At 45.5% G+C, this 57,119-nt stretch carries 58 protein-coding genes, 6 tRNA genes, 4 rRNA genes and 1 pseudogene (1 of these 69 cut by a window edge); 59 read left to right on the top strand and 10 right to left on the bottom strand.

What is annotated here, in order from left to right; all coding sequences use genetic code 11:
• Positions 1–43: 43 nt before the first annotated feature.
• Positions 44–1,147, bottom strand: coding sequence for a tRNA (uridine(54)-C5)-methyltransferase TrmA (gene trmA, locus FM037_RS26985; RefSeq protein ID WP_144048527.1), 1,104 nt, complete (start codon positions 1,145–1,147; stop codon positions 44–46).
• A gap of 191 nt (positions 1,148–1,338) precedes the next feature.
• On the opposite strand from trmA, the gene murI reads away from it, so the two are divergent.
• On the top strand, positions 1,339–2,199 hold the full coding sequence (murI, locus tag FM037_RS26980; RefSeq protein WP_144048526.1) for a glutamate racemase: 861 nt from the start codon (positions 1,339–1,341) through the stop codon (positions 2,197–2,199).
• Positions 2,200–2,240: 41 nt separating this feature from the next.
• Here murI and FM037_RS26975 read toward each other — a convergent pair whose 3' ends face one another.
• Positions 2,241–2,711: an RNA recognition motif domain-containing protein gene (locus FM037_RS26975; RefSeq protein ID WP_144048525.1), complete on the bottom strand. Its 471-nt coding sequence runs from the start codon at positions 2,709–2,711 to the stop codon at positions 2,241–2,243.
• A gap of 735 nt (positions 2,712–3,446) precedes the next feature.
• On the opposite strand from FM037_RS26975, the gene FM037_RS26970 reads away from it, so the two are divergent.
• The 8 genes and pseudogenes from FM037_RS26970 to birA all read left to right on the top strand — a co-directional run bounded on the left by FM037_RS26970 (position 3,447) and on the right by birA (position 11,581).
• Positions 3,447–4,991 (top strand): 16S ribosomal RNA (locus FM037_RS26970).
• Positions 4,992–5,196: 205 nt separating this feature from the next.
• Positions 5,197–5,273 (top strand) — tRNA-Ile (locus FM037_RS26965).
• A 135-nt stretch (positions 5,274–5,408) separates the two neighbouring features.
• A tRNA-Ala gene (locus FM037_RS26960) sits at positions 5,409–5,484 on the top strand.
• 322 nt (positions 5,485–5,806) lie between these two features.
• A 23S ribosomal RNA gene (locus FM037_RS26955) occupies positions 5,807–8,711 on the top strand.
• A 165-nt stretch (positions 8,712–8,876) separates the two neighbouring features.
• Positions 8,877–8,992, top strand: a 5S ribosomal RNA gene (rrf, locus tag FM037_RS26950).
• The 16S, 23S and 5S rRNA genes sit together here with 3 tRNA genes alongside, the layout of an rRNA operon.
• A 95-nt stretch (positions 8,993–9,087) precedes the next feature.
• Positions 9,088–9,164: transfer RNA gene (locus FM037_RS26945), tRNA-Asp, on the top strand.
• Positions 9,165–9,595: 431 nt separating this feature from the next.
• Positions 9,596–10,626: pseudogene (gene murB, locus FM037_RS26940) on the top strand (UDP-N-acetylmuramate dehydrogenase).
• Positions 10,619–11,581 (top strand): bifunctional biotin--[acetyl-CoA-carboxylase] ligase/biotin operon repressor BirA, encoded by a 963-nt coding sequence (gene birA, locus FM037_RS26935; RefSeq protein ID WP_144048524.1) that lies wholly within the window; start codon positions 10,619–10,621, stop codon positions 11,579–11,581. The pseudogene murB and the gene birA overlap by 8 nt, the downstream one beginning before the upstream one ends.
• 14 nt (positions 11,582–11,595) lie before the next feature.
• On the opposite strand, the gene coaA is transcribed toward birA, so the two are convergent.
• Positions 11,596–12,546: a type I pantothenate kinase gene (gene coaA, locus FM037_RS26930; protein WP_144048523.1), complete on the bottom strand. Its 951-nt coding sequence runs from the start codon at positions 12,544–12,546 to the stop codon at positions 11,596–11,598.
• A 232-nt stretch (positions 12,547–12,778) separates the two neighbouring features.
• Here coaA and FM037_RS26925 point away from each other — a divergent pair.
• From FM037_RS26925 to rplQ, 44 genes are all read left to right on the top strand, one after another.
• Positions 12,779–12,854 (top strand) — tRNA-Thr (locus tag FM037_RS26925).
• A gap of 7 nt (positions 12,855–12,861) precedes the next feature.
• A tRNA-Tyr gene (locus tag FM037_RS26920) sits at positions 12,862–12,946 on the top strand.
• 35 nt (positions 12,947–12,981) lie between these two features.
• Positions 12,982–13,055 (top strand) — tRNA-Gly (locus FM037_RS26915).
• 186 nt (positions 13,056–13,241) lie between these two features.
• Positions 13,242–14,426, top strand: a complete 1,185-nt coding sequence (tuf, locus tag FM037_RS26910) for an elongation factor Tu (RefSeq protein ID WP_144048512.1) — start codon at positions 13,242–13,244, stop codon at positions 14,424–14,426.
• Between the two features lie 263 nt (positions 14,427–14,689).
• Entirely contained in the window at positions 14,690–15,061 is a 372-nt protein-coding gene (gene secE, locus FM037_RS26905) for a preprotein translocase subunit SecE (RefSeq protein ID WP_144048522.1), read from the top strand.
• Positions 15,062–15,070: 9 nt separating this feature from the next.
• Positions 15,071–15,622 carry a transcription termination/antitermination protein NusG gene (gene nusG, locus FM037_RS26900; protein WP_144048521.1) on the top strand — a complete coding sequence of 184 codons (552 nt, stop codon included), beginning with the start codon at positions 15,071–15,073 and terminating at the stop codon, positions 15,620–15,622.
• 125 nt (positions 15,623–15,747) lie between these two features.
• On the top strand, positions 15,748–16,176 hold the full coding sequence (rplK, locus tag FM037_RS26895; RefSeq protein ID WP_144048520.1) for a 50S ribosomal protein L11: 429 nt from the start codon (positions 15,748–15,750) through the stop codon (positions 16,174–16,176).
• A gap of 4 nt (positions 16,177–16,180) precedes the next feature.
• Positions 16,181–16,882: a 50S ribosomal protein L1 gene (gene rplA, locus FM037_RS26890; RefSeq protein WP_144048519.1), complete on the top strand. Its 702-nt coding sequence runs from the start codon at positions 16,181–16,183 to the stop codon at positions 16,880–16,882.
• Positions 16,883–17,147: 265 nt separating this feature from the next.
• A complete protein-coding gene (gene rplJ / locus FM037_RS26885) occupies positions 17,148–17,648 on the top strand; it encodes a 50S ribosomal protein L10 (protein WP_144049154.1) in 501 nt (166 codons plus the stop codon).
• A 46-nt stretch (positions 17,649–17,694) separates the two neighbouring features.
• Entirely contained in the window at positions 17,695–18,063 is a 369-nt protein-coding gene (gene rplL, locus FM037_RS26880) for a 50S ribosomal protein L7/L12 (protein ID WP_144048518.1), read from the top strand.
• A gap of 234 nt (positions 18,064–18,297) precedes the next feature.
• Positions 18,298–22,329 (top strand): DNA-directed RNA polymerase subunit beta, encoded by a 4,032-nt coding sequence (gene rpoB / locus FM037_RS26875; RefSeq protein ID WP_144048517.1) that lies wholly within the window; start codon positions 18,298–18,300, stop codon positions 22,327–22,329.
• 80 nt (positions 22,330–22,409) lie between these two features.
• Positions 22,410–26,636, top strand: coding sequence for a DNA-directed RNA polymerase subunit beta' (gene rpoC, locus FM037_RS26870; RefSeq protein WP_144048516.1), 4,227 nt, complete (start codon positions 22,410–22,412; stop codon positions 26,634–26,636).
• 189 nt (positions 26,637–26,825) lie between these two features.
• Entirely contained in the window at positions 26,826–27,200 is a 375-nt protein-coding gene (gene rpsL / locus FM037_RS26865; RefSeq protein WP_144048515.1) for a 30S ribosomal protein S12, read from the top strand.
• A 77-nt stretch (positions 27,201–27,277) separates the two neighbouring features.
• On the top strand, positions 27,278–27,748 hold the full coding sequence (gene rpsG / locus FM037_RS26860; RefSeq protein ID WP_144048514.1) for a 30S ribosomal protein S7: 471 nt from the start codon (positions 27,278–27,280) through the stop codon (positions 27,746–27,748).
• A gap of 75 nt (positions 27,749–27,823) precedes the next feature.
• On the top strand, positions 27,824–29,920 hold the full coding sequence (fusA, locus tag FM037_RS26855; RefSeq protein WP_144048513.1) for an elongation factor G: 2,097 nt from the start codon (positions 27,824–27,826) through the stop codon (positions 29,918–29,920).
• An 81-nt stretch (positions 29,921–30,001) separates the two neighbouring features.
• Positions 30,002–31,186: an elongation factor Tu gene (tuf, locus tag FM037_RS26850; RefSeq protein ID WP_144048512.1), complete on the top strand. Its 1,185-nt coding sequence runs from the start codon at positions 30,002–30,004 to the stop codon at positions 31,184–31,186.
• A 402-nt stretch (positions 31,187–31,588) separates the two neighbouring features.
• Entirely contained in the window at positions 31,589–31,900 is a 312-nt protein-coding gene (gene rpsJ, locus FM037_RS26845; protein ID WP_005503530.1) for a 30S ribosomal protein S10, read from the top strand.
• Positions 31,901–31,915: 15 nt separating this feature from the next.
• On the top strand, positions 31,916–32,554 hold the full coding sequence (rplC, locus tag FM037_RS26840) for a 50S ribosomal protein L3 (RefSeq protein ID WP_144048511.1): 639 nt from the start codon (positions 31,916–31,918) through the stop codon (positions 32,552–32,554).
• Between the two features lie 16 nt (positions 32,555–32,570).
• Positions 32,571–33,176 carry a 50S ribosomal protein L4 gene (rplD, locus tag FM037_RS26835; protein WP_144048510.1) on the top strand — a complete coding sequence of 202 codons (606 nt, stop codon included), beginning with the start codon at positions 32,571–32,573 and terminating at the stop codon, positions 33,174–33,176.
• Entirely contained in the window at positions 33,173–33,472 is a 300-nt protein-coding gene (rplW, locus tag FM037_RS26830; RefSeq protein WP_076416786.1) for a 50S ribosomal protein L23, read from the top strand. Before rplD ends, rplW begins: the two co-directional genes overlap by 4 nt.
• A 16-nt stretch (positions 33,473–33,488) precedes the next feature.
• Positions 33,489–34,316: a 50S ribosomal protein L2 gene (gene rplB / locus FM037_RS26825; RefSeq protein WP_144048509.1), complete on the top strand. Its 828-nt coding sequence runs from the start codon at positions 33,489–33,491 to the stop codon at positions 34,314–34,316.
• A gap of 11 nt (positions 34,317–34,327) precedes the next feature.
• Positions 34,328–34,606, top strand: a complete 279-nt coding sequence (gene rpsS, locus FM037_RS26820; protein WP_006083596.1) for a 30S ribosomal protein S19 — start codon at positions 34,328–34,330, stop codon at positions 34,604–34,606.
• Between the two features lie 15 nt (positions 34,607–34,621).
• A complete protein-coding gene (gene rplV / locus FM037_RS26815; RefSeq protein ID WP_012144645.1) occupies positions 34,622–34,954 on the top strand; it encodes a 50S ribosomal protein L22 in 333 nt (110 codons plus the stop codon).
• A 9-nt stretch (positions 34,955–34,963) separates the two neighbouring features.
• A complete protein-coding gene (rpsC, locus tag FM037_RS26810) occupies positions 34,964–35,653 on the top strand; it encodes a 30S ribosomal protein S3 (protein WP_144048508.1) in 690 nt (229 codons plus the stop codon).
• Between the two features lie 11 nt (positions 35,654–35,664).
• A complete protein-coding gene (rplP, locus tag FM037_RS26805) occupies positions 35,665–36,075 on the top strand; it encodes a 50S ribosomal protein L16 (protein WP_076416790.1) in 411 nt (136 codons plus the stop codon).
• Complete coding sequence (gene rpmC, locus FM037_RS26800) at positions 36,075–36,266, top strand: 50S ribosomal protein L29 (RefSeq protein ID WP_005503550.1); 192 nt, start codon at positions 36,075–36,077, stop codon at positions 36,264–36,266. Before rplP ends, rpmC begins: the two co-directional genes overlap by 1 nt.
• Positions 36,266–36,514 carry a 30S ribosomal protein S17 gene (rpsQ, locus tag FM037_RS26795; protein ID WP_144048507.1) on the top strand — a complete coding sequence of 83 codons (249 nt, stop codon included), beginning with the start codon at positions 36,266–36,268 and terminating at the stop codon, positions 36,512–36,514. Before rpmC ends, rpsQ begins: the two co-directional genes overlap by 1 nt.
• A gap of 178 nt (positions 36,515–36,692) precedes the next feature.
• Positions 36,693–37,061 carry a 50S ribosomal protein L14 gene (gene rplN / locus FM037_RS26790; RefSeq protein ID WP_013053412.1) on the top strand — a complete coding sequence of 123 codons (369 nt, stop codon included), beginning with the start codon at positions 36,693–36,695 and terminating at the stop codon, positions 37,059–37,061.
• Between the two features lie 11 nt (positions 37,062–37,072).
• Positions 37,073–37,387, top strand: coding sequence for a 50S ribosomal protein L24 (rplX, locus tag FM037_RS26785; RefSeq protein WP_005503646.1), 315 nt, complete (start codon positions 37,073–37,075; stop codon positions 37,385–37,387).
• A 12-nt stretch (positions 37,388–37,399) separates the two neighbouring features.
• On the top strand, positions 37,400–37,939 hold the full coding sequence (gene rplE, locus FM037_RS26780) for a 50S ribosomal protein L5 (protein ID WP_144048506.1): 540 nt from the start codon (positions 37,400–37,402) through the stop codon (positions 37,937–37,939).
• A 10-nt stretch (positions 37,940–37,949) separates the two neighbouring features.
• A complete protein-coding gene (rpsN, locus tag FM037_RS26775) occupies positions 37,950–38,255 on the top strand; it encodes a 30S ribosomal protein S14 (protein WP_144048505.1) in 306 nt (101 codons plus the stop codon).
• A gap of 24 nt (positions 38,256–38,279) precedes the next feature.
• A complete protein-coding gene (rpsH, locus tag FM037_RS26770) occupies positions 38,280–38,672 on the top strand; it encodes a 30S ribosomal protein S8 (RefSeq protein ID WP_144048504.1) in 393 nt (130 codons plus the stop codon).
• Positions 38,673–38,683: 11 nt separating this feature from the next.
• Entirely contained in the window at positions 38,684–39,214 is a 531-nt protein-coding gene (gene rplF / locus FM037_RS26765; RefSeq protein ID WP_144048503.1) for a 50S ribosomal protein L6, read from the top strand.
• 10 nt (positions 39,215–39,224) lie between these two features.
• Entirely contained in the window at positions 39,225–39,575 is a 351-nt protein-coding gene (gene rplR, locus FM037_RS26760; RefSeq protein WP_144048502.1) for a 50S ribosomal protein L18, read from the top strand.
• A 13-nt stretch (positions 39,576–39,588) separates the two neighbouring features.
• On the top strand, positions 39,589–40,092 hold the full coding sequence (gene rpsE / locus FM037_RS26755) for a 30S ribosomal protein S5 (protein ID WP_144048501.1): 504 nt from the start codon (positions 39,589–39,591) through the stop codon (positions 40,090–40,092).
• 6 nt (positions 40,093–40,098) lie between these two features.
• Positions 40,099–40,284 carry a 50S ribosomal protein L30 gene (gene rpmD / locus FM037_RS26750; protein ID WP_005503660.1) on the top strand — a complete coding sequence of 62 codons (186 nt, stop codon included), beginning with the start codon at positions 40,099–40,101 and terminating at the stop codon, positions 40,282–40,284.
• A 1-nt stretch (position 40,285) separates the two neighbouring features.
• A complete protein-coding gene (gene rplO / locus FM037_RS26745; protein WP_005503661.1) occupies positions 40,286–40,720 on the top strand; it encodes a 50S ribosomal protein L15 in 435 nt (144 codons plus the stop codon).
• Between the two features lie 7 nt (positions 40,721–40,727).
• Positions 40,728–42,068 carry a preprotein translocase subunit SecY gene (gene secY, locus FM037_RS26740; protein WP_144048500.1) on the top strand — a complete coding sequence of 447 codons (1,341 nt, stop codon included), beginning with the start codon at positions 40,728–40,730 and terminating at the stop codon, positions 42,066–42,068.
• Between the two features lie 23 nt (positions 42,069–42,091).
• Positions 42,092–42,205: a 50S ribosomal protein L36 gene (gene rpmJ / locus FM037_RS26735; protein ID WP_013053401.1), complete on the top strand. Its 114-nt coding sequence runs from the start codon at positions 42,092–42,094 to the stop codon at positions 42,203–42,205.
• Positions 42,206–42,318: 113 nt separating this feature from the next.
• Positions 42,319–42,675 carry a 30S ribosomal protein S13 gene (gene rpsM, locus FM037_RS26730; protein ID WP_144048499.1) on the top strand — a complete coding sequence of 119 codons (357 nt, stop codon included), beginning with the start codon at positions 42,319–42,321 and terminating at the stop codon, positions 42,673–42,675.
• Positions 42,676–42,689: 14 nt separating this feature from the next.
• Positions 42,690–43,082 (top strand): 30S ribosomal protein S11, encoded by a 393-nt coding sequence (rpsK, locus tag FM037_RS26725; protein WP_012327241.1) that lies wholly within the window; start codon positions 42,690–42,692, stop codon positions 43,080–43,082.
• A 36-nt stretch (positions 43,083–43,118) separates the two neighbouring features.
• Complete coding sequence (gene rpsD, locus FM037_RS26720; RefSeq protein WP_144048498.1) at positions 43,119–43,739, top strand: 30S ribosomal protein S4; 621 nt, start codon at positions 43,119–43,121, stop codon at positions 43,737–43,739.
• Positions 43,740–43,763: 24 nt separating this feature from the next.
• The gene (locus FM037_RS26715) at positions 43,764–44,753 is read left to right on the top strand and encodes a DNA-directed RNA polymerase subunit alpha (RefSeq protein WP_013053398.1); all 990 of its coding nucleotides are present in this window, start codon (positions 43,764–43,766) and stop codon (positions 44,751–44,753) included.
• A 39-nt stretch (positions 44,754–44,792) separates the two neighbouring features.
• Positions 44,793–45,188 carry a 50S ribosomal protein L17 gene (gene rplQ, locus FM037_RS26710; protein ID WP_005502465.1) on the top strand — a complete coding sequence of 132 codons (396 nt, stop codon included), beginning with the start codon at positions 44,793–44,795 and terminating at the stop codon, positions 45,186–45,188.
• A 51-nt stretch (positions 45,189–45,239) separates the two neighbouring features.
• Here the strand turns inward: rplQ and FM037_RS26705 are convergent, their stop codons facing one another.
• The 6 genes from FM037_RS26705 to ccmA form a co-directional block, all read right to left on the bottom strand.
• Positions 45,240–46,226: an ABC transporter substrate-binding protein gene (locus FM037_RS26705; protein ID WP_144048497.1), complete on the bottom strand. Its 987-nt coding sequence runs from the start codon at positions 46,224–46,226 to the stop codon at positions 45,240–45,242.
• A gap of 106 nt (positions 46,227–46,332) precedes the next feature.
• Positions 46,333–46,818: a cytochrome c maturation protein CcmE gene (gene ccmE, locus FM037_RS26700; RefSeq protein ID WP_144048496.1), complete on the bottom strand. Its 486-nt coding sequence runs from the start codon at positions 46,816–46,818 to the stop codon at positions 46,333–46,335.
• Positions 46,818–47,015 carry a heme exporter protein CcmD gene (gene ccmD / locus FM037_RS26695; protein WP_112351047.1) on the bottom strand — a complete coding sequence of 66 codons (198 nt, stop codon included), beginning with the start codon at positions 47,013–47,015 and terminating at the stop codon, positions 46,818–46,820. Before ccmD ends, ccmE begins: the two co-directional genes overlap by 1 nt.
• Positions 47,015–47,761, bottom strand: a complete 747-nt coding sequence (locus FM037_RS26690) for a heme ABC transporter permease (protein WP_144048495.1) — start codon at positions 47,759–47,761, stop codon at positions 47,015–47,017. The genes ccmD and FM037_RS26690 overlap by 1 nt, the downstream gene beginning before the upstream one ends.
• A gap of 1 nt (position 47,762) precedes the next feature.
• Positions 47,763–48,449: a heme exporter protein CcmB gene (ccmB, locus tag FM037_RS26685; protein ID WP_144048494.1), complete on the bottom strand. Its 687-nt coding sequence runs from the start codon at positions 48,447–48,449 to the stop codon at positions 47,763–47,765.
• Positions 48,450–48,459: 10 nt separating this feature from the next.
• Positions 48,460–49,095, bottom strand: coding sequence for a cytochrome c biogenesis heme-transporting ATPase CcmA (gene ccmA / locus FM037_RS26680; RefSeq protein WP_144048493.1), 636 nt, complete (start codon positions 49,093–49,095; stop codon positions 48,460–48,462).
• A gap of 381 nt (positions 49,096–49,476) precedes the next feature.
• Here ccmA and FM037_RS26675 point away from each other — a divergent pair, with 381 nt between their 5' ends.
• On the top strand, positions 49,477–49,770 hold the full coding sequence (locus FM037_RS26675; RefSeq protein WP_144048492.1) for a c-type cytochrome: 294 nt from the start codon (positions 49,477–49,479) through the stop codon (positions 49,768–49,770).
• A gap of 142 nt (positions 49,771–49,912) precedes the next feature.
• Here the strand turns inward: FM037_RS26675 and ccmI are convergent, their stop codons facing one another.
• The gene (gene ccmI / locus FM037_RS26670; RefSeq protein WP_144048491.1) at positions 49,913–51,160 is read right to left on the bottom strand and encodes a c-type cytochrome biogenesis protein CcmI; all 1,248 of its coding nucleotides are present in this window, start codon (positions 51,158–51,160) and stop codon (positions 49,913–49,915) included.
• A gap of 417 nt (positions 51,161–51,577) precedes the next feature.
• Here ccmI and FM037_RS26665 point away from each other — a divergent pair, with 417 nt between their 5' ends.
• The 5 genes from FM037_RS26665 to FM037_RS26645 form a co-directional block, all read left to right on the top strand.
• Positions 51,578–53,557: a heme lyase CcmF/NrfE family subunit gene (locus FM037_RS26665; protein ID WP_144048490.1), complete on the top strand. Its 1,980-nt coding sequence runs from the start codon at positions 51,578–51,580 to the stop codon at positions 53,555–53,557.
• A 17-nt stretch (positions 53,558–53,574) separates the two neighbouring features.
• Positions 53,575–54,129, top strand: coding sequence for a DsbE family thiol:disulfide interchange protein (locus FM037_RS26660; RefSeq protein WP_144048489.1), 555 nt, complete (start codon positions 53,575–53,577; stop codon positions 54,127–54,129).
• Positions 54,126–54,605: a heme lyase NrfEFG subunit NrfF gene (gene nrfF, locus FM037_RS26655; protein WP_144048488.1), complete on the top strand. Its 480-nt coding sequence runs from the start codon at positions 54,126–54,128 to the stop codon at positions 54,603–54,605. Before FM037_RS26660 ends, nrfF begins: the two co-directional genes overlap by 4 nt.
• The gene (locus FM037_RS26650) at positions 54,602–55,183 is read left to right on the top strand and encodes a TlpA disulfide reductase family protein (protein ID WP_144048487.1); all 582 of its coding nucleotides are present in this window, start codon (positions 54,602–54,604) and stop codon (positions 55,181–55,183) included. Before nrfF ends, FM037_RS26650 begins: the two co-directional genes overlap by 4 nt.
• Before the next feature lie 720 nt (positions 55,184–55,903).
• Positions 55,904–57,119: ribosomal RNA gene (locus FM037_RS26645) — 16S ribosomal RNA — on the top strand; it runs 329 nt beyond the window's last position.

The raw sequence follows: 57,119 nt of genomic DNA, 5'->3' as shown, positions 1-57,119 counted from the left end.
TGTTTAGGCCCTTTATCATTTATGAAGTTAACTGTGATTTTTCTTAGTTTACTTTCTTTTCTAAGAAGACACCTGATTCCATATGATCTGTATATGGGAACTGATCGAACAGAGCGAAGCGAGTGATATTGTGTGTCTTAGTCAGCTCGGCTAAGTTTTCAGTCAAGGTGTTAGGGTTGCAAGATATGTATACGATGCGCTCATAACCTTGAACTAGCTTGACAGTATTTGAATCTAAGCCGGCTCGTGGTGGATCGACAAAGATGGTATTACAATTATAGCTGTCTAGATCTATCCCTTCCAAGCGTCTAAAGCTTCTCTTTTTTGCCATAGCATCGGTGAAGTCTTCTGCAGACATACGTATGATCTGTAAGTTATCGATATTGTTGATGTCGATATTGTATTGGGCAGATTGAACCGAAGGTTTCGCCAGTTCAGTAGCGAGAACCCGATCGAAGTTTTGTGCTAAAGCGATAGAAAAATTGCCATTACCACAATATAACTCTAACAGATCACCCGTGCTGTTTTTAGTGACATCTATCGCCCATTCGAGCATTTTTACCGAGACCTTGCCATTGGGCTGAGTGAAGCTATTTTCAATTTGATGATAGTGAAGCTGTTCACCGTTCACGTTTAGGCTTTCAACAACGAAATCTTTATCGAAAATGAGTTTCTGTTTACGGGCTCTACCGATCAAGTTAACCTTGAATTTAGATGCTAGTTTCTCTTTAAGGGCCTTAGTCTCTGCTTCCCACTGCTGATCCAGTTGCTTATGGTAAAGTAAGGAAACTAAGATCTCACCACTAAGGGTAGAGAGAAAATCGATTTGAAATAATCTATGTCTTAGTATGGTGTTAGGCTTTAACTCTTCGATTAAGGCGGGCATCATCTGGTTAATTAAGCTGCTTGCTGGAAGAAATTGGTCACAACGAACCTTACTGTCCAGGGCCTTATCGAACATGTAGTAATACATGTCATCACCGTCATGCCAGATACGGAATTCACAGCGCATACGATAATGAGCTGTTTCTGAGCCGAAGATTTCTAACCTTGGTGTATCAAAGTCAGTGAATATTTGTTCCAGCTTGATGCGTTTTTTTTCGAGTTGTGCATCATAGGTCTTAGGATCCATTGCTGCTAAATTCATTTATTGATCACCTTGGTTCAATTTGGGGCGGAATTATTATACTAGAAGAGTGATATGTCCAGTTTCTGGCTTTCGATTTATAGAATCTTGTGTGAAAATTGTATTTTACCCCTCTAAAAGTATCTTGTAGTAGCAATATAGTAGGTAAGGGGGATTGCCTGTAAGGTCACGTAAGTTAATGGAGAAGTGTCTTGTCTAAACCTATACTCGTTTTCGATTCAGGAATTGGTGGTTTAACTATTCTTGATGAAATTAGACAAGCACTGCCTAATGAGAGTTATATATACTTGTTCGACAACGCTCGCTTACCATACGGTGAGTTAGGTGAACAGGAATTGATTTCGGGCTGCGTCGCGCTCATTACAAGTTTCGTGAAAAAAGAGTCAGTCTCCATGGTGGTCATAGCCTGCAATACAGCCAGCACGCTTATATTACCCTCACTCAGGGCTGTATTAGACATTCCCGTTGTTGGCGTGGTTCCGGCAATCAAGCCTGCAGCTCTGGTATCTCAAAAGAAACATTTAGGCCTGCTTGCTACACCCGGCACGATAAAGCGTGCATATACTCATGAATTAATCGATCAATTTGCTGGTGAATGTACTGTCGAACTGTATGCCTCATCGGAACTGGTATTGTTAGCGGAACAGAAAGCCGCTGGTAATCCGGTAACTCATCATCAGCTAGCACAAATTCTAAGTCCGATTCAACAAAGTGAGCTCGATACATTAGTACTGGGCTGTACCCACTTCCCCATACTGAAACAGGAGATGCAAGAATACCTTGGGGATAAGGTAATACTGTTAGATTCAGGAAAGGCAGTTGCGGCACGAGTATTGGCATTGAAATTTAAGGTTCAGCAGAAACAGGGTCGTGGTGAGCAAGATAATGAGTATAAAGATGTGTTCAGGGAAGGGCAGCAACAAGGATGTGAAAATACTTTTTCTAGAATTGCGCTAGCTTACTATACTTCTGAAGGAATTGAGCAAGGTCTGAAAAAGACATTAGCCAAGTTTGGTTTTTTTAAAACATCTAGATTGAATCACTCATATTAGAATCTAGTATACAAACTGGCTAATATCATGCCGCCTAATATTTAAGCGTTTTCTTTGCGTTCGCTTTTCTCTGAATCTTGAGACTTGGCTTCTCTGACCTTTAAGGTACGCTCCTGGAAGTCAAACTCATTTAACTTCGACATGGCTTTTTGTGCACCAGCTTCCGACATCTCGATGAAACCGAAACCTTTACGACGTCCAGTCTTGCGATCACGTACTAATCTGACTGAGTTTACGGGGCCGTACTTACCAAATAACTCTTTTACTTCGCCTTCATGTACACGGTAAGGGAGATTACCTACATAAAGAGTCATTGTTGGACCTGTGTATTGTTCAACACTTACGGCATTGTCGCCGGATTCTGTTGATTGGCCTTTTAAGGAAAAGATAACGCTAGCAATAATGGCACCAGTAAAGAAAGCGACTGCAGCGTTTAGCTCGGGAGCGACAAAATGAATCGCTACTGCGCCAAGGATGGCGATAATCAAAACAATAAGAAATGGCTTTTGCATAAATATAATCTCTGAAGAATTGATAAAAAACTGTTAATAGCAGTTATATGGTAATGAATTATTTAGCATTACACTAGTCCGTTGCCGAAAAAATGAACTTAAAAGTAAAGTAATTTTAATATAAGGTTAATAACTCGACGTAGGCAGTAGGAAAAACAGGCTTAAACTGGCTTAGTGTTTAAAACTTCGGCGGATGATTCAATAACGAATAAAAAGGGCTTGCGCGCTTGTAGAATCTCCCTATAATGCGCATCCACTGACACGGCAAACCAGTCTTCTTAATGAAAGCTGAAACCAGTCAGGGCAACGAGTGAGCTAAGGGTTTAATCATTTTTAATGATTGAAATTCTTTTTGAAAAAAGCCCTTGACGCCAACAACGGGGAGTGTAGAATACGCCTCCTCAAGCCAGCGACCTAGCGTCTAACGGCTGCATATGAAAGATGATGCAACGCTCTTTAACAATTTATCAAGTAATCTGTGTGGGCACTCACAGGTGTTGAGTTATTCGAAGCCATCTTACTTTGTAAGTGGCAACAAATTTTCTCAATGAACTACTGAGTGACCATAGCAACTTTGGTTTCTACTTTCTTACTCTCACGAGTAAGAAAAGTAAATTCAAAGAAGCAAAATATGTAAGCTTCATTGACATTCTCTTTATAGAGGATGGTTAATGAAAAACAGTATAATTCGTTGAGCCGATGTCATTGCCGAAAGGTAATGCATCAAAAAAACTTTAATTGAAGAGTTTGATCATGGCTCAGATTGAACGCTGGCGGCAGGCCTAACACATGCAAGTCGAGCGGAAACAGAAAGGTGCTTGCACTTTTGCTGTCGAGCGGCGGACGGGTGAGTAATGCCTAGGGAACTGCCCAGTCGAGGGGGATAACAGTTGGAAACGACTGCTAATACCGCATACGCCCTACGGGGGAAAGGAGGGGACCTTCGGGCCTTTCGCGATTGGATGTACCTAGGTGGGATTAGCTAGTTGGTAAGGTAATGGCTTACCAAGGCGACGATCCCTAGCTGGTCTGAGAGGATGATCAGCCACACTGGAACTGAGACACGGTCCAGACTCCTACGGGAGGCAGCAGTGGGGAATATTGCACAATGGGCGAAAGCCTGATGCAGCCATGCCGCGTGTGTGAAGAAGGCCTTCGGGTTGTAAAGCACTTTCAGCGAGGAGGAAAGGTTGTAGTTTAATAAACTATAGCTGTGACGTTACTCGCAGAAGAAGCACCGGCTAACTTCGTGCCAGCAGCCGCGGTAATACGAGGGGTGCAAGCGTTAATCGGAATTACTGGGCGTAAAGCGTACGCAGGCGGTTTGTTAAGCAAGATGTGAAAGCCCCGGGCTCAACCTGGGAATTGCATTTTGAACTGGCAAACTAGAGTCTTGTAGAGGGGGGTAGAATTTCAGGTGTAGCGGTGAAATGCGTAGAGATCTGAAGGAATACCGGTGGCGAAGGCGGCCCCCTGGACAAAGACTGACGCTCAGGTACGAAAGCGTGGGGAGCAAACAGGATTAGATACCCTGGTAGTCCACGCCGTAAACGATGTCTACTCGGAATTTGGTGTCTTGAACACTGGGTTCCCAAGCTAACGCATTAAGTAGACCGCCTGGGGAGTACGGCCGCAAGGTTAAAACTCAAATGAATTGACGGGGGCCCGCACAAGCGGTGGAGCATGTGGTTTAATTCGATGCAACGCGAAGAACCTTACCTACTCTTGACATCCACGGAATTTTTCAGAGATGAATTAGTGCCTTCGGGAACCGTGAGACAGGTGCTGCATGGCTGTCGTCAGCTCGTGTTGTGAAATGTTGGGTTAAGTCCCGCAACGAGCGCAACCCTTATCCTTATTTGCCAGCACGTAATGGTGGGAACTTTAGGGAGACTGCCGGTGATAAACCGGAGGAAGGTGGGGACGACGTCAAGTCATCATGGCCCTTACGAGTAGGGCTACACACGTGCTACAATGGTCGGTACAGAGGGTCGCAAAGCCGCGAGGTCAAGCTAATCCCACAAAGCCGGTCGTAGTCCGGATCGGAGTCTGCAACTCGACTCCGTGAAGTCGGAATCGCTAGTAATCGTGAATCAGAATGTCACGGTGAATACGTTCCCGGGCCTTGTACACACCGCCCGTCACACCATGGGAGTGGGCTGCACCAGAAGTAGATAGCTTAACCTTTCGGGGAGGGCGTTTACCACGGTGTGGTTCATGACTGGGGTGAAGTCGTAACAAGGTAGCCCTAGGGGAACCTGGGGCTGGATCACCTCCTTACCTATACGACTAACTCAATATTTGCTGAGTGTTCACACAGATTACTTGATAGAAAGAAAGAGCAAAAATATACGTGTCTGTTTAGACGACGTTAATTTGCTTCAAGACAAGGTGCTTGAGGAATGAAAGAGGGAGTGTAGTTCACTACATGACTGATTGAATGACGAAAGGTACGCAGTATTGAAGTAAAGAAGCAAGTATAAATGGGTCTGTAGCTCAGCTGGTTAGAGCGCACCCCTGATAAGGGTGAGGTCGGTGGTTCAAGTCCACTCTGACCCACCAAAATCTTTGTGTTACTGCGTTATGTAGTTCGTCGTTTAGCAGGCTAAACGTCCTCTCTACATACCTTGTTACACTCGATTTGGTAATGACTTAGTAATAAGTAAACGTATATATTTTGTTTGACTGCATGTAAATGGGGCTATAGCTCAGCTGGGAGAGCGCCTGCCTTGCACGCAGGAGGTCTGCGGTTCGATCCCGCATAGCTCCACCATTTACTTACTTTTCTAGCTGAATAAGTAGGTCATGCATATGGATAGAGATGCCAAAGATAAATGCAAAATTTATCTTTGGCTTTTTTAAGCCCGTTCTTTAAAAATTTGGAAAGCTGATAGTGTTAATGTGAAAGGGACTATTGTGAAAACTGCTTCGTAAGAGGTAAGGATTGCAGTGGTTAATAGCATTAGCGCGAAAAATAAATAATTGAGTTCTCAAACACTTAAATCAAGTGCCGAATTGCAGCGATGCAATTCAAGAGTATTCTTTTGGCGAAAGTAAACACCATTAGTTGCGATACAGTCCCATGTGGGTTGTATGGTTAAGTGACTAAGCGTATACGGTGGATGCCTTGGCAGTCAGAGGCGATGAAGGACGTAGTAACTTGCGAAAAGCGTTGGCGAGCTAGTAACAAGCATTTGAGCTAACGATGTCCGAATGGGGAAACCCACTCACATAAGTGAGTATCACTACATGAATACATAGTGTAGTGAGGCAAACCCGGGGAACTGAAACATCTAAGTACCCGGAGGAACAGAAATCAACCGAGATTCCCCTAGTAGCGGCGAGCGAACGGGGATTAGCCCTTAAGTCTATAGGGTGTTAGTGGAATGAGTTGGAAAGCTCAGCGGCACAGGGTGATAGCCCCGTACATGAAAACTAACTATAGATGAAAACGAGTAGGACGGGACACGTGACATCTTGTCTGAACATGGGGGGACCATCCTCCAAGGCTAAATACTCCTGACTGACCGATAGTGAACCAGTACCGTGAGGGAAAGGCGAAAAGAACCCCTGTGAGGGGAGTGAAATAGAACCTGAAACCGTATACGTACAAGCAGTGGGAGCGGTTCTTGAGACCGTGACTGCGTACCTTTTGTATAATGGGTCAGCGACTTACATTTTGTAGCGAGGTTAAGCGAATAGCGGAGCCGTAGGGAAACCGAGTGTTAACTGCGCGTTTAGTTGCAAGGTGTAGACCCGAAACCCGGTGATCTATCCATGGGCAGGTTGAAGGTTGAGTAACATCAACTGGAGGACCGAACCGACTTATGTTGAAAAATGAGCGGATGACTTGTGGATGGGGGTGAAAGGCCAATCAAACCGGGAGATATCTGGTTCTCCTCGAAAGCTATTTAGGTAGCGCCTCGAGCGAATACCATTGGGGGTAGAGCACTGTTAAGGCTAGGGGGTCATCCCGACTTACCAACCCTTTGCAAACTCCGAATACCAATGAGTACTACTCGGGAGACACACGGCGGGTGCTAACGTCCGTCGTGGAAAGGGAAACAACCCAGACCATCAGCTAAGGTCCCAAAGTTATTGCTAAGTGGGAAACGATGTGGGAAGGCTTAGACAGCTAGGAAGTTGGCTTAGAAGCAGCCATCTTTTAAAGAAAGCGTAATAGCTCACTAGTCGAGTCGGCCTGCGCGGAAGATTTAACGGGGCTAAGCAATACACCGAAGCTATGGGTTTGCTAGTTTACTAGCAAGCGGTAGAGGAGCGTTCTGTAAGCCGTTGAAGGGAAAGGGGTAACCCATCCTGGAGGTATCAGAAGTGCGAATGCTGACATGAGTAACGATAAAGGGAGTGAAAAACTCCCTCGCCGAAAGACCAAGGTTTCCTGTCCAATGTTAATCAGGGCAGGGTAAGTCGACCCCTAAGGTGAGGCCGAAAGGCGTAATCGATGGGAAACAGGTTAATATTCCTGTACTTCTGCTAACTGCGATGGAGAGACGGAGAAGGCTAGACTAGCGCGGCGTTGGTTGTCCGCGTTTAAGGTTGTAGGTTGTATTCTTAGGCAAATCCGGGAATACGCATTAAATTGCAAGACTGAGGACTGATGACGAGACCCTAAGGGGTTGAAGTAGTTGATGCCATGCTTCCAGGAAAATCTTCTAAGCTTCAGGTTAGTAGGAATCGTACCCCAAACCGACACAGGTGGTTGGGTAGAGAATACCAAGGCGCTTGAGAGAACTCGGCTGAAGGAACTAGGCAAAATGGTACCGTAACTTCGGGAGAAGGTACGCTGCCGGCGGTGATAGGACTTGCTCCTTAAGCTGCTGGCAGTCGCAGATACCAGGTGGCTGCAACTGTTTATCAAAAACACAGTACTGTGCAAACTCGCAAGAGGAAGTATACGGTATGACGCCTGCCCGGTGCCGGAAGGTTAATTGATTGGGTTATCTTCGGAGAAGCTCATGATCGAAGCCCCGGTAAACGGCGGCCGTAACTATAACGGTCCTAAGGTAGCGAAATTCCTTGTCGGGTAAGTTCCGACCTGCACGAATGGCGTAATGATGGCCACGCTGTCTCCAGCCGAGACTCAGTGAAGTTGAAATTGCGGTGAAGATGCCGTATACCCGCGGCTAGACGGAAAGACCCCGTGCACCTTTACTATAGCTTGGCACTGAACATTGAACCTACATGTGTAGGATAGGTGGGAGACTTTGAAGTTGGGACGCTAGTTCTGATGGAGTCAACCTTGAAATACCACCCTTGTAGTTTTGATGTTCTAACTCAGGCCCCTGAATCGGGGTTGAGGACAGTGCCTGGTGGGTAGTTTGACTGGGGCGGTCTCCTCCCAAAGAGTAACGGAGGAGCACGAAGGTTGGCTAAGTACGGTCGGACATCGTACGGTTAGTGCAATGGCATAAGCCAGCTTAACTGCGAGACATACACGTCGAGCAGGTACGAAAGTAGGTCATAGTGATCCGGTGGTTCTGTATGGAAGGGCCATCGCTCAACGGATAAAAGGTACGCCGGGGATAACAGGCTGATACCGCCCAAGAGTTCATATCGACGGCGGTGTTTGGCACCTCGATGTCGGCTCATCACATCCTGGGGCTGAAGTCGGTCCCAAGGGTATGGCTGTTCGCCATTTAAAGTGGTACGCGAGCTGGGTTCAGAACGTCGTGAGACAGTTCGGTCCCTATCTGCCGTGGGCGTTGGATGATTGAAGGAAGCTGCTCCTAGTACGAGAGGACCGGAGTGGACGAACCGCTGGTGTTCGGGTTGTTATGCCAATAGCATTGCCCGGTAGCTACGTTCGGAATCGATAACCGCTGAAAGCATCTAAGCGGGAAGCGAGTCCTAAGATGAGTCATCCCTAGGAATTTAATTCCTCTAAAGAGCCGTTCGAGACTAGGACGTTGATAGGCAGGGTGTGTAAGCGTTGTGAGGCGTTGAGCTAACCTGTACTAATGACTCGTGAGGCTTAACCATACAACCCAGATGGGTTTGTGTAGTTAGTGTGTGTATTACTTCATAAGCACAAAAGAATACGAACTTGATTTAAGTTGGTCATAAAATGCTCCTGCATTTATGACATACAGTACATCCGTGTACTAAACCCAATTATTTATAAGCTTTCTAAATTTACCAAATTAGTCTGGAAACCATAGCATTGTGGCCCCACCTGAATCCATCTCGAACTCAGAAGTGAAACGCAATCGCGCCGATGGTAGTGTGGGGTCTCCCCATGTGAGAGTAGGTCATTTCCAGGCGCCTATTTAGCTTTATTGATTAAAGCGAGTCTCCTAGCCCTGACAAGCTAGCGACGATAAAAGAATTTAGCAGAATGCTTCGGCAATTTGCTAAAGGAGCGGTAGTTCAGTTGGTTAGAATACCGGCCTGTCACGCCGGGGGTCGCGGGTTCGAGTCCCGTCCGCTCCGCCAACATTACGATAAGCCCTAACAGCAATGTTAGGGCTTTTTCGTGTTTAATTTTTGAATGAAAGTGACGAAAAAGTATTCAGCATTATGCGTAAGCACTTTGCTAAAGGAGCGGTCACTCTCGACCATCCATGGTCTACGTGACATTTGTGCATCCATGCACTTCGTAGTTCAGTTGTACCATTCTTGATTTAACAGAAGTGTTCCAGACATTGATTTGGCATACACTCCTTGAAAACATGGATGTTTGAATGCCGTAGTAATAGGATATTAAGGAGCGGTCACTCCCGACCATCCATTCCTATTGTTCGCAAGCTGATGGTATTATTTGAGTGAATTTATGTTCATAAATCGCGCTGTAATGTCGAGCCAATTCTTTCTGCTAGCTAAATACGCTACAATGCCGCTTTAATGCTCTCTAGAAGTTTCTATCTATGCCTGCAGTACCTTATTCATTAAAATCCTACAATACCTTTCAGATTGACCATAGCTGCGCAGAGTTGATCCATGCGAAATCTAAAGCTGAACTGATTTCTACTTGCCTGGAACTCTATCGAAGTGAGCAAGATTTTTTGATTCTTGGTGGGGGAGTAATGTTGTACTGACTGATGACTACCTAGGTACTGTTGTTCGTGTGGAGACTAAGGGCATAGAGTTTTCCGAGGATGATGAATATCATTACCTCAGCGTGGCAGCTGGCGAAAACTGGCACGAGTTAGTCGAGACCACTCTTTCAATGTCTATATCAGGTCTTGAAAATTTAGCCTTGATACCCGGTACCGTTGGCGCGGCGCCAATTCAGAATATTGGTGCTTATGGTGTCGAGTTGATGCAGGTATGTGATTGGGTTGAGTATCTTGATCTCAGAACAGGTGAATTGAAACGCTTAGCAACCGATGAGTGTCATTTTAGATATAGAGATTCAATTTTTAAGGGGGAGCTTCTCACCTGTGCTGTGATTACAGCGGTCGGACTCAAGCTGCGTAAGGATTGGGAGCCGGTGATATCTTACGGGCCACTGAGGACGTTTGAGAAAGGACGTGTGACGGCTAAACAGATATTCGATTGTATCTGTAATATGAGAAATACTAAGCTTCCTAACCCCAGTGTACTGGGTAATGCTGGGAGTTTCTTTAAGAACCCATTAGTTTCACGTGTTGTATTCGATTCCTTAGTTGAAAACCATCCGGGTATAGTGGGTTTCGCTGTAGATGAAAATTCAGTTAAATTGGCAGCTGGATGGTTAATCGACAGGGCAGGGTTAAAGGGTCTTAAGGTCGGTGATGCGGCAGTGCATGAGCAGCAGGCTCTGGTTTTGGTTAATATGGGCCATGCAACAGGTACAGATGTCACTCGGTTGGCTATGAAAGTCATTAGCGCGATAGTAGAGCGATATGGTATTAAATTAGCAGCAGAGCCTAGAATTATTGGTGCGAACGGTGAAAAGGAATTAGCAGATGATTGAACAGTGGGGACGTAAGAGAGAGATATTAACGGCATTAGCAGGTGAGCAGTTTGTTTCAGGTGAGCAGCTAGCTAAACAAGCTGGTATATCGAGAACTGCGATTAGTAAGCATATAGACTCGCTTGAAGACTATGGTGTCGAGATATTCAGTGTTAAGGGCAAGGGTTATAAGTTAGCTAATCCAGTTTCTTTGATCGATGAAGATCAATTGACCCGCTCACTTAATCACAGGTGCTTCTATTTTGATGAACTAGCGAGCACGAATGCCTTTCTGTTGAAACATGTTCACGAATTAACATCGGGTGATATCTGCATCGCAGAATATCAGTCGGCAGGCCGAGGGCGTCGTGGCCGTAGTTGGGTTTCACCCTATGGATGTCATCTGTATTACTCCATGTATTGGAAGTTGGAACAGGGAATGTCTCAGGCCTCGGGGCTCAGCCTGGTCGTTGCTTGCTCATTGGTTAAGGTACTGCAAAGTTTTGGTATCGAAGATTTAGGGGTTAAATGGCCAAACGACATCTATTTGAATAACAAGAAGTTAGCTGGCGTCTTGATTGAGATGAGCGGACAGGCCGACAGCGAATGTCATCTGGTTGTGGGGATAGGAATCAATATTTCCATGTCTCAGTCTCAGGGAGATAAAATCGATCAAGCCTGGAGTGACCTTTCTGCCAATCCTTCTTGTCCGAGTAAAACTGAATTGGCAATAGCGCTACAAAAACAGTTACACCAAGACTTTTCTACTTTTGAACAGCTAGGGTTAACAGCCTTCTTAGCGCGCTGGCAGGAGGTCGATGTGTTCTTCGGTAAGCAAGTAAGACTCTTGATGGGTGATAACCAGATACTGGGTATCTGTAAAGGAGTAGATGAATCCGGTGCCATTCTACTTGAAACCGATGAAGGCATTAAAGCGTTTGTGGGTGGCGAAATTAGCCTTCGAAGCGCGACCTAGTGTTGCTAAATCGGCTATTTTCGTAGTAAGACCTGACTCATCAGGTGATCATTGCCTTTCTGCAAAATAAGGTGGGCACGATCTCTGGTGGGTTCAATATTCAATTTTAGATTTGGACCGTTGATGCTATCCCAGATGTTGGAGGCTATGCTAGTCGCTTCATCGTCGTCCAGTTTTGAATAGTGGTGGAAGTAAGATTTTTCATCGCTAAAGGCGCCTCCTCTAAATTGGAGAAACCTATCTACATACCACTTCTTCAGTAATGCTTCCTCAGCATCGACATAAATTGAGAAATCGACAAAGTCGGAAACGAAGGGTTGTTGTATGCCAACTGCGGCATCTTGACCCGTTTGTAGTACATTTAGCCCTTCGATAATCAGTATGTCTGGTTGTTCTATTATTTGCTGCTTGTCTATGATGCGATCATAGCTGAGGTGAGAATAGATTGGTGCCCGGACGTAGGGCTCTCCGGCTTTGATTTGAGAAATAAACTTCACCAGCATCTTCATATCATAGCTTTCTGGAAAGCCTTTGCGCTGAAGAAGGCCTCGACGTTTTAGCTCCGCCAGTGGATAAAGAAAACCATCGGTAGTGACGAGGTCGACTCTGGGGTGTTCAGGCCATTGGCTCAATAGCGCCTGGAGAATTCGAGCCGTAGTGCTCTTTCCTACGGCGACGCTACCGGCAATACTGATGATATAGGGGCGCTTAGGAGGTATCCTGCCTAAGAACTTGTTGAGAACCAGGCCACGTTTTTGCTTGGCGCCGACAATCAGGTTAAGTAGCCGACTCAAAGGAAGATAGATATCGGTGACTTCGGTCAGAGAGAGCCTCTCGTTTATGCCGCGTAGCTTCTTGAGTTCAGATTCGATTAGGGTCAAGGGGACCGATTCACGTAATTCGGCCCACTGAGATCTTTGGAATGCAAGATACAGTGCATTATGAATTGGATTTTCTGTTGGCATTGCTTATCTCCCTTTGAGGGAGGAACAGTACACTAACAGTTTAAGATGAACAATATGAAAGCCAGCTAAGATGCTCGCTGTTTGACCATTGACTAAAAGGATGTCCAAAAAAACATCTAAAGGCTGTTTTTATGGACGAAAAAACAACATTCGGCATTTTTTTTAGGTTTTTTTACAAATAGCTATTGCACTTGTGCTCACATTTCCATAATATCCGCTACCGAAATGACACGCCGGCATAGCTCAGTTGGTAGAGCAACTGACTTGTAATCAGTAGGTCCCGAGTTCGACTCTTGGTGCCGGCACCATTTCTCTGGAGGGGTTCCCGAGTGGCCAAAGGGATCAGACTGTAAATCTGACGGCTCAGCCTTCGAAGGTTCGAATCCTTCTCCCTCCACCATTTTCTAGGTAGTTAGGTAACCTGAAGTAGGTTGCGCGGATGTCGTATAATGGTATTACTCCAGCCTTCCAAGCTGATAACGCGGGTTCGATTCCCGCCATCCGCTCCAATTTTCGCTGATGTGCTCACCCTTAAGAGCACGCCCTGATAAAGGGTGAGGTTTTAAGTCACTGCCATCAGCGCCAGCCTTCTTCAAATATCCTATTCTAAATCTAATTGATTCGATGACATTTATGCATCGGATTTTTTGTTGTATGTCGGTTTCATCACCAAGATATCTGATTGGGGCAATACCATGGCTAAAGAAAAATTTGAACGCGTTAAACCCCACGTAAACGTGGGCACCATCGGTCACGTTGACCATGGTAAGACTACTCTAACTGCTGCTATCTCTGCTGTTTTGGCAAAGACTTACGGTGGTGATGTTAAAGATTTCTCACAGATCGATAACGCTCCTGAAGAGCGTGAGCGCGGTATTACAATTAATACCTCTCACATCGAATATGACACTCCAGCACGTCACTACGCACACGTAGATTGTCCTGGTCACGCCGATTATGTTAAAAACATGATCACTGGTGCTGCTCAAATGGACGGCGCGATTCTAGTAGTTGCTTCTACAGATGGCCCAATGCCACAGACTCGTGAGCACATCCTGCTTTCTCGTCAGGTTGGCGTCCCTTTCATCATCGTATTCATGAACAAATGTGACATGGTTGATGACGAAGAGCTACTTGAGCTAGTAGAAATGGAAGTTCGTGAACTTCTTTCTGAATATGACTTCCCAGGTGATGACCTTCCAGTTATCCAAGGTTCAGCACTTAAAGCCCTTGAAGGCGAAGCTGAATGGGAAGCTAAGATCCTTGAGCTTGCAGAAGCTTTGGATACTTATATCCCAGAGCCAGAGCGTGCTATCGATGGTGCATTCATTCTTCCAATCGAAGATGTATTCTCAATCTCAGGCCGTGGTACAGTTGTAACTGGTCGTGTAGAGCGCGGTATCATCAAGGTTGGTGAAGAAGTTGAAATCGTTGGTATCAAAGATACTACTCGTTCAACTTGTACTGGTGTTGAAATGTTCCGTAAGCTGCTTGACGAAGGTCGTGCAGGCGAGAACTGTGGTGTTCTTCTACGTGGTATTAAGCGTGAAGACGTTGAACGTGGTCAGGTTCTTGCTGCTCCTGGTTCAATCACTCCACACACAACTTTTGAATCAGAAATCTATGTTCTGTCAAAAGAAGAAGGCGGACGTCACACTCCATTCTTCAAAGGCTATCGTCCACAGTTCTACTTTCGTACAACAGACGTAACCGGTACTATCGAGCTTCCAGAAGGCGTAGAGATGGTAATGCCTGGTGATAACGTTCAGATGGTAGTAACACTAATCTGCCCAATCGCGATGGATGAAGGTTTACGCTTCGCTATCCGTGAAGGTGGCCGTACTGTTGGTGCTGGTGTTGTAGCTAAGATCCTTGCTTAATCGCATAGACTCTTAACTGAACATCAAAAAAAGGAAGCTTCGGCTTCCTTTTTTGTTATTTTTAATTTTACTCGGTTCAAGCTTGCTTGTATTCTTGATTACTCGTCAGAATAAGAATACAATCTATGGCCGATTTTTGACCCTTTGGGCTTACCATTAAGCACATCGAGAGTAAGCTCGGAATTAAGTGGTTAGATAGTATTTTATTAAAATGCGATCAACCTGATACCACCTTAGGTCGTAGTGAGTAACGGAATTAATCGATGACAACAAATACAGAAAGCCAGGGTAATTCTCTGGATATCGTAAAGTGGGCTCTAGTCGCTATTTTGTTGGCAACAGCTATTATCGGCAATCAGCTGTATAGTGAAGCCAGTGTATTAGTACGTGCAATTAGTGTTGTTGCAGCTTTTGCTGTAGCGGGATTTATTGCATTGCAAACAGAGAAAGGCAAGCAAGCGCTAGTCTTTGCTCGTGAAGCACAAATTGAAGTACGTAAGGTAGTTTGGCCTACGCGTCAAGAAGCGCTAAATACAACATTTATTGTATTAGCCGCGACCGGTGTTCTTGCGTTGATCCTTTGGGGTATGGACGCAGTATTGCTGAGAATTGTCAATTTTATTACAGGCGTATAGGCACTTCGAATGACTGAAGCAACTGAAGCTAAAAAAAGATGGTATGTGGTCCAGGCCTTTTCTGGTTATGAAGGGCGTGTACTTAAGACTCTGAATGAATATATTCAGATGCACAAGATGGAACACTACTTTGGTGAGATTCTCGTCCCAACTGAAGAAGTTGTCGAGATGAGAGCCGGTCAGCGTCGTAAGAGCGAGCGCAAGTTCTTCCCTGGATATGTACTAGTCCAGATGGAAATGAACGATGAGAGCTGGCACTTGGTGAAGAGCATCCCTCGTGTGATGGGTTTCATCGGCGGCACTTCGGATCGTCCTGCTCCTATTTCTGATGTTGAAGCTGATAGAATTCTACAGCGTCTACAGGAAACTACCGAGTCTCCAACACATCGCGTGATGTTTGAACCTGGTGAAGTGGTTCGCGTTACCGATGGTCCGTTTGCTGACTTTAACGGTACTGTTGAAGAAGTCGATTATGAGAAGAACCGCGTCAAGGTTTCTGTGATGATCTTCGGCCGTTCAACACCAGTCGAGCTAGACTTTAGTCAGATCGAAAAGAGCTGATTAAATTAAACACAAATTTTATTTGGAATGGGTGCGGATTTGTTATAAAATCCGCACCCATTGTTTTTCGGGGAGCTTGCTGACATCTTGTCAGTGGCGTTTGAACCCAAACTGAGGAAATACTCATGGCTAAGAAAGTTGATGGTTACATCAAACTACAAGTCGCAGCTGGTGCTGCAAATCCGTCGCCACCAGTCGGGCCTGCTCTAGGTCAGAAAGGTGTTAACATCATGGAATTCTGTAAAGCATTCAATGCTCGTACTGAAAAGTTCGAGAAAGGCATGCCAATTCCTGTTGTTATCACGGTTTATACTGACCGTTCGTTCACTTTTGAAACTAAGACACCACCTGCATCTTTCCTACTGCTTAAGGCAGCAGGTTTGAAGTCTGGTTCTGGTCGTCCTAACACTGAAAAAGTGGGAACTATCAAGCGTAGCGCTGTCCAGGAAATTGCTGAGACAAAAGCTGCTGACATGACTGGATCTGATATTGATGCGATGACTCGCACAATTGAAGGTACTGCTCGTTCAATGGGTTTGGTAGTAGAGGATTAAGAAAATGGCAAAACTAACTAAGCGCGCTCGTATCATTCGCGAGAAAGTAGAAGTAACTAAAAACTACGACATCAATGAGGCTGTTGAGCTTCTTAAAGAACTAGCGACTGCTAAGTTCGTTGAGAGTGTTGATGTTGCTGTAAACCTTGGTGTAGACCCACGTAAATCTGACCAAAACGTTCGTGGAGCAACTGTGTTGCCACACGGTACTGGTCGTGACGTTCGTGTTGCCGTGTTCACACAAGGTGCTAATGCAGAAGCTGCGCTAGCTGCTGGTGCTGAGCTAGTCGGTATGGACGAGCTTGCTGCACAAGTTAAAGCTGGTGAAATGAACTTCGACGTTGTTATTGCTTCTCCAGATGCAATGCGTGTTGTTGGTCAACTAGGTCAGATCTTAGGCCCACGTGGTCTAATGCCTAACCCTAAGACTGGCACAGTAACACCAAATGTTGCTGAAGCAGTTAAGAACGCAAAAGCTGGTCAGGTTCGTTACCGTACAGATAAGAACGGTATCATCCACACTACTATCGGTAAAGTGGACTTCGAAACTGCTAAGCTAAAGGAAAACTTGGAAGCACTTGTTGCGGCATTAGTGAAAGCTAAGCCTGCAGCTGCTAAAGGTATTTTCCTTAAGAAAATCAGCATCTCGACCACTATGGGCGCAGGTGTTGCAGTTGACCAGAGTACTCTGGAAGACGCTAAGTAATTTTACAAGGTTAGCGTATTAGTCTATAATGCGCGCACCTTGTGGGTTGAGGTCTATAATTTAGCCATTTAGATGGTCAAATCTTAGACTTCCGTCCAAGACCGTAGGTGTCGGCTTAATGGCTGACTTAATTTCCTACGTAGACGGTGTCGAACCCCAGAAAGATTTTGTTCTGCTGGATAAGCACCGTAAATCACTAGTCATATTTATGATTAGTATGGTAATTGCTAGGGAATTCCCTAGATTTAATCCAGGAGTAAAGCCAATGGCATTAGGACTCGAAGACAAAAAAGCGATTGTTGCTGAAGTCAACGAAGCTGCCAAAGGTGCTTTATCTGCAGTTGTAGCCGATTCACGCGGTGTAACTGTAGGTGATATGACCGGTCTGCGTAGAGCAGCTCGCGAAGCTGGTGTATTCGTTAAAGTTGTACGTAATACATTAGCTAAACGCGCAGTTGTAGGTACTGATTTTGAGTGCCTTAGCGATACGTTTACCGGTCCTACTTTGATTGCCTTCTCTAACGAGCACCCAGGTGCAGCCGCGCGTCTTCTTAAAGACTTCGCTGGTGAGCAAGAGATGTTTGAAATCAAAGCAGCAGCCTTTGAAGGGGAGTTAATCCCTGCAGCCGATATAGATCGCTTAGCGAAACTGCCAACATTCGACGAAGCAATTGCTCAGTTGATGATGACAATGAAAGAAGCATCTGCTGGCAAGCTAGTTCGTACACTGGCCGCCCTTCGCGATCAAAAAGAAGAAGCAGCTTAAGTTTATACTTAGCCGCTTAAATTCAGAACAATAGGAATTTTTTGTTATGTCTATCACTAAAGACGATATCTTAAACGCTGTTGCAGAAATGTCTGTAATGGAAGTTGTTGAACTAATCGAGTCAATGGAAGAGAAGTTCGGCGTATCTGCAGCTGCTGCAGTTGTTGCTGGCGGAGCTGCTGAAGGCGGCGCTGCTGCTGAGCAGACTGAATTTGACGTTATGATGACTTCGTTCGGTGAGAACAAGGTTAAAGTAATTAAAGCTCTTCGTAGCGCTACAGGTCTTGGCCTGAAAGAAGCTAAAGCTATGGCTGAAGCATCTCCAGTAGCTGTTAAAGAAGCTATTTCTAAAGAAGAAGCTGAAGCACTTAAGACTCTTCTTGAAGAAGCTGGTGCTTCTGTAGAGATCAAGTAAGTTATAATTTAACTTACTCCGCCCGAGTCATCGGGTGAAGGCTGGCGGTTTTTTAACCGTCGGCCTTTTTTGCGCTGTAAGCGTAGGCGATTTTTTTTTCACCGTTTGTCGCCAGATCATGCAGTTCCTAACAGAGATTACTGGTTAGGTTCTTGCCATCAACGGTGATGGGCAAACGCGCTGTTTCAATTTTTTGAATCAGTCTTGGTCACATCTCGAAATCAGAGGAAACCCATGGTTTACTCCTATTCTGAAAAGAAGCGTATTCGTAAAGATTTTGGTAAACGTCCAAAAGTTTTGGATATCCCTTACCTACTCTCAATACAGTTGGACTCATTTAAGAAGTTCACTGATCAAGATCCTACTGGTGAACGTGGCTTTGAAGCCGCTTTCCGTAGCGTTTTTCCCATCAAGAGCTTTTCTGGTAACTCAGAGCTGCAGTATGTCAGCTATAAGTTAGGTGAGCCTGTTTTTGATGTGAAAGAGTGTCAGATCCGCGGTATTACATACGCAGCACCACTGCGCGTTAAATTGCGTATGGTCTTGTATGATCGTGAAGCTGCCCCCGGCACAGTCAAAGACATTAAAGAACAAGAAGTCTACATGGGGGATATCCCTCTAATGACTGACAACGGTACCTTCGTTATCAATGGTACTGAGCGTGTTATCGTATCTCAGTTACACCGTTCACCCGGTGTGTTCTTCGATCATGACCGTGGCAAGACCCACTCTTCAGGTAAAGTGTTATATAACGCACGTATCATTCCTTACCGTGGTTCTTGGTTAGATTTTGAATTCGATCCAAAAGATGCACTCTTCGTACGTATCGATCGCCGTCGTAAACTTCCGGCGTCTATCATGTTGCGTGCATTAGATTATTCGACTCAGGATATTCTGGATCTCTTCTTCGATCGTGTTAACTTCAAGATCAAGAAAGATTCATTAGTGATGGATCTGGTTGCAGAGCGCCTTCGCGGCGAGACTGCAAGTTATGACATTAAAGATGCAGATGGCAGTATCTTAGTTGAGAAGGGACGCCGCATTACTGCACGTCACATTCGTCAGCTAGAGAAGTCAAAGACTACTGAGCTAGAAGTACCGGTAGATTATATCGCGGGTAAGATTGCGGGTCAGGACTACATAGATCCGGACACAGGTGAAGTATTGGTTTCTGCTAACGCTGAGATCACCCTGGAAGATCTTGCTAAGCTTTCGATGGCTGGCATCAAAGAGATAAGCACTCTATATATCAACGACCTTGATAACGGTGCTTATATGTCAGATACCCTACGTATTGACTCTACAACTAACCGCCTCGAGGCGCTGGTTGAGATCTATCGTATGATGCGTCCTGGCGAGCCACCAACTAAAGATGCGGCCGAAGGCCTATTCCAGAACTTGTTCTTCAGTGAAGAGCGTTATGACCTGTCTAAAGTCGGTCGTATGAAGTTCAACCGTCGTCTAAGCATCGGCGAAGACGAAGGTTCAGGTATCCTATCTAAGGAAGACATCGTTGCGGTAATGAAGAACATCATTACTATTCGTAACGGTGGCGATGAGGTCGATGATATCGATCACTTGGGTAACCGTCGTATCCGTAGCGTTGGCGAAATGGCTGAGAACCAGTTCCGTGTTGGTCTAGTTCGTGTAGAACGTGCCGTACGTGAACGTTTAAGCCTTGGTGATCTTAATGAGCTAATGCCTCAAGATCTTATCAATGCTAAGCCAATCTCTGCCGCAGTTAAAGAGTTCTTCGGTTCTTCTCAGCTGTCTCAGTTTATGGATCAGAACAACCCACTTTCAGAAGTGACTCACAAGCGCCGTATTTCGGCTCTTGGTCCAGGTGGTTTGACTCGTGAACGTGCCGGCTTCGAAGTTCGAGATGTACACCCGACTCACTACGGTCGTTTGTGTCCAATCGAAACTCCGGAAGGCCCGAACATTGGTCTGATCAACTCGTTAGCCAGTTTCGCGCGTACTAACTCATACGGTTTCCTCGAAACACCTTACCGTAAGGTAGAAGAAGGTGTGGTTACCGATCAGATAGATTATCTGTCGGCAATCGAAGAAGGTCGTTATGTTATCGCTCAGGCGAACATAGATATAGATAAGAGCGGACGTCTACTCGAAGAGCAGGTTGCTTGTCGTCATAAGGGTGATTCAACCTTTATGCGTGCTACCGATATCCAGTATATGGATGTATCACCGCAGCAGATTATCTCTGTAGCAGCCTCACTGATTCCGTTCCTGGAACACGATGATGCTAACCGTGCCTTGATGGGCGCGAACATGCAACGTCAAGCAGTACCAACACTAAGAGCCGATAAGCCATTAGTAGGTACTGGTATCGAGCGTATTATTGCGGTCGATTCAGGCGTTGTGGTTTCTGCTAAACGTGGTGGTAGTGTCGATTATGTCGATGCCAGCCGTATCGTGGTCAAAGTTAACGAATCTGAGCTACGCCCAGGCGAAGCCGGTATCGATATCTATAACCTGACTAAGTACACACGTTCTAACCAGAATACCTGTATTAACCAACGTCCTTGTTGTTCTGTTGGTGATCCTGTGGTTCGTGGTGATGTATTGGCCGATGGTCCTTCAACGGATCTGGGTGATCTGGCTCTTGGTCAGAACATGCGTATCGCGTTTATGCCTTGGAACGGTTACAACTTCGAGGATTCAATCCTCATCTCTGAGCGTGTAGCTCAGGAAGATCGTTTCACCACTATCCACATTCAGGAGCTTTCTTGTATCGCTCGTGATACTAAGTTGGGTAGTGAAGAGATCACTGCTGATATTCCAAACGTGGGTGAGTCTGCGCTTTCTAAGCTGGACGAATCGGGTATCGTTTATATCGGTGCCGAAGTTAAGGGTGGCGACATCCTGGTTGGTAAGGTGACACCTAAGGGTGAAACTCAGCTGACTCCAGAAGAGAAACTCCTCCGAGCTATTTTCGGTGAGAAGGCCTCTGACGTTAAAGACAGCTCGCTACGTGTACCTAACTCAGTGAAAGGTACTATCATCGACGTCCAGGTATTTACCCGTGACGGCGTTGAAAAAGACAAGCGTGCGGTTGAAATCGAAGAGATGCATATCGCTCAGGCTAAGAAAGATCTGACCGAAGAGTTCAAAATCCTCGAAGAGGGTGTTTATGGACGTGCACGTAAGCTGCTATTGAATGCAGGCTTCGATCAGGCGCAACTCGATGCTATTCCTCGTTCTCAGTTGCTGGTTCAGACAATTGAAGATGAAGCTAAGCAGACCGAACTTGAGCAGCTTGCCGAGCAGCATGACGAATTGAAAGCCGACTTCGATAAGAAGTTTGAGATCAAGCGTCGTAAAATCACCCAAGGTGATGACTTAGCACCTGGCGTACTTAAGATAGTTAAGGTTTACCTTGCTGTTAAACGTACTATCCAGCCTGGTGATAAGATGGCGGGTCGTCATGGTAACAAGGGTGTTATCTCTAAGATTAACCCTGTTGAAGACATGCCTTACGATGAGAATGGTAACCCAATTGACATCGTATTGAACCCGCTCGGTGTACCATCTCGTATGAACATCGGTCAGATCTTAGAGGTTCACATGGGCGCAGCAGCTAAAGGTATCGGTGATCAGATCACCGCAATGCTTGAAGAGCAGCGTCAATTAGCCGAGATTCGCGCTTACATCAAAGAAGTATATGAGTTAGGTGACGAGGTGCAGCAGCGCGTCGATATCGATTCGTTTACCGATGATGAAGTATTGCGTCTGGCTAAGAACCTTAAGGGTGGTATTCCGATTGCGACTCCAGCATTCGATGGTGCGAAAGAGAAAGAGATCAAGGAAATGCTTGCACTTGCTAAGCTTCCTACCTCTGGTCAACGTACCTTGTATGATGGTCGTACCGGTAATGAGTTTGAGCGTCAGGTAACCGTAGGTTACATGTATATGCTCAAACTTAACCACTTGGTTGACGACAAGATGCATGCTCGTTCTACGGGTTCGTACAGTCTTGTTACTCAACAGCCATTGGGTGGTAAAGCTCAGTTTGGTGGTCAGCGTTTCGGAGAGATGGAAGTATGGGCACTAGAAGCATACGGTGCTGCATATACTCTTCAAGAGATGCTAACCGTTAAGTCTGATGATGTTAACGGTCGTACTCAGATGTATAAGAACATCGTCGACGGTAATCACCAGATGCAACCAGGCATGCCAGAGTCATTCAACGTACTGTTGAAGGAAATCCGTTCACTCGGTATTAATATCGAGTTGGATCAAGACTAAAATTAACTTAGGTTAATTTGGCAATAAATTGGTGTCCTGCATTAGCGGGGCACTCGGTTTAACTCCTTCAGGAGAGAAACGTGAAAGACTTATTAAAGTTTCTGAAACAGCAAAGCAAGACCGAAGAATTTAACGGTATCAAGATCGGACTAGCGTCGCCAGATCTGATCCGCTCTTGGTCATTTGGTGAAGTTAAGAAGCCAGAAACCATTAACTACCGTACCTTCAAGCCCGAGCGTGAAGGCTTGTTCTGTGCGCGTATTTTTGGTCCAGTAAAAGATTATGAGTGTTTATGTGGTAAATATAAGCGCTTAAAGCACCGTGGTGTGATCTGTGAGAAGTGTGGCGTTGAAGTTACACAGACTAAAGTACGTCGTGAGCGTATGGGTCACATAGATCTAGCCAGCCCAGTAGCACATATCTGGTTCCTTAAATCACTGCCGTCTCGTATCGGTTTGATGCTGGATATGACTCTGCGTGACATCGAACGTGTGCTTTACTTCGAATCATTTGTAGTGATCGAGCCTGGCATGACCAGCCTTGAGCGCGGACAGATGCTAACCGAAGAGAACTACCTCGACGCGTTAGAAGAGTACGGTGACGAATTCGAAGCTAAGATGGGTGCCGAAGCAGTTCTTGAATTGCTACGCGCTATCGAGCTTGAGAAAGAAATTGAGATGATGCGTGAAGAATTGCCATCAATCAATTCTGAGACTCGTCGCAAGAAGATGACTAAGCGTCTTAAGCTTATTGAGGCTTTCTTCCAATCGGGTAACAAGCCTGAGTGGATGATCCTTAAAGTGCTACCGGTTCTGCCACCTGATCTACGCCCTCTGGTTCCACTAGATGGTGGACGTTTCGCTACGTCTGATCTTAACGACCTTTATCGTCGTGTGATCAACCGTAACAACCGTCTTAAGCGTCTGTTAGACCTAGCTGCACCAGACATCATAGTACGCAACGAAAAGCGTATGTTGCAAGAGTCTGTGGATGCGCTACTGGATAACGGTCGTCGTGGTCGTGCTATTACAGGTTCTAACAAGCGTCCGCTTAAATCTTTGGCCGATATGATCAAAGGTAAGCAAGGTCGTTTCCGTCAGAACTTGCTAGGTAAGCGTGTTGATTACTCTGGTCGTTCGGTGATTACCGTAGGTCCAACGCTTCGCCTGCATCAGTGTGGTCTTCCTAAGAAGATGGCACTCGAGCTATTTAAGCCTTTCATCTATGGCAAGCTTGAAGGTCGTGGTCTAGCGACCACGATTAAAGCGGCTAAGAAGATGGTTGAACGTGAAGTTGCCGAAGTATGGGATGTATTGGACGAAGTAATTCGTGAACATCCGGTCATGCTTAACCGTGCACCAACACTTCACCGTCTTGGTATCCAGGCATTTGAGCCGGTACTGATTGAAGGTAAAGCGATTCAGCTTCACCCACTCGTATGTGCGGCGTACAACGCCGATTTCGATGGTGACCAAATGGCTGTTCACGTGCCGCTGACGCTTGAAGCTCAGTTAGAAGCACGTTCGTTAATGATGTCTACTAACAACATTCTATCGCCAGCAAACGGCGAGCCGGTTATCACACCGTCACAGGATGTTGTATTGGGTCTGTACTACGCCAGCCGTAAGTGTGTTAACGGTAAAGGTGAAGGCATGGTGTTCGAATCCATCGATGAAGTTGAAAAAGCTTATCGTACTGGTTTCGCCGCTATTCATGCTCAAATCAAAGTGCGTATTACTGAGACTCATATTGCCGAAAATGGCGAGCGTACCGAGGCACGTCGTATCGTAGATACTACTGTGGGTCGTTCACTACTTTCTCGCATCTTACCGAAAGGCTTGTCTTTCGATCTGGTTAACCAGAATATGGGTAAGAAGCAGATAGGTAAACTACTGAACACTTGTTATCGTCAATTAGGTCTTAAAGATACCGTTGTCTTCGCCGACCAATTGATGTATGCCGGTTTCCATTATGCAACAGTGTCGGGTGCTTCTGTAGGCATCGATGATATGGTCATCCCGGCTGCTAAGTACACCTTAGTTGCCGACGCCGAAGCTGAAGTGCTTGAGATTCAAGAGCAGTTCCAATCGGGTCTTGTTACCGCAGGTGAGCGTTACAACAAGGTCATCGATATCTGGGCCAGTGCCAACGAGAAGATCTCTAAAGCCATGATGGATAACCTGTCGACAGAGACAGTGATTAACCGTGACGGTGAAGAGGAAGAGCAAGAGTCGTTTAATAGCATCTATATGATGGCTGACTCGGGCGCTCGTGGTAGTGCTGCACAGATTCGTCAGTTAGCCGGTATGCGTGGTCTGATGGCTAAGCCAGATGGCTCAATCATCGAAACCCCGATTGTGGCTAACTTCCGTGAAGGTTTGAACGTATCTCAGTACTTCATCTCGACTCACGGTGCGCGTAAGGGTCTAGCCGATACCGCATTGAAGACAGCTAACTCTGGTTACCTGACTCGTCGTCTGGTTGATGTTGCCCAAGATCTCGTCGTTATTGAAGATGATTGTGGCACATTCGAAGGTCTGACGATGAAGCCGCTTATCGAAGGTGGTGATGTTGTTGAGCCGTTACGTGAGCGTGTACTCGGTCGTGTGGTTGCTATCGATGTCTTCTATCCTGGTTCAGAGAAGGTTCTTGCTCCTCGTAACACTCTGCTCGATGAAGCCTGGTGTGACGCCTTGGAAGAGAACTCTATTGATGAAGTTATCGTTCGTTCTGTAATTAGCTGTAATACCGATTTCGGTGTTTGTAAAGCCTGTTATGGTCGTGATTTGGCTCGTGGTCATATCATCAACCAAGGTGAAGCTATCGGTGTTGTTGCTGCTCAGTCAATTGGTGAGCCAGGAACACAGCTAACGATGCGTACCTTCCACATTGGTGGTGCGGCTTCTCGAGCTTCTGCTGAAAACAACATTCAGGTTAAGAACACAGGTACAGTTAAGCTACATAACGCTAAACATGTCACGAACAGCGAAGGCAAGTTGGTTATCGTTTCTCGTTCATCTGAGATCGCGATTATCGATGAGCTTGGTCGTGAGAAAGAGCGTTATAAGGTTCCTTACGGTACGATTCTGGAGAAACTAGAAGAAGCGACTGTAGCAGCTGGCGAAATCATCGCTAACTGGGATCCGCACACTCACCCAATTATCTCTGAGGTTGCGGGTACCATTAAGTTCGTCGATATGATTGAAGGTGTCACCATGACACGTCAAACAGATGATCTTACGGGTCTATCTTCAATCGTGGTTATGGAAGTAGGTCAACGTCCAACAGCTGGTAAAGAGATGCGTCCTTCGATTCGTCTTCTGGATGCTAGCGGTGAAGACTTGAAGATTCCGGGTACAGAAGTACCTGCACAATACTTCCTGCCTGGTAAGGCGATTGTCAACCAGGACGATAACGCAGCGATTAATGTCGGTGATGCGTTAGCACGTATCCCACAGGAGTCATCTAAGACTCGTGATATTACCGGTGGTCTACCTCGCGTTGCCGACTTGTTCGAAGCGCGTAAGCCGAAAGAGCCGGCAATTCTTGCCGAGTACTCAGGTACTATCTCGTTTGGTAAAGAGACTAAAGGTAAGCGTCGTCTGTTGATCACGCCTGCCGATGGTGGCAAGCCTTACGAAGAGATGATCCCTAAGTGGCGTAACCTTAACGTGTTCGAAGGTGAAAAAGTCGAACGTGGTGAAGTTATTGCCGATGGTGCCGAGGCCGCTCATGATATTCTACGTCTTCGTGGCATTCATAAAGTGGCTAACTATATCGTTAATGAAGTTCAAGACGTTTACCGTCTACAGGGCGTAAAGATTAACGATAAGCACATCGAAGTGATTATCCGTCAGATGCTACGTAAGTGTTTGATCACAGATGCAGGCGACAGTAAGTTCCTTGCTGGTGAGCAAGCTGAAGTGGCCCGCGTCAAGATCGCTAACCGTGAGCTTGAAGCTCAGGGTAAGAAGCCTGCGACCTTCGACCGTGAGCTGTTGGGTATCACCAAGGCATCGCTTGCAACAGAGTCGTTTATCTCTGCTGCATCGTTCCAGGAAACTACCCGCGTACTTACGGAAGCGGCTGTAGGCGGTAAGAGCGATAAACTACGCGGTCTGAAAGAGAACGTGATAGTGGGTCGCTTGATCCCTGCTGGTACCGGTTATGCTTACCATCAGAAGCGTAATGCTGCATTAGCGGCTAAAGCATCGGGTAAGACGTCTGAACAGCCATCCGCAATTACTGCAAGTGAAGCCGAGCAAAACTTAGCTGACCTGCTAAATCTTGCCGGAAGTTCTGATTAAATCGGACTGAAAAGTAAATAAATTGTAAAAAAGGCGCCTTTGGCGCCTTTTTTTTACTTTATATTGGTTAAAAGTTGTCTATTTCTTGACAGAATGCCATTACCTTTCTAAAATTTCGCGTCCCACACCTGTGGGATATAGATTTTTCACACCTTACTGTTGAGTTTATCAACTGATTCGGAGCTATACATGGCAACTGTAAACCAGTTGGTCCGTAATCCTCGCTCGCCAAAAGTCGTCAAGACTAATGTGCCAGCGTTGAATGCGTGTCCACAAAAACGTGGTGTTTGTACTCGCGTATACACAACCACACCAAAAAAACCTAACTCTGCACTACGTAAAGTAGCTCGTGTGCGTCTAACTAACGGTTTCGAAGTAACTTCGTACATCGGCGGTGAAGGCCACAACCTGCAGGAACACAGCGTAATTCTAATCCGTGGTGGTCGTGTTAAAGATCTACCCGGTGTGCGTTACCACACTATCCGTGGCGCATTAGATTGTGCTGGCGTGAGTGACCGTCGTCAAGGTCGTTCTAAGTACGGAGCTAAGCGTCCTAAGTCTTAACGCTTTCCGTTAAGTAAGGCCAAGCTAGATATTAAGATTCCAGTTTTGGGGTCCCTGAAGCATACGGAGAAATTGTTATGCCAAGACGTCGCGTTGTAGGACAACGTAAAATCCTACCAGATCCAAAGTTCAACAGTGAGTTGCTGGCTAAGTTCATCAACGTCATCATGCAGGACGGCAAAAAGTCGACTGCAGAAAAAATTATTTACAAGGCACTAGATACCGCTTTCGAAAAGAAAGGCGAAGACCATCTAGTGATCCTTGAAGCAGCCCTGGATAACGTTCGCCCTTCAGTCGAGGTTAAGTCTCGTCGTGTTGGTGGTTCTACTTACCAGGTACCATGTGAAGTACGCCCAGTTCGTCGTAATGCATTGGGTATGCGTTGGTTAGTTGAAGCTGCTCGTAAGCGTGGTGAAAAATCTATGGCTCTACGTCTAGCCGGTGAATTGCTAGACGCTTCAGAAAACAAAGGTACTGCTGTTAAGAAGCGCGAAGACGTGCATCGTATGGCAGAAGCGAACAAAGCGTTCGCTCATTACCGCTGGTAATCTGATGGAGCTGGCTGTTGCCAGCTCCATATTCTACATCTCTAAGGCATTAGCCTTAGTCAAGAGGGTTTAAACGTGGCTCGTACAACTCCGATTGAGCGCTACCGAAATATTGGTATTGTTGCTCATGTCGACGCAGGTAAAACCACAACGACAGAACGTGTTTTGTTCTACACCGGTGTTTCTCATAAGATTGGTGAAGTTCATGATGGCGCAGCCACCATGGATTGGATGGAACAGGAGCAGGAGCGTGGTATTACCATTACTTCTGCGGCAACGACCACGTTCTGGCGCGGTATGGAAGCCCAGTTTGCTGAGCACCGTATCAATATCATAGATACTCCTGGTCACGTTGATTTCACTATTGAAGTCGAACGTTCTCTGCGAGTACTCGATGGTGCCGTTGTTGTGTTCTGTGGTGCATCGGGTGTTGAACCACAATCTGAGACTGTTTGGCGTCAAGCCGATAAGTATCATGTACCCCGCATAGTATTCGTCAATAAGATGGATCGTGCCGGTGCTGACTTTGATAGTGTCGTCGAACAGATTCGTGACCGTTTGGGTGCGACTTGTGTGCCAATTCAAATGAATATTGGTGCAGAAGAGGAGTTTAGAGGTGTTGTTGACCTGATCAAGATGAAGGCCATTAACTGGTCCGAAGAAGATAATGGTACAACATTCACCTATGAAGATATTCCAGCTGAGCTTGTTGATAAGGCGAGTGAGATGCGTGAATATCTGGTTGAAGCTGCCGCCGAGGCCTCGGATGAACTGATGGAGAAGTACCTCGATGAGGGCGAACTATCAGAAGAAGAGATCAAGAAGGCGCTGCGTCAACGGACTCTGGCAAATGAAATTGTACTTGCTACTTGTGGTTCTGCATTTAAGAACAAAGGTGTGCAAGCAGTTTTAGATGCCGTTATCGAGTATCTACCATCGCCAGTCGAAGTGCCTGCGATTAAAGGCATAGATGACAATGAGGAAGAGGTTGAACGCACTGCGGACGACAATGCTCCTTTCTCTGCGTTGGCATTTAAGATAGCGACGGATCCATTCGTTGGAACTTTGACCTTTATACGCGTATATTCGGGTGTATTGGCAACAGGTTCTGGCGTGTATAACTCGGTCAAACAGAAGAAGGAACGCGTGGGTCGTATGGTGCAAATGCATGCTAACGATCGCCAAGAGATCAAAGAAGTTCGCGCTGGTGACATCGCGGCTGCTATTGGCCTTAAGGACGTGACTACGGGTGATACTCTTTGTGATATTGATCATAAAATCATCCTGGAACGCATGGAATTCCCTGAGCCCGTGATTACGATTGCCGTGGAACCCAGATCTCAAGCCGATGAACAGAAGATGGGTATTGCGTTGCAAAAGCTTGCAGCGGAAGATCCCTCTTTCCGTGTTGAAACCGATCCTGAATCGGGTCAGACACTGATCTCTGGCATGGGTGAGCTACACTTAGACATTATTGTCGACCGTATGCGTCGCGAATTCAGTGTCGAGTGTAATGTGGGTAAACCTCAGGTAGCGTATCGTGAAACTATTCGCTCGAATGTAGAAGTCGAAGGCAAGTTTGTACGTCAATCTGGTGGTCGAGGTCAATTCGGTCACGTTTGGTTGAAACTGGAGCCTCAAGAAGAGGGCTTCGGCTATGAATTTGTTAACGAGATTGTTGGTGGTGCTGTTCCGAAAGAATACATCCCTTCAGTAGATAAAGGTATTCAAGAGCAGATGAAGAGCGGCGTACTCGCCGGCTTCCCTATCTTGGACGTCAAGGTTACTCTCTTTGATGGTTCATATCATGATGTGGACTCTAATGAGATGGCCTTTAAAGTTGCGGCTTCCATGGGCTTTAAGAAGGGCGCTCTCGAAGCAGACCCTACGCTCCTGGAACCTTGCATGAAAGTTGAAGTCACCACTCCTGAAAATTACATGGGAGATGTTGTCGGAGACTTGAACAGGCGTCGTGGCTTGATCGAAGGAATGGACGACGGCATTGCCGGCGTCAAGCTCGTTCATGCTACCGTGCCTCTATCTGAAATGTTTGGGTATGCAACTGATTTGCGCAGCGCGACTCAAGGACGTGCTTCATACTCTATGGAGTTTTTGAAGTATTCCGACGCGCCGCAAAACATTGCGAAAGCTATTATGGATGCTCGAGGCTAATTGCCCAGGCAACCATAACTAAAAATTAATTGCTATTGCTCGGTGTCAAGCCGGGCATTTCTGAAAAGAAAGGAATATATCGTGGCTAAAGAAAAATTTGAACGCGTTAAACCCCATGTAAACGTCGGTACTATCGGACACGTGGATCATGGTAAGACAACTCTAACTGCTGCTATCTCTGCTGTTTTGGCAAAGACTTATGGTGGTGATGTTAAAGATTTCTCACAGATCGATAACGCTCCTGAAGAGCGTGAGCGCGGTATTACAATTAATACCTCTCACATCGAATATGACACTCCAGCACGTCACTACGCACACGTAGATTGTCCTGGTCACGCCGATTATGTTAAAAACATGATCACTGGTGCTGCTCAAATGGACGGCGCGATTCTAGTAGTTGCTTCTACAGATGGCCCAATGCCACAGACTCGTGAGCACATCCTGCTTTCTCGTCAGGTTGGCGTCCCTTTCATCATCGTATTCATGAACAAATGTGACATGGTTGATGACGAAGAGCTACTTGAGCTAGTAGAAATGGAAGTTCGTGAACTTCTTTCTGAATATGACTTCCCAGGTGATGACCTTCCAGTTATCCAAGGTTCAGCACTTAAAGCCCTTGAAGGCGAAGCTGAATGGGAAGCTAAGATCCTTGAGCTTGCAGAAGCTTTGGATACTTATATCCCAGAGCCAGAGCGTGCTATCGATGGTGCATTCATTCTTCCAATCGAAGATGTATTCTCAATCTCAGGCCGTGGTACAGTTGTAACTGGTCGTGTAGAGCGCGGTATCATCAAGGTTGGTGAAGAAGTTGAAATCGTTGGTATCAAAGATACTACTCGTTCAACTTGTACTGGTGTTGAAATGTTCCGTAAGCTGCTTGACGAAGGTCGTGCAGGCGAGAACTGTGGTGTTCTTCTACGTGGTATTAAGCGTGAAGACGTTGAACGTGGTCAGGTTCTTGCTGCTCCTGGTTCAATCACTCCACACACAACTTTTGAATCAGAAATCTATGTTCTGTCAAAAGAAGAAGGCGGACGTCACACTCCATTCTTCAAAGGCTATCGTCCACAGTTCTACTTCCGTACAACAGACGTAACCGGTACTATCGAGCTTCCAGAAGGCGTAGAGATGGTAATGCCTGGTGATAACGTTCAGATGGTAGTAACACTAATCTGCCCAATCGCGATGGATGAAGGTTTACGCTTCGCTATCCGTGAAGGTGGCCGTACTGTTGGTGCTGGTGTTGTAGCTAAGATCCTTGCTTAATCGCATAGACTTTTAACTGAACATCAAAAAAAGGAAGCTTCGGCTTCCTTTTTTATTGTCTGAAGTTTGTCGGCAACATAGGTTGGTATTGGGTATAATCCCGCCACTTTGTTGAAAACACCTTTTATTGATATTGAGTCAGCAGCCAGCTTGAAGCTGCTATTTAGTTGAATAATGTCCTATCGGTGTTATTTCAGACAACGGGGTTGATCTATTAACGTAAATCAGTATAATACCCCTTCGCCTTAACCATTAGGCGAATTACTAATTAGACTTTTAAAGTTTAATTCAAAAAACAGCGGCTCCGATTGGGAGTCGAACGGTTAAATCATCTCGCTCTGCGTTCCTATAGGAAGTGCAAGAGGGTGATTTTTTATGTGTCCATTTTAGGAGCTCTGGTCAATGCAGAACCAAAGAATCCGTATCCGCTTAAAAGGATTTGATCATCGTCTGATCGATCAATCTACTGCGGAAATCGTTGAAACTGCTAAGCGTACAGGCGCGCAGGTACGTGGTCCAATTCCACTACCAACGCGTAAAGAACGTTATACCATTTTGACTTCTCCACACGTTAATAAAGATGCGCGTGATCAGTACGAACTTCGTACTCACAAACGTCTAGTTGACATCGTTGAGCCAACTGAAAAGACTGTAGATGCACTTATGCGTCTCGATCTTGCGGCTGGTGTTGACGTTCAGATTAGCTTGGGTTAATAAGAGGTTTTCGAGATGGCTATCGGTCTTATCGGTCGTAAAGTGGGTATGACTCGCATCTTCTGTGAAGATGGAGTCTCTGTCCCGGTTACAGTAATTGAAATCACGTCTAACCGCGTTACTCAGGTGAAAACCTTAGAAACTGACGGTTACCGTGCTCTTCAAGTTACTACTGGTACCAAAAAAGCTAATCGCATCACTAAACCAGAAGCAGGTCACTTTGCTAAGGCAGGCGTTGAAGCCGGTCGTGGTTTATGGGAAGTGCGTTTGGCAGATGATGAAGGCGAAGGCATTGAAGTTGGTGCCGAGCTAAATGTTGATATCTTCGCTGACATAGCGAAAGTTGATGTTACTGGTCAATCTAAAGGTAAGGGCTTCCAAGGCGGTATTAAGCGTTGGAACTTCCATGCACAAGATATGACACACGGTAACTCACTGGCACATAGATCCAACGGTTCTATCGGTCAAAACCAAACACCTGGTCGCGTTTTCAAAGGTAAGAAAATGTCTGGTCACATGGGTGCAGAGCGTGTTACTACGCAGAATCTAGACGTTATACGTGTAGATGCTGAGCGTAACTTGCTATTGGTTAAGGGTGCTGTTCCGGGTGCTACTAATGGCAACCTGATCATCAAACCTGCCGTTAAAGCTTAGGTCTGAGGAGATAGTAATGGAATTGGTATTGAAAGACGCACAAAGTGCTCTGGAAGTTTCCGAAACTACCTTCGGCCGTGACTTTAATGAAGCACTGGTTCATCAGGTAGTTGTAGCATATGCTGCAAATGCGCGTCAGGGCACTCGTGCTCAGAAGACTCGCGCAGAAGTAATTGGTTCTGGCAAAAAGCCATGGCGCCAAAAAGGTACTGGCCGAGCACGTGCCGGTACTGTTAAAGGCCCAATCTGGCGTGGCGGTGGCGTAACATTCGCTGCTAAAACACAAGATCATAGCCAAAAAGTTAACAAGAAGATGTACCGCGGAGCGCTGAAAAGCATTTTCTCTGAGTTGGTACGTCAAGACCGTCTAATCGTGGTTGAGTCGTTTAGTGTTGAAGCTCCTAAAACTAAAGAGCTGAAAGCTAAATTGGCTGCTATGAACCTGGAAGATGTGTTGATTGTTACTCCAGAAATTGACGAGAACTTGTTCTTGGCAGCTCGCAACTTGTACAAAGTTGACGTGCGTGACGTAGCTGGCATCGATCCAGTAAGTCTTATCGCATTCAACAAAGTACTAGTAACTGCCGATGCTGTTAAGCAAATCGAGGAGATGCTGGGATGATAAGCGAAGAACGTTTGCTAAAAGTTATTCTTGCACCACATATCTCTGAAAAGAGTACTGTTTGTGCAGAAAATAACAACACGGTAGTTTTCCGTGTAGCTATCGACGCCACTAAAGCTGAAATTAAAGCTGCAGTCGCTAAGTTGTTCGAAGTTGAAGTTGATTCAGTTCGCACTCTAGTTAACAAAGGCAAAACCAAGCGTACCGGTGCCCGTATGGGTCGTCGTGTAGATTGGAAAAAAGCCTATGTAACTTTAGCTGAAGGTGCTGACATCGATTTCGTCGGCGCTGAGTAAGCAAAGGAGAATTATCATGGCAATTGTTAAGTGTAAGCCTACCTCTCCAGGTCGTCGCCACTTAGTAAAAGTGGTGAACAAGGACCTGCACAAGGGTAAACCTTTTGCAGCCTTGCTGGCTAAGAAATCTAAAAGTGGTGGCCGTAACAATACGGGTCGTATCACTGTTCGTCACATAGGTGGTGGACACAAGCAGCATTACCGTATTATTGACTTTAAACGCAATAAAGACGGTATCCCTGCAAAAGTTGAGCGTTTGGAATATGATCCAAACCGCACAGCTAACATCGCACTTGTTTTGTATGCTGATGGTGAGCGTCGTTATATCCTTGCTGCTAAAGGCATGCAAGCTGGTGATAAGATCCAGTCAGGTATCGATGCTGAAATCAAAGTGGGTAACACTTTGCCATTACGCAACATGCCTGTAGGTAGTGTTGTACACGCAGTCGAGATGAAGCCTGGTAAAGGTGCTCAGATCGCTCGTTCAGCAGGTACTTATGTACAAGTTGTAGCTCGTGATGGCGCCTACGCTACTCTACGTCTTCGCTCTGGCGAAATGCGTAAAGTACCAGTAGATTGCCGCGCGACTCTAGGTGAAGTTGGTAACGCCGAACACATGCTACGCCAGTTAGGTAAAGCAGGTGCTAACCGCTGGAGAGGCATACGCCCAACAGTGCGTGGTGTTGCAATGAACCCAGTAGATCATCCCCATGGTGGTGGTGAAGGCCGTACTTCGGGTGGCCGTCATCCAGTATCCCCAACGGGTGTCCCAACTAAGGGTTATAAGACTCGTAGTAACAAACGCACCGACAAGTACATTGTACGTCGTCGCAATAAAAAGTAAGAGGATTCGCCATGCCACGTTCTCTCAAGAAAGGTCCATTCATTGACCTACACTTGCTGAAGAAGGTAGAGAAAGCGATGGAAGCGGGAGACAAGAAGCCTATTAAGACTTGGTCTCGTCGCTCTATGATCATACCTAACATGATAGGTTTGACCATCGCTGTCCATAATGGTCGTCAGCACGTACCTGTGTTCGTAACTGACGAAATGATCGGCCACAAGCTTGGTGAATTTTCACCAACTCGCACTTATCGCGGCCATGCTGCTGATAAGAAAGCGAAGAAGCGTTAATACGGGAGGAATAAGATGGAAGTTTTAGCTAAACATCGTTTTGCCCGTACGTCGCCTCAAAAGTGTCGTTTGGTTGCAGATCAAATCCGTGGACTGCCTGTTGCTAAGGCTCTCGAAATATTAACTTTCAGCCCTAAGAAAGCTGCAGTACTTGTTAAAAAAGTACTGGACTCTGCAATCGCTAATGCTGAGCACAATGAAGGTGCTGACATTGACGAATTACGAGTTGGAGCGATTATGATCGATGAAGGTCCAACTATGAAGCGTATCATGCCACGTGCCAAAGGCCGTGCTGATCGTATAATCAAGCGTACCAGCCACATTACTGTGGTTGTATCAGATCGCTAGGAGTTAGCAATGGGACAGAAAGTACATCCTAATGGTATCCGTCTGGGTATCACTAAGCCTTGGATCTCGACCTGGTACGCTGACAAGTCAGACTATGCCAACAACTTGAACAGTGACTGGGAAGTGCGTAAGTTTCTAGAAAAGAAACTTAAGCAAGCATCAGTATCTAAGATAGTTATCGAGCGTCCAGCAAAGAGTGTTCGCGTTACTATTCACACTGCCCGTCCAGGTGTTGTGATTGGTAAGAAAGGCGAAGACGTTGAGAAGCTACGCAACGCAGTTGCTAAGCTAACTGGTATTCCAGCTCAGATTAACATCGCTGAGATCCGTAAGCCTGAGCTAGATGCTAAGCTTGTTGCCGATGGCATCGCTTCGCAGCTAGAGCGTCGTGTTATGTTCCGTCGTGCTATGAAGCGCGCAGTACAAAATGCAATGCGTCTTGGCGCTAAAGGTATCAAGGTTCAAGTTAGTGGCCGTTTAGGCGGAGCTGAAATCGCGCGTTATGAGTGGTATCGTGAAGGTCGCGTACCTCTACATACACTTCGTGCTGATATCGACTATTCAACAGCAGAAAGTCACACCCAATACGGTGTGATCGGCGTTAAAGTTTGGGTCTTCAAAGGTGAAGTTCTAGACGGAATCGTACCTGCACATGAAGAGCCGAAACAGCAGCCGAAGCGTAAGCCTCGCGGTAAATAGGAGAGCTGGCAATGCTGCAACCAAAACGAACTAAGTTTCGCAAAATGTTCAAAGGCCGCAACCGTGGTCTTGCGAACGGCACTGAAGTAAGCTTCGGTGATTTCGGTTTAAAGGCTGTTGGACGTGGTCGTCTAACTGCTCGTCAAATCGAAGCTGCGCGTCGTGCAATGACACGTCACATTAAACGTCAAGGTCAGATCTGGATCCGCGTTTTCCCTGATAAGCCGATCACCTCTAAGCCTCTCGAAGTGCGTATGGGTAAAGGTAAGGGTAACGTTGAATACTGGGTTTGCCAGATTCAACCAGGTAAGGTTCTTTATGAGATGGATGGTGTTTCAGAGGAGCTAGCTCGTGAAGCTTTCGCTCTTGCTGCCGCTAAGCTGCCTCTTAAGACGACCTTCGTAACTAAGTCGGTGATGTAATGAAAGCGAGCGAACTAACAGAAAAGAGCGTTGAAGAATTGAACGCTGAACTGCTTGGTCTGCTGCGTGAGCAGTTTAATCTGCGCATGCAACACGCAACTGGTCAGTTGACTCAGACTCATCAGCTGAAAATCGTGCGTCGCAATGTTGCGCGCGTTAAGACCATTATTACTTCTAAGGCGGGTGCGTAATGTCTGATAAAATCCGTACTTTGCAGGGTCGTGTACTTAGCAACAAGATGGACAAGTCTATCACTGTAGCTATTGAGCGTAAGGTTAAGCATCCTTTATACGGGAAGTACCTTAAGCGCACTACTAAGATCCATGCACACGACGAAACAAACCAGTGTAATGAAGGCGATCTCGTGACTATTAGCGAATGTCGTCCTCTGTCTAAGACTAAGTCTTGGACTCTGGTTGAAGTAGTAACAAAGGCCTAATTTATTTTAGGTTTAGTTAAACGGCTCCTGCTATAGGAGCCGTTTTTATTTTAACACTATCTATTCCCAAAATCGGGTGGTATACTTGCGCGCCTTTTTAGACTAAATGTTAGTCGAAAAGTGGCGAAATAGTAGTCCCAATAAGGGATGTGAAGTAACGTTTAGCGGAGCATTTACAATGATCCAAATGCAATCTACTCTAGATGTAGCCTGTAATAGTGGCGCTCGTAGAGTTCAGTGTATTAAGGTCTTAGGTGGATCTCACCGTCGTTATGCCGGTATCGGCGACATCATTAAGGTTTCTGTTAAAGAAGCTATTCCTCGCGGTAAAGCGAAGAAAGGTGATGTTTATACTGCGGTTGTAGTTCGTACTAAGAAAGGCGTTCGTCGTCCAGACGGTTCTGTCATTCGCTTCGATCGGAACGCAGCTGTTTTGCTTAACGCAAACAATGCACCGATTGGTACTCGTATCTTTGGCCCAGTGACGCGTGAATTGCGTAACGAACAATTTATGAAAATTGTTTCTCTGGCACCAGAAGTACTGTAAAGGAGCTTCAAATGGCAGCTAAAATCCGTCGTGAAGACGAAGTAATAGTACTAGCAGGTAAAGATAAAGGGAAACGTGCAAAAGTTTCTCAGGTTCTTACTACTGGTAAATTAATTGTTGAAGGCATCAATCTTGTCAAGAAACACCAGAAGCCTAACCCTCAACTGGGTGTGACTGGTGGTATTGTTGAGAAAGAAGCACCGATACAAGCATCAAACGTAGCGCTTTTCAACTCTGCCACTGGCAAAGCTGATCGCGTTGGTTTCCGATTTGAAGACGGCAAAAAAGTCCGTTTCTTTAAGTCGAACAGTGAACTCATTAAGTAATTGGAGTAAACGATGGCGAAACTGCATGATAAATATCAAGAGACTGTGAGTCCTGAACTTGTCAAAAAGTTTGGTTACACCAGTGTCATGCAAGTCCCTCGGATTGAGAAAATCACCCTAAACATGGGTGTTGGCGAAGCTGTAGCAGATAAGAAAGTTATGGAGCATGCGCTCCGTGACATGACTGCTATCGCTGGTCAAAAGCCAGTAGTGACTGTAGCACGTAAGTCAGTGGCTGGTTTTAAAATCCGTGATGGCTACCCGATAGGCTGTAAGGTTACACTGCGCGGTGAGCGTATGTGGGAATTCTTAGAGCGTTTAGTTGAAATCGCAATCCCGCGTATCCGTGATTTCCGTGGCATGAGCGCTAAGTCGTTCGATGGCCGTGGTAACTATGCGATGGGTGTACGTGAGCAGATTATCTTCCCGGAAATCGAGTACGATAAAATCGATAAAATCCGTGGTATGGATGTTGTGATCACTACTTCAGCGAAGAATGATGAAGAAGGCCGAGCTTTGCTTGAAGGCTTTAACTTCCCATTCAAGAAATAAGGGTAGCGAAATGGCAAAAAGTTCAATGAAAGCACGTGAAGTAAAACGTGCCAAGCTCGTGGCTAAGTTCGCTGAAAAGCGTCAAGCTCTTAAGGCTATCATTAGCAGCCCGACTACATCTGATGAAGATCGTTGGGATGCCGTTCTTAAGTTGCAAGGTCTACCACGTGACTCTAGCGCTGCGCGTCAGCGTAATCGCTGTAGTCAAACTGGTCGCCCACATGGTTTTTTACGTAAATTCGGCCTTAGCCGTATCAAATTACGTGAAGCAACTATGCGCGGTGAAGTTCCTGGTCTACGCAAGGCCAGCTGGTAAGCACTTGTCACGGAGTAAGCTAATATGAGCATGCAAGATCCTATAGCGGATATGTTAACACGTATTCGTAATGGCCAAGCTGCTAACAAAGTATCAGTATCTATGCCTTCTAATAAGTTGAAAGTTGCTATTGCACAGACACTTAAAGAAGAAGGTTATATCACTGACTACGCCGTAGCAGATGAAGTCAAACCGACTCTAGAAATCACTCTTAAGTATTTCCAAGGTCAACCAGTCGTTGAGACTATCCAGCGCGTCAGCCGTCCTGGTCTTCGTATTTACAAAGGTAAAGACGAACTTCCAAGGGTTATGGGCGGACTGGGTGTCGCAATTGTATCCACTTCTAAAGGTTTGATGACTGATCGTACCGCCCGCCAAAATGGCATGGGTGGGGAAGTTATCTGCTACGTAGCATAAGGAGCTAGCAAATGTCTCGTGTCGCAAAAGCACCAGTCGCTATCCCTGCAGACGTAGAAGTGACTTTAAACGAACAAACTATCACCGTAAAAGGTACTAAAGGTAGTTTGACTCGAGTGATTAACACTGATGTTTCTGTTGTTGTTGAAAACAACGAAATCAAGTGTAGTTCTGTTGAAGGCGTTAAAAATAACGCTCAAGCAGGTACAGCTCGAGCTTTAATCAATAATATGGTTGTTGGTGTAACAGCTGGTTTTGAGAAAAAGCTAACTCTAGTTGGTGTTGGTTACCGAGCAAAGCTTGTCGGTAAAGATATCGATCTGACTTTAGGTTTCTCACACCCTGTTTTACACAAACTCCCTGACGGCGTAACAGCAGCCTGTCCTTCACAAACTGAAATCGTACTTACGGGTACAGATAAGCAGTTAGTTGGTCAAGTAGCAGCTGAGATTCGCGGATATCGTCCACCAGAGCCTTATAAGGGCAAGGGTGTACGTTATACCGACGAGCAAGTACGTCGTAAAGAGGCTAAGAAGAAGTAGGTAACGCGATATGGATAAGAAAACATCTCGCTTACGCCGCGCATTACGCGCCCGTAAGAAGATCCAAGAGCTGGGCGTTAACCGTCTGGTTGTACATCGTACACCACGTCACACCTATGCTCAGGTAATCAGCCCTGATTCACAGGTTTTGGCGTCAGCTTCTACTGCTGAGAAAGCAGTATCAGAGCAGCTAAAGTACACAGGCAACGTAGATGCGGCTAAAGTAGTGGGTAAAACCCTTGCTGAGCGTGCTATCGAAAAAGGCGTGACTGTAGTTGCATTCGATCGTTCCGGTTTCAAGTATCACGGACGTGTAGCTGCATTAGCAGACGCCGCTCGTGAAGCTGGCCTCAAGTTCTAAGGAATGATGAAAAATGGCTAAATTTGAAGCTCAGCAAAAAGACGATCTGCAAGAGAAATTAGTTGCAGTAAATCGTGTTTCTAAAGTAGTTAAAGGCGGACGTATCTTTAGCTTCACTGCACTAACTGTAGTCGGTGATGGTAATGGTAAGGTCGGTTTTGGTTATGGTAAAGCGCGTGAAGTGCCTGCTGCAATTCAGAAAGCGATGGAAAAAGCTCGTCGTAACATCGTTTCTGTTGAATTGATCAATGGTACTCTGCACCACCCTGTAAAGGGTCGTCATACTGGTTCGCGTGTTTACATGCAACCAGCCTCTGACGGTACCGGTATTATTGCCGGTGGCGCAATGCGTGCCGTATTGGAAGTAGCAGGCGTACATAACGTTCTGTCGAAAGCATACGGTTCAACTAACCCGATTAACGTTGTTCGTGCGACTGTAAATGCGTTGGTACTGATGAAGTCACCAGCACAAATTGCAGCTAAGCGCGGCCTCAATGTTAATGAAATTCGAGGTTAATGCACCATGGCTAAGAAAACATTAAAAGTTACTCAGACTAAAAGTTCAATTGGACGTTTGCCTAAGCATCGTGCAACTTTGACTGGTCTAGGTTTACGCCGTATTAACCACACTGTTGAACTTGAAGATACTCCTTCAGTTCGCGGTATGGTTAACAAGGTTTACTACATGGTTTCGGTGGAGGAAGTATAAGATGCGTCTAAATACTCTATCACCTGCTGCAGGTGCTAAATCAGCAGCTAAGCGTGTAGGTCGCGGTATCGGTTCAGGCACTGGTAAAACTTGTGGTCGCGGCCACAAGGGTCAGAAGTCTCGTTCAGGTGGCGGCGTACGCATCGGTTTCGAAGGTGGTCAAATGCCGCTTAAGATCCGTCTGCCTAAATTTGGTTTTACCTCGCGTAAGGCTTTGGTAACTGCGGAAGTTCGTATCAGCGAACTTGCAAAAGTTAACGGTGATGTTGTCGACTTGAATGCGTTGAAAGATGCAAATCTTGTCACTCGCAACATTCAGTTTGCTAAAATCGTTCTTTCAGGTACCATTGAGCGCCCAGTGACCGTTAAAGGTCTGAAGGCAACCAAAGGTGCTCGTGCAGCTATAGAAGCTGCCGGCGGAAAGATCGAGGAATAATACGTCGATGGCAAAACCAGGACTTAATTTAAAAAGCGCGAAAGGTGGATTTTCTGAACTGAAGACTCGCCTCCTGTTCGTGATTGGTGCGATTATCGTCTTTAGAGCCGGTTCGTTTGTACCAATTCCTGGTATTGACGCTGCTGTATTAGCAGAGCTGTTCAATCAGCAGAAGGGTACCATCTTAGGCATGTTTAACATGTTCTCTGGTGGTGCTCTTGAACGTGCTTCTATCTTTGCATTAGGTATTATGCCGTACATCTCGGCATCAATCATAATGCAGTTATTGACTGTGGTACATCCTGCACTCGCTGAACTCAAGAAGGAAGGCGAATCAGGACGTAAGAAGATCAGTCAATATACACGATACGGCACATTGGTCCTGGGTACATTCCAGGCAATCGGTATCGCAACGGGTCTACCTAACTTGATCCCAGGTTTAGTTGTAAATCTCGGGTTTAGTTTTTACTTCGTTGCTGTTGTGAGTCTAGTCACGGGAACTATGTTCCTCATGTGGTTAGGTGAGCAGATTACCGAACGAGGCATAGGTAACGGTATCTCGATATTAATTTTCGCAGGTATTGTCGCTGGTCTACCATCTGCTATCGGCCAAACGGCTGAGCAGGCGCGTCAAGGTGACTTGAGCGTGCTGGTATTATTGTTGATTGTAGTTATCGTATTTGCTGTAACCTTTTTTGTTGTATTTGTGGAACGTGGTCAGCGTCGTATCGTCGTTAACTATGCTAAGCGTCAGCAGGGCCGTAAGGTTTTTGCTGCACAAAGCACACATTTACCGCTTAAGGTTAATATGGCTGGTGTGATACCACCAATTTTTGCGTCAAGCATCATTTTGTTTCCAGGTACACTGGCTCAGTGGTTTGGTCAAAATGAGTCCCTTTCATGGTTGAGTGATTTTGCTCTGGCCGTGTCACCGGGACAGCCGCTTTACTCATTATTGTATGCAACGGCAATTATTTTCTTCTGTTTCTTCTATACCGCGTTGGTGTTTAACCCTCGCGAGACGGCTGATAACTTGAAGAAAAGTGGTGCGTTTATTCCTGGGATCCGTCCTGGAGAACAGACTTCGCGTTACATTGATAAAGTAATGACTCGCCTGACATTAGCAGGCGCCTTGTACATTACTTTTATCTGTTTAATTCCGGAGTTCATGTTAATTACGTGGCAAGTACAGTTCTATTTTGGCGGTACTTCACTACTTATTATGGTAGTCGTAATCATGGACTTCATGGCTCAAGTTCAGACCCATATGATGTCTCATCAATATGAGTCTGTTATGAAGAAAGCTAATCTGGTTAACAAAGCGAATTTAGATCGCTTTGGACGCTAAGCTAGCTTTTACGGAGTGATGAAATGAAAGTTCGAGCTTCCGTTAAGAGGATCTGTCGTAATTGTAAGATCGTCAAGCGTAAGGGCGTTGTACGCGTACTTTGTGTTGAACCTAAACACAAACAGCGTCAAGGCTAAAACATTTGCTCAGCCCTGTCCGGGCTGAGCAAAATATTATTTGCAAAACTGTCGTCTGTCGAGTATCCTACCGGGCTTTTCACAGATGACCATTAACTATTGAGGAGTGCATAGTGGCCCGTATCGCTGGCATTAACATTCCTGATCAGAAGCACACAGTCATTGCATTGACTGGAATCTTCGGCATTGGCCGTACTCGCGCTAGAGCAATCTGCGCGGCTACTTCAATTGCTGAAGAAGCTAAGATCAAGGAATTGAGCGAAGCTCAAATTGATATACTACGTGAAGCAGTTGCCGAATACACAGTAGAAGGTGATTTGCGTCGTGAAGTTTCTATGAACATCAAGCGTCTTATGGACCTTGGTTGTTACCGTGGAATACGTCACCGTCGTAGCCTGCCCCTTCGTGGGCAACGTACTAAGACTAATGCGCGTACGCGTAAAGGTCCACGTAAACCAATCAGAAAGTAACGGGGTAATCCAATATGGCTAAAAGTCCGTCACGTTCTCCGCGTAAGCGTGTACGTAAACAGGTTGCTGATGGTATGGCTCATATCCATGCGTCTTTCAACAACACAATTATTACCATTACTGATCGTCAAGGTAATGCACTGTCTTGGGCAACTTCAGGTGGTTCAGGTTTCCGTGGTTCACGTAAATCTACTCCTTTTGCTGCACAGGTTGCTGCTGAGCGTGCAGGTGTTGCCGCTCAGGATTACGGTGTTAAAAACCTTGAAGTTTTTGTAAAGGGTCCAGGTCCAGGACGCGAATCTGCGATTCGTGCACTGAATTCGGTTGGTTATAAGATAACTAACATTACCGATGTGACGCCTATCCCTCATAATGGTTGTCGTCCTCCTAAGAAACGTCGCGTTTAATTCGTCGTTTTTAAATAGGATAGTTGGAGAAAGAACATGGCAAGATACTTGGGTCCAAAGCTCAAGCTCAGCCGCAGAGAAGGTACAGACCTTTTCCTAAAAAGCGGCGTGAGAGCAATCGATTCGAAGTGTAAGCTTGATACTGCACCTGGACAACACGGCGCTCGTAAGACCCGTCTGTCTGAGTATGGCGTTCAGCTACGCGAGAAACAAAAAGTTCGTCGTACTTACGGTGTGCTAGAAAAGCAATTCCGTAACTACTACAAAGACGCTGCACGTCAAAAAGGTAACACAGGTGAGAACCTGCTTACTCTTTTAGAAACCCGTCTTGATAACGTTGTTTACCGTATGGGTTTTGGTGCTACACGCGCTGAATCTCGTCAGTTAGTTAGCCATAAGTCAATTATGGTTAATGGCAGCGTTGTTAACATTCCATCATTCAAAGTGTCTGCGAATGATGTAATTAGCATTCGTGAGAAGTCTAAGAAGCAAGCGCGTATCGTAGCTGCTTTGGAAGTTGCTTCTCAACGCGAAAAGCCAACATGGGTTGAAGTTGATAACACTAAGATGGAAGGTGCTTTCAAGCGTCTACCTGAGCGTAGTGATTTATCTGCGGAAATTAACGAACAGCTTATCGTCGAACTTTACTCTAAGTAAAGTTAACACAAAAGAGAGGACACAATGCAGGGTTCTGTTACAGAATTTCTTAGACCGCGTCTCGTTGATATCGAGCAGGTTAATCCAACACGTGCCAAAGTTACACTTGAGCCGCTTGAACGTGGTTTCGGTCACACTTTAGGTAACGCGTTGCGTCGTATCCTATTGTCGTCTATGCCAGGCTGCGCGGTAACCGAAGTAGAGATTGATGGTGTACTGCATGAATACAGTAGCAAGGAAGGCGTGCAAGAGGATATCCTTGAGATCCTACTAAACCTTAAAGGTTTAGCAGTAGTGATCGAAGGGAAAGACGAAGCTATGCTTACTTTAAGTAAGTCAGGCGCAGGCCCTGTTACTGCAGCAGATATCACCCATGATGGTGATGTTACAATCATGAATCCTGAGCATGTTGTCTGTCATTTGACAGGTAACAATGAAATCAGCATGCGTATCCGTGTAGAACGTGGTCGTGGTTATGTACCGGCTTCTGCCCGTGCACAAACCGAAGACGATGATCGTCCTATTGGTCGCCTGTTGGTGGATGCTTCTTTCTCGCCTGTCGCTCGTATAGCCTACAATGTAGAAGCTGCACGTGTTGAACAGCGCACTGACTTAGATAAACTCGTTATCGATATGACCACAAACGGTACTCTCGATCCTGAGGAAGCTATCCGTCGTGCTGCAACCATCTTGGCTGAACAGCTAGATGCGTTTGTGGAGCTTCGCGATGTCACTGAGCCAGAGCAGAAAGAAGAGAAGCCGGAATTCGATCCGATTCTGTTGCGTCCTGTGGACGATTTAGAGCTAACTGTACGTTCAGCTAACTGTTTGAAGGCTGAGGCGATTCATTATATCGGAGATCTGGTTCAGCGCACTGAAGTTGAGCTGCTTAAAACACCTAACCTAGGTAAGAAATCTCTTACTGAAATTAAGGATGTTTTGGCTTCTCGCGGACTGTCGTTGGGTATGCGTCTAGAAAACTGGCCTCCAGCCAGCCTAGTCGACGACCTTTAACTCCAGATTTTGTACAGATAAGGTAATAAGGATTAGGTCATGCGCCATCGTAAGAGTGGTCGTCAACTAAACCGTAACAGCAGTCATCGCCAAGCTATGTTTCGTAACATGGCAAGCTCTTTAGTCCGTCACGAAGTGATCAAGACTACTGTAGCTAAAGCGAAAGAACTGCGTCGCGTAGTTGAACCTCTAATAACGCTTGCTAAGAGTGATAGCGTTGCAAATCGCCGTTTGGCATTTGCTCGTACCCGCGACGCTGAAGTCGTAGGTAAGTTATTTAATGAATTGGGTCCACGCTATCAGGAACGTCCTGGTGGATATACCCGCATCCTTAAGTGCGGTCTACGTACTGGTGATAAAGCGCCTATGGCGTATATTGAACTAGTAGGTCGCCCTGAAGCTGCAGAAGCTGTTGAAGCTGACGACGCTGAGTAATTAAGGGTTTCATTGCAAAAAAGCCGGGCTTGCCCGGCTTTTTTTATGTCTTTATTTTGTCCAGTGACTCTGGGTTTTTACTCTCGGGGGTAAAACTAGTTGCCATCGTTTAAGGCCTTCTAAGCTAAATAGATAGCTGCCTTTCCTATCGAATTCGTAAGTTAGATCATCTGGATTCTTGCCTTGTAAGATCTGTGAGATAAGTTGCCCTGCTAGCTGGCCATGAAGATAGCCATCTAAGACGTAACCGCCAATATTTCTCTGTGCACCGATTGAAAAATCCCAAAAACCGAAGTGGGGTAGGGGAGAATTTTCCTTTGTCCAAAGGATCACTTCATCGGGGGAGACGTGCCGATTATCAGCATCTAGCAAGGTGTGATAGAGACCGACAAAGATCGCATCATAGCCACCTTCTTTTGCGCTACTGACAGCCTGCTGCCATTCAACAAATTTATTCAACAGCCTGAAATTCACACTAACCTTGCCTATGTTTATAGTGCTCAACTTTGGGCTTATCGGCTCGATAGAGGCCTTAGAGGTTTCACTGTCATCAAATACTACAAGTATTTTTCTGTCTGATTTTTTAGGCAATATTTGATCGGCTAGAATAATCGAACGTTTAAATATCGGTCGCTCCAGTACGCCGGTAAAGTTTGACAGCTTAGTCAAACCATAATCTCTAGGGTTGCTATTGAGTCCCAGAAAGACAACTGGTACATCAGTCTGTCCAAATTTCTGGGATAATAGGCTTATTGCGTTGTCATCGCAGAGTACCACCAGGTCAGGTTTTTGTTCGATGTATGCCTGCCAGGCTAAGCTGGCTTGCTTTGGAAACTGTTCAGTAGGGATAGTTTTGGTATTCATGTAGAAATGTGAAAAGGTGTTGCTCTCATCAACAATCGATTTTATGCCACGATTATAGCTTTCATCCCAAGCATACTCTTTATGGTAGCTCTCAATAATTAGAATCGATGCCGCAGTGGCTTCTCCTCTAGCTAGGATATATATCACAAGCAATAAGAGCACTGTCAGGCGCATCTTGAGTATCTCCTAGGCATATACCTAGTTATAGTCTATTTATTCTCTAACGGTGTTTTAGAGGTATAAAAAAGGCCTCGTTAGAGGCCCTTTCAATCAGCAAGTCTTAGTAACCGCTTTTTTGCTCTGTTTTGTAATCTAGCTTCTCATGGGTCTGTCCCATAGCTTCGGCTACTTCTGGAGGCATGTAGTTCTCATCATGCTTAGCGAGTACTTCAGTTGCCTGCAATTTGCCACCTTCTATTAGTACACCCTGAGCGACGATGCCTTGGCCTTCACGGAAAAGATCTGGTAGTAGATCGTCATAAGTTACTATGATCTCACCGCCTAAGGAATCATGGATGGCAAATTCAACATGTAAGCTTTCAGGATCTCTTACCATAGAGCCCATAGTCACCATACCGCCGACGCGTATGCGCTGGCCTATTTCAGGTAACACGCCGGTGTCTTTTTTGCCTTGTACTATTTCTGTCGGAGTGTAGAAAAGGTTTAAGTTAGAGTTCAATGCGTACAGTAATAGTGATGCTATTGCGGCTACACCACCAATTAAGGCTACTGCTAGAGCGAGTCTTTTTTTACGTCTTGTGTTCACTATTTATTACTCCGGTTTTCTTTGAGGCGTTCTTCTCGCTGAATCTTTTTTGCTATTTCAGTCAACACTTTACGTTTCTGTCCCATGCTCTGTATGACAAGTATCCCTAAAGAACCAAATGTCACACCATAAGCTAGCCACACATAGAAGGCGTAGCCACCCATATTTAAAAAATCACTCAATGAATCAAATTGCATTATTTAACTCCTTGGGCTTTAGCTAGAGTACGAACCCAAGGTCGCATACTGTTGCGTGCCAAAACCTCAGATCTAAAACGGATTAAGGTTATAGCGCCTATCATTAGGCCGAAACCTAAGATGTTTATTAGCAATGGATACAGCATCTCAGTAGGCATAGTCGATTTTTCTGTAATTCTAATCGTCGATGGTTGATGCAGTGAGCTCCACCATTCAACTGAGTATTTAATAATCGGGATGTTAATCACACCGACTATAGCTAAAATACCGGCGGCTCGTGCAGCTAATACCTTATCTTCAAAAGAGGCGTAAAGTGCAATAACACCCAGATAAAGAAACAAGAGGACTAGTTCGGCTGTCAAACGTGCATCCCATACCCACCAAGTTCCCCACATAGGCTTACCCCAGGTAGCGCCAGTGACTAAGGCGATAAAGGTGATCACGGCTCCTATTGGTGCAATGGCTGCAGCGGCCCAGTCTGCCGATTTTATCTGCCATACCAGGCCGATAAATGCAGACGTTGCCATGCCCATATATGCGGCCATAGACATAGAGGCTGCAGGAACATGGATGAAGATGATCCGGTAACTGTCACCTTGTTGATAATCACTTGGTGCAAAAGCTAATCCCCACACTGATCCTATACCGATCAGCGCAATCGCTAACATAGCGAACCAAGGGAGGAGTTTTCCAGAAAGGTTATACGCTCGTTCTGGATCCGCGTAACTATGTAGCCATTTCCACATATCAGTTAGTACTCACTCTTAAAGATGCACCAATTGCGAATGGTGCTAACGTTAATGAACCGACCAACATCGCTGCAATTATAGCGAGATGGCCATCATAAGGTAGATTTAACCCGGCAGCGTCTATGGCTGTCGTGGCAAAGATTAATACTGGAATATATAAAGGTAAGATGAGTAAGCTAAGTAGCACTCCTCCTTTATGTAGTCCTACGGTTAACGCGACGCCAATAGCCCCGAGTAAACTTAACACCGGTGTCCCTAAGGCTAAGGTTGCCATCAGCGCGCCGTAGCTATTAGCGTCTAAATGAAGCAATACGGCTAAAAGCGGCGCGACCAGAATTAGTGGTACTCCGGTTAATATCCAATGAGCGAGCACTTTTGCCAGAACCATCAAAGGCAAAGGTTGTGGGCTGAGCAGCATCTGTTCAAGACTACCGTCGACATAATCGGCCTTAAACAACCTCTCTAGGGACAGCATAGAGGCTAGCAAGGCCGCGACCCAAATAATGCCTGGGGCGACTCGAGATAATATTTTCGGTTCGGGTCCTATAGCCAATGGAAATAAGGTGACTATCAAGATAAAAAACAATAGTGGATTAAATATGTCGCCCTTATGACGAATTGCAATCTGTAGATCGCGTTTTAGTAGTGTAAAAAATGCTTGTCTGAAGCTGATGCCTTTTTTCATTTTTTGACCTTTATACAAAGCGATATTCAAGGCTAATCTTTCGCAGAATATCGTCTCCGATAATTCCCATATCTTGATGTGTCGTCAAGATGACACATCCACCACGTTTAGCGTGTTCAAGGAATAGATACTCAAGTTCTTCGACACCTTTCTTGTCTATAGCGGTAAAAGGTTCGTCTAACAACCAAATTTTACAATCGGTATGCCAGAGTCGAGCCAAGGCCGTACGTCTATGTTGCCCGGCTGAAAGGTGTCCTGCGAGTGCTTCTTCGAAGCCTGCTAGATTTACTTTGGCGAGAATATCTTGAGTATTGAAATCATTATAACCACTAATGCTTAAATTGAAGTTAAGATTTTCCTCTGCGGTTAATTCACTCTTAACACCTGCGAGGTGACCTATGTAGAGCAGGTCCTCATTATATTCGTCTCTATAACGATTTATATTTTGATTCTTATAATGAACATCGCCTGCGTAGGGGCGTGAAAGTCCTGCGAGAATCCTAAGTAGACTGGTTTTACCAGAGCCATTAGGACCTTCAATTTGAACGATCTCACCTTCAGTAATGTCGAAACAAAGCTCATCGAATAAGATGCGCTCCTCACGAATGCAGGTCAATTCCTTGGCTGAAATTAGGGTCTTTGTCATCTGTTCTACCACTGAGTCCTCTACATCAAGCCTTAAGTAATCACAAGGGATCCTAACACAATCACAATAGGGGGTTTAGTACTGCTTTGCTCTATGTGTCAGCAATTTGATGTGCTTCCAATAATTGAAACCTTTTAACAGAATTTTTGAACTTTTTCTTTTTCTCAATAAACATTTTTTAACCCTTGCTAATATAATATCTAATTTGTGCTATTAGTTGTGTTTATAGTGTCCAAGCTTTGATAGGAATCACAAAAAGGTGAGTTTTGTTGAAGTTTAATGTATTCTAGAGCAGGTATAAAAATAGTCTGCCTTACTCATTGATGAGAGTAATAAGGGTGGCGTTGAGCTTTGTTAGAACTTGCATTAGGAACATCGAACATGAAAAAATTGTTAGCTATGACTGCGGTCGCTGCTTTGACTTTGTCTGCAAACGCATTTGCACAAGAAGGTAAGGCTGTATACGACAAGGCATGCCACATATGCCACAGCATGGGTGTCGCTGGCGCTCCCAAATCACATGATGCTGCTGCTTGGGAGCCACGTCTTGCTCAAGGAATGGATACATTAGTATCTACAATCAAAACTGGTAAAGGCGCAATGCCACCAGGTGGCATGTGTACTGATTGTACCGATGAAGATTACAAGAACGCTATCGAGTACATGTCTAAGTAATCTTTATCTAGCTCGAGAGTTGAGCATAAAAAAACCGGCAATTAGCCGGTTTTTTTATGTCTGTCTTTTCTAGTTAATCGTAGCGGAACATCAGGCAATAAAAAGGGTCTGCGTTTGCAGACCCACTTCAATTTTTATGTCGCTATTTAACTTGCGTATCTATGACAAGCTGGACGGTATCACCCACTTTCACCATGGCAAGCCGACCTTGAAGATCACCAGACTGCGGTTTCACGCTACCATGCTTAGAGAGGACTGCGATAATCTCGACATTCTTAGCCCCACTCAGTTTCACATCGCCACCCATAGAAGTACTATCATCTAAGGTGATAGTGGTTGGTAGTGATTTAGCCGAGACCTTAATCGCCGCTAGAGGGACTTTCGGGCCTTCAGTACTACGGGCAAAGATGAACAGCATATCTGAACTAGCCACTTGGGCCGCTAGCTCATCAGATACAGAAACTTCAACGTTAACGCTTTTAGTCGTAGCTTTTACACTTGCGTGTGCTGCGTCATCAGGTATCTCACTTGTCTCGGCCTGAATTCTCATCCTGGCACTATCGATAGCATTGATGATTGCACTTCGATCGACATCTTTTCTTTCGCTATCGAGTATGACTTGCCAAGCATCGATGGCAATTTGATAATGAGCCGTAAAGAAAGCGTCCATACCTTTAAGCAACAGAGTCGAAGGATCTTCTGGGTCGAGCGCTAAAGATTGATCGATAATAGCCTGGATGGCAGGTGTCATCTGTTGATTCGCCCTGTAATACATGGCGGTTGCTTTTGGACCCAATAACTCGGCATGTGTACCAACGAGCTCCATAGCTTGATCAAAGGTTGCTATAGCATCGTTATAACGACTCGCAGATATATATATGTGGCCAAGACTAAAGAGAAGCTGACTATTTTCAGGCTCAGATTTCACTTGAGCTTCCATCATCTCTAGACGCTGCTGCATTATTTGCTCGGCATCCATTCCTGCATGTGGACTTGCTGGAGCTGGCTGATCTAATTTAGCGTAGGCTCCAAGTGTGGCATAGAAATAACCAGAAAGACCTATAATGACCACAGACATTAAGGTAGGCCATATCAAACCTTTTGGCTTAATTTTGTTGACCAGAGATTCATCTTCACCTTGCTTCATATCCTGAAGCAGACTTATCTCTAACTCTTTCTTAAGTACGTCGAACTCCTGTTGATCAAGAAGCTCTTCTTCTAGTTCGTTCTCTAGAATGATGAGACGATTGTTAAACAGCTCAAGGTTAGTTTGTTTACGAACACCTGCTTCTTCCGTCTGCAACATCTTATGCTGACGAAAATGAGGAAACCAAATCAGCACTAGGCTGACTAACACAAAAAGCGCAATAAAAATCCAGAGAGTGGTCATTATTTCTTTTTCACATTAGTTATAAAAAGCGGATCAACCGCTGGGCTAGGGATAGGATTATACGTAAAGATTATTCATTGAACAGTAATATAAGGAGATGAGTCAGGTAAATAGTGATAGTTGGGCACTGGTTCACAGTTCGATTCTATTTTTTAAAAGAGGCTGAAACTTAAGTTTCACATAAGGGTCTGATCATAGAATCAGGTTCATTTTACATCTGTTACAGACTTGATGATTAGCCAATAAATGCGACTGGTCACCCATATTTGTACGAAAGAAGCAGACAGATACAACAGCAAATACTAAAATGACTCAAATTTTAAACCTTAGGCAGCTAAATTATTACTTGCTTAAGTATGTTGAGTGATTGAATTGGGCGTAAGCTTAACAAATAATCTAAAGTACTGAGGAAAACTCATGATCCCAGAATTAGGACACCTATCGCTGATAATCGGTTTGGCTTTTGCCTTCCTTTTAGCTAGCGTTCCTTTAATTGGTGTTGCACGCAAAGACCAATACCTAGTGCGCTATGCTTGGCCACTAACTTACGGTATGTTCTTCTTTATCTTCCTATCCGTTATTGTACTAGGCTACAGCTTTGCGGTTGATGACTTTTCAGTTGCTTATGTAGCGCATCACTCAAACTCTCAGTTGCCTATCTTCTTTAAGATAGCAGCAGTATGGGGTGGACATGAAGGATCTTTACTCTTCTGGGTGTTTGCACTTTCCGGCTGGACAGCGGCTGTTGCCTATTTTAGTAAAAGCCTAGAAGAGGTGTTTACCGCCAGGGTATTATCGGTACTGGCCTTCATCGTGATCGGTTTTGCATTATTCATGGTCTTGACTTCCAATCCTTTCGAGCGCTTATTCCCGATCCCTATGGAAGGCCGTGATCTAAACCCAATGTTGCAAGACGTGGGTCTGATTTTCCACCCTCCCATGCTATATCTTGGTTATGTAGGCTTCTCTGTGAGTTTTGCCTTCGCTATTTCAGCCTTAATGGGCGGTAGTCTTGATTCAGCATGGGCACGCTGGAGCCGACCATGGACTTTGGCTGCTTGGGTATTCCTAACTGGTGGTATTTCTCTCGGTTCTTGGTGGGCATATTATGAATTAGGTTGGGGCGGTTGGTGGTTCTGGGATCCAGTCGAGAATGCTTCATTCATGCCTTGGCTAATCGGCACTGCACTGCTTCATTCGGTTATCGTGACCGAGAAACGCGCTGCTTTCCGTAACTGGACTGTACTACTCTCTATCACCGCATTCTCGCTAAGTTTGTTAGGTACTTTCATTGTTCGTTCCGGAGTGCTTACTTCGGTGCACTCTTTTGCCGCAGATCCTAGTCGAGGCATGTTTATTCTGCTGTTATTGGGATTGGCTGTCGGTGGCTCATTGACACTATTCGCTTTCAGAGCTAGTCAAATGAAGAGTCCGGCACGTTTCGATTTATGGTCTAAAGAAACTATGCTGCTTATCTGTAATATTCTACTTACAGTGGCATGTGGCACCGTACTACTAGGTACCCTCTATCCGCTACTCATAGATGCTTTGAATATGGGTAAAATTTCGGTAGGACCTCCATATTTTAATGCCGTGTTCGTACCAATCATCCTAGTGCTATTCGTATTTATGGGCATAGGTCCGAATATACGTTGGAAGAAAGCTAAGCCCGGCGCGATGAAAGCGAAAGTCTTAGTACCTGCAGCCGTTGCTACTACTGTTGGTGTCGCGGCGCCATTCCTGGCGGATGGTAAGTTCAATATCTGGGTCGTTTTAGGAATCGGTACGGCTACTTGGGTTACACTCATGACACTTAGAGCGGGATACGATCTGATTAAGTCGAAAGATGGCTCTCTTAGTTTGGCTCGACTGGGTCGTAGCCAACTGGGTATGATCATTGCTCACTTAGGCATAGCAGTATCGGTTGTGGGCGGCACTATTGTTTCAAACTACTCGATCGAAAAGAGCGTACGCATGGGGCCTGGTATTAGCCAAGAGCTGGCAGGTTACACTTTTAATTACATCGAAACTAAGAATGTTGTTGGACCAAACTATACGGCTTTACAAGGACAGATTGAAGTGTCTAAAGATGGTGAATTTATCACCTTGCTAAAGCCGGATCGTCGCCAGTACAATGTGCGTACTATGGACATGACAGAAGCTGGTATCGACTGGGGACTCTTCCGTGATTTATATGTCACCATGGGCGATCCAATTAGTCGTACCGAGTTTGCTGTACGTATTAACTATAAGCCATTTGTTCGTTGGTTATGGTTCGGAAGCATCTTTATGATGGTAGGTGGCTTCTTTGCTGCATCGGATAAGCGGTATCGTACGAAGAAGGCACCGCAAACATCTAAGCTCGACGCGGAAAAAGAGAAATTGGCTACGGCCTAACTTGAATTGGGGCAAGTATGAAGAAGCTGGTATTATTTATTCCACTGATCTTAGTGATGGGTATGGGAGCGTTCCTTTATAAGGGACTCTTCCTCAACCCACAACAATTAGATTCGGCTCTCGAAGGAAAACCTATCCCGGTTTTTCAGTTAGAGCGTTTGGAAGATAGTAGCGAGATAATCACAAATGAAACCTTGAAAGGTAAAGTGTCATTATTAAACGTATGGGCGACATGGTGCCCATCGTGTAAATACGAGCACCCTTATCTGATGCGTTTTGCAAGACAGAATACTTTACCTATCTATGGTATTAATTACCGTGATGAACGGGCACTGGCGATTCGAGAATTGAATAGGCAGGGAGATCCCTATACTAAGAATATTTTCGATCATGACGGGCGTCTCGGTCTGGATCTTGGTGTTTATGGCGCGCCTGAAAGCTTCTTAGTTGATCACAACGGTATCATCAGGTTCAGATATGCAGGCCCAATTGATCAGCGCGTATGGAATGAGACATTGCTGCCAATGATTAAACAGCTGCAAGCCGTTGCAAAGCAGGAGGGAGCTTCATGATGAAATCAGTATTCAAACTCATGGGAGCAATACTCCTGTCATTAACTGTGATATCAGTTTATGCGACGCCAGTTGATACCTATGAGTTCAAGTCAGTAGAAAACCAGAAGCGAGCGCTGGAACTAGCGCACTCACTTCGTTGCCCTCAGTGTCAGAATCAAAATTTAATCGATTCTAATTCGCCGGTAGCTCAGGATCTTCGTCTCGAAGTTTACCAGATGGTTGATGCCGGGAAAGACTATGACGAAGTGATAGAGTTTATGACTAGTCGCTATGGTGATTTCGTCCTCTATAAGCCGAGAATGGAACCCAAAACATATGTCTTATGGTTAGGTCCTTTCGGGTTATTAGTCGTTGGCTTACTTATCGGTTTCTTCTTCGTACGTAAACAGCGTATCTCTCAAGTCGAAGAGCAAGATATCAGCGCCGAAGAGCAGAAAGAGTTAGACAGGTTACTCAATCGAGACGACCAATGAATAAAGGTTTGACTAAAGTGCTAACAGTTTCTCTGTTAGCACTCACTTCATTATCTATCGGTGCGGCTATGGCGTATCCAGGGATGCACAAAAAAGACGAAGGGGTTGCTCAGTCGAGTATAGACCTTATCAGTGTATTGCCTGAAACCTATCCAATCGATGTTGTTCCGTTCAGTGATGCCAATGGTAAGCCTGTGGACTTCAGTCAATATCGAGGCAAGGTTATCATGGTTAACATGTGGGCGACTTGGTGCCCACCATGTGTGCGTGAATTACCTGCAATAGAACGCTTATCATCTAAGTTCGATAAAGCAAAATTCGAAGTCTTACCTATTTCTATTGATTTAGAGGGGAAAGCCCAAGTTGAACCTTTCCTTAAAGAGTTAGGAATGGAAGGCTTCACGTCTTATTATGATGAGAAGCAGCAGTTAGGTCAGGTGTTCCCACTCGACACTATTCCCGCGACATTTATCTTAAATGAAGAAGGTGAGCTAATTGCTTTTGTACGCACCTTTGTAGACTGGGATGATGAGAAAGCGGTTGAATTGATCCAGAGCTTTATAGATAAACCTATATAGACCACCAAATATAGAAATATCTATATTGATAAAGCACGAGTTGGCATTATCACTTCTTTAAAAGGGACCTTAGGTCCCTTTTTTGTGTTTTGAATCCAGTAGTGACTGTTAAAGAGGCGGTCTGAGTGCTATTAATCACCGTTTCGATTGATAAATATGCGGTCATTAAGTTAATTGGAATATTCTTGTAAATAGCCCTTGCGCTCTGGGCTGACATCCCTATAATGCGCATCCACTGACACGGCAAACCAGTCTTCTTAAACGAAGCTGAAACGCAGTCAGGGCAATAAGTAAGCTTGTTTTTTTCTTCGTTTTAAACGATAGGAATTAAATTTTTAAAAGCCCTTGACGCCAACAACGGGAAGTGTAGAATACGCATCCCTAGCCAAGGCGGAACGCCTTGGGAAGTAAGTAAAAGCCAGCGACCTAGCGTCTACCGGCGGTGCTACCAAGCACCAGCTCTTTAACAATTCAAAACAAGAAATCTGTGTGGACACTCACAGGTATTGAGTTATTCGAAATTGCCTTCTGTTCTTCGGAATGTCGGCAATCAAAATATTACTCAATGAATGAGTGTTCATAGATTCGAACTTAGTTCGGATCAATATGTATAGTTTTGGTTTCACTTCTTCTCTTCGTGAAAAGAAAGTGGAAAACAAAGCAACAGTATAATTCATTGAGCCGATGTCATCTTCGAAAGAGGATGCATCAAAAAAACTTTAATTGAAGAGTTTGATCATGGCTCAGATTGAACGCTGGCGGCAGGCCTAACACATGCAAGTCGAGCGGAAACAGGAAGTAGCTTGCTACTTTGCTGTCGAGCGGCGGACGGGTGAGTAATGCCTAGGGAACTGCCCAGTCGAGGGGGATAACAGTTGGAAACGACTGCTAATACCGCATACGCCCTACGGGGGAAAGGAGGGGACCTTCGGGCCTTTCGCGATTGGATGTACCTAGGTGGGATTAGCTAGTTGGTAAGGTAATGGCTTACCAAGGCGACGATCCCTAGCTGGTCTGAGAGGATGATCAGCCACACTGGAACTGAGACACGGTCCAGACTCCTACGGGAGGCAGCAGTGGGGAATATTGCACAATGGGCGAAAGCCTGATGCAGCCATGCCGCGTGTGTGAAGAAGGCCTTCGGGTTGTAAAGCACTTTCAGCGAGGAGGAAAGGTTGTAGTTTAATAAACTATAGCTGTGACGTTACTCGCAGAAGAAGCACCGGCTAACTTCGTGCCAGCAGCCGCGGTAATACGAGGGGTGCAAGCGTTAATCGGAATTACTGGGCGTAAAGCGTACGCAGGCGGTTTGTTAAGCAAGATGTGAAAGCCCCGGGCTCAACCTGGGAATTGCATTTTGAACTGGCAAACTAGAGTCTTGTAGAGGGGGGTAGAATTTCAGGTGTAGCGGTGAAATGCGTAGAGATCTGAAGGAATACCGGTGGCGAAGGCGGCCCCCTGGACAAAGACTGACGCTCAGGTACGAAAGCGTGGGGAGCAAACAGGATTAGATACCCTGGTAGTCCACGCCGTAAACGATGTCTACTCGGAATTTGGTGTCTTGAACACTGGGTTCCCAAGCTAACGCATTAAGTAGACCGCCTGGGGAGTACGGCCGCAAGGTTAAAACTCAAATGAATTGACGGGGGCCCGCACAAGCGGTGGAGCATGTGGTTTAATTCGATGCAACGCGAAGAACCTTACCTACTCTTGACATCCACAGAACTTTCCAGAGATGGATTGGTGCCTTCGGGAACTGTGAGACAGGTGCTGCATGGCTGTCGTCAGCTCGTGTTGTGAAATGTTGGGTTAAGTCCCGCAACGAGCGCAACCCTTATCCTTATTTGCCAGCACGTAATGGTGGGAACTTTAGGGAGACTGCCGGTGATAAACCGGAGGAAGGTGGGGACGACGTCAAGTCATCATGGCCCTTACG

The organism is Shewanella psychropiezotolerans (assembly GCF_007197555.1).
In the GTDB taxonomy this organism is placed as follows: domain Bacteria; phylum Pseudomonadota; class Gammaproteobacteria; order Enterobacterales; family Shewanellaceae; genus Shewanella; species Shewanella psychropiezotolerans.
The sequence above is the reverse complement of the archived record's forward strand: the minus strand, read 5'-3'. Positions and strand labels throughout refer to the sequence as shown.

Bases quoted from the DNA above. Each gene is read 5' to 3' on its own strand.
- rpsE (WP_144048501.1), top strand. From the start codon at position 39,589: ATGGCTAAATTTGAAGCTCAGCAAAAAGACGATCTGCAAGAGAAATTA.
- rpsJ (WP_005503530.1), top strand. From the start codon at position 31,589: ATGCAGAACCAAAGAATCCGTATCCGCTTAAAAGGATTTGATCATCGT.
- rplO (WP_005503661.1), top strand. From the start codon at position 40,286: ATGCGTCTAAATACTCTATCACCTGCTGCAGGTGCTAAATCAGCAGCT.
- rplP (WP_076416790.1), top strand. From the start codon at position 35,665: ATGCTGCAACCAAAACGAACTAAGTTTCGCAAAATGTTCAAAGGCCGC.
- rpsN (WP_144048505.1), top strand. From the start codon at position 37,950: ATGGCAAAAAGTTCAATGAAAGCACGTGAAGTAAAACGTGCCAAGCTC.
- FM037_RS26675 (WP_144048492.1), top strand. From the start codon at position 49,477: ATGAAAAAATTGTTAGCTATGACTGCGGTCGCTGCTTTGACTTTGTCT.
- rplD (WP_144048510.1), top strand. From the start codon at position 32,571: ATGGAATTGGTATTGAAAGACGCACAAAGTGCTCTGGAAGTTTCCGAA.
- rplN (WP_013053412.1), top strand. From the start codon at position 36,693: ATGATCCAAATGCAATCTACTCTAGATGTAGCCTGTAATAGTGGCGCT.
- rplR (WP_144048502.1), top strand. From the start codon at position 39,225: ATGGATAAGAAAACATCTCGCTTACGCCGCGCATTACGCGCCCGTAAG.
- rpsL (WP_144048515.1), top strand. From the start codon at position 26,826: ATGGCAACTGTAAACCAGTTGGTCCGTAATCCTCGCTCGCCAAAAGTC.
- birA (WP_144048524.1), top strand. From the start codon at position 10,619: ATGATTGAACAGTGGGGACGTAAGAGAGAGATATTAACGGCATTAGCA.
- rplV (WP_012144645.1), top strand. From the start codon at position 34,622: ATGGAAGTTTTAGCTAAACATCGTTTTGCCCGTACGTCGCCTCAAAAG.
- nrfF (WP_144048488.1), top strand. From the start codon at position 54,126: ATGATGAAATCAGTATTCAAACTCATGGGAGCAATACTCCTGTCATTA.
- coaA (WP_144048523.1), bottom strand. From the start codon at position 12,546: ATGCCAACAGAAAATCCAATTCATAATGCACTGTATCTTGCATTCCAA.
- FM037_RS26705 (WP_144048497.1), bottom strand. From the start codon at position 46,226: ATGCGCCTGACAGTGCTCTTATTGCTTGTGATATATATCCTAGCTAGA.
- FM037_RS26975 (WP_144048525.1), bottom strand. From the start codon at position 2,711: ATGCAAAAGCCATTTCTTATTGTTTTGATTATCGCCATCCTTGGCGCA.
- nusG (WP_144048521.1), top strand. From the start codon at position 15,071: ATGACTGAAGCAACTGAAGCTAAAAAAAGATGGTATGTGGTCCAGGCC.
- ccmA (WP_144048493.1), bottom strand. From the start codon at position 49,095: ATGACAAAGACCCTAATTTCAGCCAAGGAATTGACCTGCATTCGTGAG.
- rpsS (WP_006083596.1), top strand. From the start codon at position 34,328: ATGCCACGTTCTCTCAAGAAAGGTCCATTCATTGACCTACACTTGCTG.
- FM037_RS26665 (WP_144048490.1), top strand. From the start codon at position 51,578: ATGATCCCAGAATTAGGACACCTATCGCTGATAATCGGTTTGGCTTTT.
- rplQ (WP_005502465.1), top strand. From the start codon at position 44,793: ATGCGCCATCGTAAGAGTGGTCGTCAACTAAACCGTAACAGCAGTCAT.
- rpsC (WP_144048508.1), top strand. From the start codon at position 34,964: ATGGGACAGAAAGTACATCCTAATGGTATCCGTCTGGGTATCACTAAG.
- FM037_RS26660 (WP_144048489.1), top strand. From the start codon at position 53,575: ATGAAGAAGCTGGTATTATTTATTCCACTGATCTTAGTGATGGGTATG.
- secE (WP_144048522.1), top strand. From the start codon at position 14,690: ATGACAACAAATACAGAAAGCCAGGGTAATTCTCTGGATATCGTAAAG.
- secY (WP_144048500.1), top strand. From the start codon at position 40,728: ATGGCAAAACCAGGACTTAATTTAAAAAGCGCGAAAGGTGGATTTTCT.
- FM037_RS26690 (WP_144048495.1), bottom strand. From the start codon at position 47,761: ATGTGGAAATGGCTACATAGTTACGCGGATCCAGAACGAGCGTATAAC.
- rpsD (WP_144048498.1), top strand. From the start codon at position 43,119: ATGGCAAGATACTTGGGTCCAAAGCTCAAGCTCAGCCGCAGAGAAGGT.
- rplB (WP_144048509.1), top strand. From the start codon at position 33,489: ATGGCAATTGTTAAGTGTAAGCCTACCTCTCCAGGTCGTCGCCACTTA.
- FM037_RS26715 (WP_013053398.1), top strand. From the start codon at position 43,764: ATGCAGGGTTCTGTTACAGAATTTCTTAGACCGCGTCTCGTTGATATC.
- rpsQ (WP_144048507.1), top strand. From the start codon at position 36,266: ATGTCTGATAAAATCCGTACTTTGCAGGGTCGTGTACTTAGCAACAAG.
- rpsH (WP_144048504.1), top strand. From the start codon at position 38,280: ATGAGCATGCAAGATCCTATAGCGGATATGTTAACACGTATTCGTAAT.
- rplJ (WP_144049154.1), top strand. From the start codon at position 17,148: ATGGCATTAGGACTCGAAGACAAAAAAGCGATTGTTGCTGAAGTCAAC.
- rpoB (WP_144048517.1), top strand. From the start codon at position 18,298: ATGGTTTACTCCTATTCTGAAAAGAAGCGTATTCGTAAAGATTTTGGT.
- FM037_RS26650 (WP_144048487.1), top strand. From the start codon at position 54,602: ATGAATAAAGGTTTGACTAAAGTGCTAACAGTTTCTCTGTTAGCACTC.
- tuf (WP_144048512.1), top strand. From the start codon at position 13,242: ATGGCTAAAGAAAAATTTGAACGCGTTAAACCCCACGTAAACGTGGGC.
- rplF (WP_144048503.1), top strand. From the start codon at position 38,684: ATGTCTCGTGTCGCAAAAGCACCAGTCGCTATCCCTGCAGACGTAGAA.
- rpmJ (WP_013053401.1), top strand. From the start codon at position 42,092: ATGAAAGTTCGAGCTTCCGTTAAGAGGATCTGTCGTAATTGTAAGATC.
- trmA (WP_144048527.1), bottom strand. From the start codon at position 1,147: ATGAATTTAGCAGCAATGGATCCTAAGACCTATGATGCACAACTCGAA.
- rpsG (WP_144048514.1), top strand. From the start codon at position 27,278: ATGCCAAGACGTCGCGTTGTAGGACAACGTAAAATCCTACCAGATCCA.
- rplX (WP_005503646.1), top strand. From the start codon at position 37,073: ATGGCAGCTAAAATCCGTCGTGAAGACGAAGTAATAGTACTAGCAGGT.
- rpsK (WP_012327241.1), top strand. From the start codon at position 42,690: ATGGCTAAAAGTCCGTCACGTTCTCCGCGTAAGCGTGTACGTAAACAG.
- rpmD (WP_005503660.1), top strand. From the start codon at position 40,099: ATGGCTAAGAAAACATTAAAAGTTACTCAGACTAAAAGTTCAATTGGA.
- rplC (WP_144048511.1), top strand. From the start codon at position 31,916: ATGGCTATCGGTCTTATCGGTCGTAAAGTGGGTATGACTCGCATCTTC.
- rplW (WP_076416786.1), top strand. From the start codon at position 33,173: ATGATAAGCGAAGAACGTTTGCTAAAAGTTATTCTTGCACCACATATC.
- ccmD (WP_112351047.1), bottom strand. From the start codon at position 47,015: ATGCAATTTGATTCATTGAGTGATTTTTTAAATATGGGTGGCTACGCC.
- rpmC (WP_005503550.1), top strand. From the start codon at position 36,075: ATGAAAGCGAGCGAACTAACAGAAAAGAGCGTTGAAGAATTGAACGCT.
- rplA (WP_144048519.1), top strand. From the start codon at position 16,181: ATGGCAAAACTAACTAAGCGCGCTCGTATCATTCGCGAGAAAGTAGAA.
- rplE (WP_144048506.1), top strand. From the start codon at position 37,400: ATGGCGAAACTGCATGATAAATATCAAGAGACTGTGAGTCCTGAACTT.
- ccmB (WP_144048494.1), bottom strand. From the start codon at position 48,449: ATGAAAAAAGGCATCAGCTTCAGACAAGCATTTTTTACACTACTAAAA.
- ccmI (WP_144048491.1), bottom strand. From the start codon at position 51,160: ATGACCACTCTCTGGATTTTTATTGCGCTTTTTGTGTTAGTCAGCCTA.
- rplK (WP_144048520.1), top strand. From the start codon at position 15,748: ATGGCTAAGAAAGTTGATGGTTACATCAAACTACAAGTCGCAGCTGGT.
- rplL (WP_144048518.1), top strand. From the start codon at position 17,695: ATGTCTATCACTAAAGACGATATCTTAAACGCTGTTGCAGAAATGTCT.